At 68.6% G+C, this 48,178-nt stretch carries 53 protein-coding genes and 1 pseudogene; 15 read left to right on the top strand and 39 right to left on the bottom strand.

Annotated elements, in window-relative coordinates; all coding sequences use genetic code 11:
* The 3 genes from ACFTWF_RS41605 to ACFTWF_RS41595 all read left to right on the top strand — a co-directional run.
* On the top strand, window positions 1–1,083 hold a 1,083-nt coding region (locus ACFTWF_RS41605; protein ID WP_378466907.1), incomplete at its 5' end, for a transposase.
* On the top strand, window positions 1,080–2,072 hold the full coding sequence (locus ACFTWF_RS41600) for an ATP-binding cassette domain-containing protein (RefSeq protein ID WP_378466906.1): 993 nt from the start codon (window positions 1,080–1,082) through the stop codon (window positions 2,070–2,072). The genes ACFTWF_RS41605 and ACFTWF_RS41600, both read left to right, overlap by 4 nt.
* Entirely contained in the window at window positions 2,069–2,899 is an 831-nt protein-coding gene (locus tag ACFTWF_RS41595) for an ABC transporter permease (RefSeq protein WP_378466905.1), read from the top strand. The genes ACFTWF_RS41600 and ACFTWF_RS41595 overlap by 4 nt, the downstream gene beginning before the upstream one ends.
* A 94-nt stretch (window positions 2,900–2,993) precedes the next feature.
* Here the strand turns inward: ACFTWF_RS41595 and ACFTWF_RS41590 are convergent, their stop codons facing one another.
* Entirely contained in the window at window positions 2,994–6,245 is a 3,252-nt protein-coding gene (locus ACFTWF_RS41590; protein WP_378466904.1) for a BTAD domain-containing putative transcriptional regulator, read from the bottom strand.
* 103 nt (window positions 6,246–6,348) lie between these two features.
* Here ACFTWF_RS41590 and ACFTWF_RS41585 point away from each other — a divergent pair, with 103 nt between their 5' ends.
* Entirely contained in the window at window positions 6,349–7,218 is an 870-nt protein-coding gene (locus tag ACFTWF_RS41585) for a 1,4-dihydroxy-2-naphthoate polyprenyltransferase (protein WP_378466903.1), read from the top strand.
* Window positions 7,219–7,223: 5 nt separating this feature from the next.
* Here ACFTWF_RS41585 and ACFTWF_RS41580 read toward each other — a convergent pair whose 3' ends face one another.
* The 4 genes from ACFTWF_RS41580 to ACFTWF_RS41565 all read right to left on the bottom strand — a co-directional run bounded on the left by ACFTWF_RS41580 (window position 7,224) and on the right by ACFTWF_RS41565 (window position 9,271).
* Window positions 7,224–7,604, bottom strand: a complete 381-nt coding sequence (locus ACFTWF_RS41580) for a phage holin family protein (RefSeq protein ID WP_185725176.1) — start codon at window positions 7,602–7,604, stop codon at window positions 7,224–7,226.
* Between the two features lie 60 nt (window positions 7,605–7,664).
* Complete coding sequence (locus ACFTWF_RS41575) at window positions 7,665–8,231, bottom strand: Clp protease N-terminal domain-containing protein (protein ID WP_378466902.1); 567 nt, start codon at window positions 8,229–8,231, stop codon at window positions 7,665–7,667.
* Between the two features lie 6 nt (window positions 8,232–8,237).
* The gene (locus ACFTWF_RS41570) at window positions 8,238–8,453 is read right to left on the bottom strand and encodes a helix-turn-helix domain-containing protein (RefSeq protein WP_378466901.1); all 216 of its coding nucleotides are present in this window, start codon (window positions 8,451–8,453) and stop codon (window positions 8,238–8,240) included.
* 65 nt (window positions 8,454–8,518) lie between these two features.
* Window positions 8,519–9,271 (bottom strand): lysophospholipid acyltransferase family protein, encoded by a 753-nt coding sequence (locus ACFTWF_RS41565; protein WP_378466900.1) that lies wholly within the window; start codon window positions 9,269–9,271, stop codon window positions 8,519–8,521.
* Between the two features lie 127 nt (window positions 9,272–9,398).
* Here ACFTWF_RS41565 and ACFTWF_RS41560 point away from each other — a divergent pair, with 127 nt between their 5' ends.
* The gene (locus tag ACFTWF_RS41560; RefSeq protein ID WP_378466899.1) at window positions 9,399–9,935 is read left to right on the top strand and encodes a GNAT family N-acetyltransferase; all 537 of its coding nucleotides are present in this window, start codon (window positions 9,399–9,401) and stop codon (window positions 9,933–9,935) included.
* Here ACFTWF_RS41560 and ACFTWF_RS41555 read toward each other — a convergent pair.
* Together ACFTWF_RS41555 and ACFTWF_RS41550 are read right to left on the bottom strand one after the other, a co-directional pair.
* Window positions 9,923–11,032: a PLP-dependent cysteine synthase family protein gene (locus ACFTWF_RS41555; RefSeq protein WP_378466898.1), complete on the bottom strand. Its 1,110-nt coding sequence runs from the start codon at window positions 11,030–11,032 to the stop codon at window positions 9,923–9,925. The genes ACFTWF_RS41560 and ACFTWF_RS41555 overlap by 13 nt on opposite strands.
* Window positions 11,029–11,406 carry a DUF4229 domain-containing protein gene (locus ACFTWF_RS41550; RefSeq protein WP_378466897.1) on the bottom strand — a complete coding sequence of 126 codons (378 nt, stop codon included), beginning with the start codon at window positions 11,404–11,406 and terminating at the stop codon, window positions 11,029–11,031. The genes ACFTWF_RS41555 and ACFTWF_RS41550 overlap by 4 nt, the downstream gene beginning before the upstream one ends.
* A gap of 188 nt (window positions 11,407–11,594) precedes the next feature.
* On the opposite strand from ACFTWF_RS41550, the gene ACFTWF_RS41545 reads away from it, so the two are divergent.
* Together ACFTWF_RS41545 and ACFTWF_RS41540 are read left to right on the top strand one after the other, a co-directional pair.
* Entirely contained in the window at window positions 11,595–11,822 is a 228-nt protein-coding gene (locus tag ACFTWF_RS41545) for a BldC family transcriptional regulator (RefSeq protein ID WP_005252019.1), read from the top strand.
* A gap of 161 nt (window positions 11,823–11,983) precedes the next feature.
* Window positions 11,984–12,187 carry a hypothetical protein gene (locus ACFTWF_RS41540; RefSeq protein WP_185725183.1) on the top strand — a complete coding sequence of 68 codons (204 nt, stop codon included), beginning with the start codon at window positions 11,984–11,986 and terminating at the stop codon, window positions 12,185–12,187.
* A 49-nt stretch (window positions 12,188–12,236) separates the two neighbouring features.
* Here the strand turns inward: ACFTWF_RS41540 and ACFTWF_RS41535 are convergent, their stop codons facing one another.
* The 8 genes from ACFTWF_RS41535 to hppD all read right to left on the bottom strand — a co-directional run bounded on the left by ACFTWF_RS41535 (window position 12,237) and on the right by hppD (window position 21,026).
* Window positions 12,237–13,493: a MinD/ParA family protein gene (locus ACFTWF_RS41535; protein WP_378466896.1), complete on the bottom strand. Its 1,257-nt coding sequence runs from the start codon at window positions 13,491–13,493 to the stop codon at window positions 12,237–12,239.
* Between the two features lie 95 nt (window positions 13,494–13,588).
* Complete coding sequence (gene ccsB, locus ACFTWF_RS41530; protein ID WP_378466895.1) at window positions 13,589–14,566, bottom strand: c-type cytochrome biogenesis protein CcsB; 978 nt, start codon at window positions 14,564–14,566, stop codon at window positions 13,589–13,591.
* On the bottom strand, window positions 14,563–16,227 hold the full coding sequence (locus ACFTWF_RS41525; protein WP_378466894.1) for a cytochrome c biogenesis protein ResB: 1,665 nt from the start codon (window positions 16,225–16,227) through the stop codon (window positions 14,563–14,565). Before ACFTWF_RS41525 ends, ccsB begins: the two co-directional genes overlap by 4 nt.
* Window positions 16,224–17,054, bottom strand: coding sequence for a cytochrome c biogenesis CcdA family protein (locus ACFTWF_RS41520; protein WP_378466893.1), 831 nt, complete (start codon window positions 17,052–17,054; stop codon window positions 16,224–16,226). The genes ACFTWF_RS41525 and ACFTWF_RS41520 overlap by 4 nt, the downstream gene beginning before the upstream one ends.
* Window positions 17,051–17,650, bottom strand: coding sequence for a TlpA disulfide reductase family protein (locus tag ACFTWF_RS41515; protein WP_378466892.1), 600 nt, complete (start codon window positions 17,648–17,650; stop codon window positions 17,051–17,053). Before ACFTWF_RS41515 ends, ACFTWF_RS41520 begins: the two co-directional genes overlap by 4 nt.
* A complete protein-coding gene (locus ACFTWF_RS41510; protein WP_185725189.1) occupies window positions 17,647–18,306 on the bottom strand; it encodes a histidine phosphatase family protein in 660 nt (219 codons plus the stop codon). Before ACFTWF_RS41510 ends, ACFTWF_RS41515 begins: the two co-directional genes overlap by 4 nt.
* 79 nt (window positions 18,307–18,385) lie before the next feature.
* Entirely contained in the window at window positions 18,386–19,711 is a 1,326-nt protein-coding gene (hemL, locus tag ACFTWF_RS41505) for a glutamate-1-semialdehyde 2,1-aminomutase (RefSeq protein WP_378466891.1), read from the bottom strand.
* 106 nt (window positions 19,712–19,817) lie between these two features.
* A complete protein-coding gene (gene hppD / locus ACFTWF_RS41500) occupies window positions 19,818–21,026 on the bottom strand; it encodes a 4-hydroxyphenylpyruvate dioxygenase (RefSeq protein WP_378466890.1) in 1,209 nt (402 codons plus the stop codon).
* A 115-nt stretch (window positions 21,027–21,141) separates the two neighbouring features.
* On the opposite strand from hppD, the gene ACFTWF_RS41495 reads away from it, so the two are divergent.
* Window positions 21,142–21,657: an Lrp/AsnC family transcriptional regulator gene (locus ACFTWF_RS41495; RefSeq protein WP_378466889.1), complete on the top strand. Its 516-nt coding sequence runs from the start codon at window positions 21,142–21,144 to the stop codon at window positions 21,655–21,657.
* Here the strand turns inward: ACFTWF_RS41495 and ACFTWF_RS41490 are convergent.
* On the bottom strand, window positions 21,617–22,075 hold the full coding sequence (locus tag ACFTWF_RS41490; protein ID WP_378466888.1) for a MarR family winged helix-turn-helix transcriptional regulator: 459 nt from the start codon (window positions 22,073–22,075) through the stop codon (window positions 21,617–21,619). The two genes, ACFTWF_RS41495 and ACFTWF_RS41490, sit on opposite strands and share 41 nt — an antisense overlap.
* Window positions 22,076–22,151: 76 nt before the next feature.
* On the opposite strand from ACFTWF_RS41490, the gene ACFTWF_RS41485 reads away from it, so the two are divergent.
* The 4 genes from ACFTWF_RS41485 (at window position 22,152) to ACFTWF_RS41470 (ending at window position 26,136) form a co-directional block, all read left to right on the top strand.
* On the top strand, window positions 22,152–23,006 hold the full coding sequence (locus tag ACFTWF_RS41485) for an alpha/beta fold hydrolase (protein ID WP_378466887.1): 855 nt from the start codon (window positions 22,152–22,154) through the stop codon (window positions 23,004–23,006).
* A complete protein-coding gene (locus ACFTWF_RS41480) occupies window positions 23,003–23,506 on the top strand; it encodes a DUF427 domain-containing protein (RefSeq protein ID WP_378466886.1) in 504 nt (167 codons plus the stop codon). The genes ACFTWF_RS41485 and ACFTWF_RS41480 overlap by 4 nt, the downstream gene beginning before the upstream one ends.
* A 125-nt stretch (window positions 23,507–23,631) precedes the next feature.
* A complete protein-coding gene (locus tag ACFTWF_RS41475) occupies window positions 23,632–24,129 on the top strand; it encodes a hypothetical protein (protein WP_378466885.1) in 498 nt (165 codons plus the stop codon).
* A 60-nt stretch (window positions 24,130–24,189) separates the two neighbouring features.
* Window positions 24,190–26,136, top strand: a complete 1,947-nt coding sequence (locus ACFTWF_RS41470; RefSeq protein WP_378466884.1) for an acyl-CoA dehydrogenase — start codon at window positions 24,190–24,192, stop codon at window positions 26,134–26,136.
* Here the strand turns inward: ACFTWF_RS41470 and ACFTWF_RS41465 are convergent.
* From ACFTWF_RS41465 to ACFTWF_RS41425, 9 genes are all read right to left on the bottom strand, one after another.
* Window positions 26,068–26,409: a hypothetical protein gene (locus ACFTWF_RS41465; RefSeq protein WP_378466883.1), complete on the bottom strand. Its 342-nt coding sequence runs from the start codon at window positions 26,407–26,409 to the stop codon at window positions 26,068–26,070. The genes ACFTWF_RS41470 and ACFTWF_RS41465 overlap by 69 nt on opposite strands.
* The gene (locus ACFTWF_RS41460; RefSeq protein ID WP_378466882.1) at window positions 26,406–26,888 is read right to left on the bottom strand and encodes a hypothetical protein; all 483 of its coding nucleotides are present in this window, start codon (window positions 26,886–26,888) and stop codon (window positions 26,406–26,408) included. The genes ACFTWF_RS41465 and ACFTWF_RS41460 overlap by 4 nt, the downstream gene beginning before the upstream one ends.
* Window positions 26,889–27,144: 256 nt before the next feature.
* A complete protein-coding gene (locus ACFTWF_RS41455) occupies window positions 27,145–27,750 on the bottom strand; it encodes a hypothetical protein (protein WP_378466881.1) in 606 nt (201 codons plus the stop codon).
* Between the two features lie 28 nt (window positions 27,751–27,778).
* Entirely contained in the window at window positions 27,779–28,753 is a 975-nt protein-coding gene (gene hemB, locus ACFTWF_RS41450; protein WP_378466910.1) for a porphobilinogen synthase, read from the bottom strand.
* A 78-nt stretch (window positions 28,754–28,831) separates the two neighbouring features.
* Window positions 28,832–30,397, bottom strand: coding sequence for a uroporphyrinogen-III synthase (locus tag ACFTWF_RS41445; RefSeq protein WP_378466880.1), 1,566 nt, complete (start codon window positions 30,395–30,397; stop codon window positions 28,832–28,834).
* A 75-nt stretch (window positions 30,398–30,472) separates the two neighbouring features.
* The gene (hemC, locus tag ACFTWF_RS41440; RefSeq protein ID WP_185725200.1) at window positions 30,473–31,438 is read right to left on the bottom strand and encodes a hydroxymethylbilane synthase; all 966 of its coding nucleotides are present in this window, start codon (window positions 31,436–31,438) and stop codon (window positions 30,473–30,475) included.
* Window positions 31,435–32,871, bottom strand: coding sequence for a glutamyl-tRNA reductase (locus tag ACFTWF_RS41435; protein ID WP_378466879.1), 1,437 nt, complete (start codon window positions 32,869–32,871; stop codon window positions 31,435–31,437). Before ACFTWF_RS41435 ends, hemC begins: the two co-directional genes overlap by 4 nt.
* Complete coding sequence (locus ACFTWF_RS41430; protein ID WP_378466909.1) at window positions 32,868–33,629, bottom strand: redox-sensing transcriptional repressor Rex; 762 nt, start codon at window positions 33,627–33,629, stop codon at window positions 32,868–32,870. Before ACFTWF_RS41430 ends, ACFTWF_RS41435 begins: the two co-directional genes overlap by 4 nt.
* 233 nt (window positions 33,630–33,862) lie before the next feature.
* Window positions 33,863–34,123, bottom strand: a complete 261-nt coding sequence (locus ACFTWF_RS41425) for a glutaredoxin family protein (RefSeq protein ID WP_378466878.1) — start codon at window positions 34,121–34,123, stop codon at window positions 33,863–33,865.
* Between the two features lie 179 nt (window positions 34,124–34,302).
* Between ACFTWF_RS41425 and ACFTWF_RS41420 the strand changes: the two genes are divergently transcribed.
* Window positions 34,303–35,289, top strand: a complete 987-nt coding sequence (locus ACFTWF_RS41420) for an HAD family hydrolase (protein WP_378466877.1) — start codon at window positions 34,303–34,305, stop codon at window positions 35,287–35,289.
* A gap of 27 nt (window positions 35,290–35,316) precedes the next feature.
* On the opposite strand, the gene ACFTWF_RS41415 is transcribed toward ACFTWF_RS41420, so the two are convergent.
* The 10 genes from ACFTWF_RS41415 to ACFTWF_RS41370 all read right to left on the bottom strand — a co-directional run bounded on the left by ACFTWF_RS41415 (window position 35,317) and on the right by ACFTWF_RS41370 (window position 43,865).
* Window positions 35,317–36,336, bottom strand: coding sequence for a lysophospholipid acyltransferase family protein (locus tag ACFTWF_RS41415; protein ID WP_378466876.1), 1,020 nt, complete (start codon window positions 36,334–36,336; stop codon window positions 35,317–35,319).
* Window positions 36,333–37,376, bottom strand: coding sequence for an NAD-dependent epimerase/dehydratase family protein (locus ACFTWF_RS41410; protein ID WP_378466908.1), 1,044 nt, complete (start codon window positions 37,374–37,376; stop codon window positions 36,333–36,335). The genes ACFTWF_RS41415 and ACFTWF_RS41410 overlap by 4 nt, the downstream gene beginning before the upstream one ends.
* A gap of 198 nt (window positions 37,377–37,574) precedes the next feature.
* Window positions 37,575–37,676, bottom strand: coding sequence for a 30S ribosomal protein bS22 (locus ACFTWF_RS41405; protein WP_003402602.1), 102 nt, complete (start codon window positions 37,674–37,676; stop codon window positions 37,575–37,577).
* 220 nt (window positions 37,677–37,896) lie between these two features.
* Window positions 37,897–38,133, bottom strand: a complete 237-nt coding sequence (locus ACFTWF_RS41400; RefSeq protein WP_005258384.1) for a helix-turn-helix domain-containing protein — start codon at window positions 38,131–38,133, stop codon at window positions 37,897–37,899.
* A gap of 125 nt (window positions 38,134–38,258) precedes the next feature.
* Window positions 38,259–39,074, bottom strand: coding sequence for a pyrroline-5-carboxylate reductase (gene proC / locus ACFTWF_RS41395; RefSeq protein ID WP_378466875.1), 816 nt, complete (start codon window positions 39,072–39,074; stop codon window positions 38,259–38,261).
* A gap of 36 nt (window positions 39,075–39,110) precedes the next feature.
* Window positions 39,111–39,953 carry a thioesterase family protein gene (locus ACFTWF_RS41390; protein WP_378466874.1) on the bottom strand — a complete coding sequence of 281 codons (843 nt, stop codon included), beginning with the start codon at window positions 39,951–39,953 and terminating at the stop codon, window positions 39,111–39,113.
* Complete coding sequence (locus ACFTWF_RS41385) at window positions 39,950–40,591, bottom strand: MerR family transcriptional regulator (protein WP_378466873.1); 642 nt, start codon at window positions 40,589–40,591, stop codon at window positions 39,950–39,952. Before ACFTWF_RS41385 ends, ACFTWF_RS41390 begins: the two co-directional genes overlap by 4 nt.
* Before the next feature lie 91 nt (window positions 40,592–40,682).
* Window positions 40,683–41,624, bottom strand: coding sequence for a sugar phosphate isomerase/epimerase family protein (locus ACFTWF_RS41380; RefSeq protein WP_378466872.1), 942 nt, complete (start codon window positions 41,622–41,624; stop codon window positions 40,683–40,685).
* A 7-nt stretch (window positions 41,625–41,631) separates the two neighbouring features.
* Window positions 41,632–42,915, bottom strand: a complete 1,284-nt coding sequence (locus ACFTWF_RS41375) for a hypothetical protein (protein WP_378466871.1) — start codon at window positions 42,913–42,915, stop codon at window positions 41,632–41,634.
* On the bottom strand, window positions 42,912–43,865 hold the full coding sequence (locus ACFTWF_RS41370; RefSeq protein WP_378466870.1) for a hypothetical protein: 954 nt from the start codon (window positions 43,863–43,865) through the stop codon (window positions 42,912–42,914). Before ACFTWF_RS41370 ends, ACFTWF_RS41375 begins: the two co-directional genes overlap by 4 nt.
* Before the next feature lie 66 nt (window positions 43,866–43,931).
* Here ACFTWF_RS41370 and ACFTWF_RS41365 point away from each other — a divergent pair, with 66 nt between their 5' ends.
* Window positions 43,932–44,717, top strand: a complete 786-nt coding sequence (locus tag ACFTWF_RS41365; RefSeq protein WP_378466869.1) for a hypothetical protein — start codon at window positions 43,932–43,934, stop codon at window positions 44,715–44,717.
* Between the two features lie 69 nt (window positions 44,718–44,786).
* Window positions 44,787–45,125 carry a hypothetical protein gene (locus ACFTWF_RS41360; protein WP_378466868.1) on the top strand — a complete coding sequence of 113 codons (339 nt, stop codon included), beginning with the start codon at window positions 44,787–44,789 and terminating at the stop codon, window positions 45,123–45,125.
* Between the two features lie 86 nt (window positions 45,126–45,211).
* On the opposite strand, the gene ACFTWF_RS41355 is transcribed toward ACFTWF_RS41360, so the two are convergent.
* The 4 genes and pseudogenes from ACFTWF_RS41355 to ACFTWF_RS41340 form a co-directional block, all read right to left on the bottom strand.
* Window positions 45,212–45,901, bottom strand: a complete 690-nt coding sequence (locus ACFTWF_RS41355; protein ID WP_005251956.1) for a response regulator transcription factor — start codon at window positions 45,899–45,901, stop codon at window positions 45,212–45,214.
* Window positions 45,898–47,106, bottom strand: a complete 1,209-nt coding sequence (locus tag ACFTWF_RS41350; protein ID WP_378466867.1) for a sensor histidine kinase — start codon at window positions 47,104–47,106, stop codon at window positions 45,898–45,900. The genes ACFTWF_RS41355 and ACFTWF_RS41350 overlap by 4 nt, the downstream gene beginning before the upstream one ends.
* Window positions 47,107–47,255: 149 nt before the next feature.
* A complete protein-coding gene (locus ACFTWF_RS41345) occupies window positions 47,256–48,011 on the bottom strand; it encodes a phosphoglyceromutase (RefSeq protein WP_276140415.1) in 756 nt (251 codons plus the stop codon).
* 44 nt (window positions 48,012–48,055) lie between these two features.
* Window positions 48,056–48,178, bottom strand: a pseudogene (locus tag ACFTWF_RS41340) (4-coumarate--CoA ligase); the annotation flags it as partial.

Below are 48,178 nucleotides of genomic sequence, written 5' to 3'. Positions count from 1 at the left end.
CTGCTTGGTCTGGCCCGGTCGAGTTACTACCGGCTGGCCCACAATTACCAGCACTACCGACCGGTCGAGGAGCCGATCCCGCACATCGATCGCCGGCAACCGGCGGCGTTGTCGGCGACCGAGCGGCGGGTGATCATCGACCTGCTGCTCGCCGAGGAGAACGCGGATCGGTCTGTGGTGCAAACATATTGGCGTTCGTTTGATGCGGGCTTGGTGGCCTGCTCGGAGCGGACGTTCTACCGGGTCGCCCGGTCGCAGAATCTGACCGGGGATCGCCGGCGCACCCGCCGCGGCGGAAGCACTGCGAGACCGAAGCCGGTCGTGGCGGCCGCGCAAGCGGGTCAGTTGTGGTCTTGGGACATCACGATGCTTCAGGGGCCGCGTAAGCAGGACCGGTACTTGCTGTATCTGGCGATCGACGTCTTCTCCCGTTACCCGGTGGCGTGGCGGATCGAGTACGCCGAAACGACACAGCTGGCGGTGCTGATGTTCGCTGTCGCGTTCGAGAAGTTCGGAGCGCCGCTGGTGTTGCATGCCGATAACGGGGCATCGATGCGCTCGACCGGGCTCCTCGATGCCCTCGAGTCGGCGGGGGTGTCCGCGTCGTATTCGCGGCCGCGGGTCAGTGACGACAACCCGTTCTCCGAATCGCTGTTCAAAACACTCAAGTATGACCTGAGCTGCCCGGACCGGTTCGACAGCATCGACCATGCCCGGCAGTGGACCGAGCAGTTCCTGCACCGGTATGCCACCGAGCACCGGCACAGCGGTCTGAGTCGGCACACACCGGCGGCGGTGTTCTTCGGCACCGCCACCGAGACCCGTTTTGCACCGTCAGGACCGGCTCGACCGGATCTGGACCGAATATCCCGAACGGTTCCGTCGCCGCCCCCGAGCGCCGGAACTACCCCAATTGACAGGAATCAATATCAACCACGACCTGTCTCAGACAGGTTGACAACTTCCGCAATGTCCGCGCGTCAGGCCAATGTCTGTGAATCTGCAGGTCGAGGGGGCCGGTCAGTCGGTGCAAGAGGCGTGCAAGGGCGCTGCAAGTGGCGGACTGCATTGTCTACGGCATGAACCTCACTGCAACTCCCCCAGCGATCGAGGCCGACGGGCTCGTGAAGCTCTTCGGCCGTCAGCGTGCCGTCGACGGCGTGAGCCTGTCCGTTCCGACCGGGTCGGTGTACGGAGTGCTCGGCCCGAACGGCGCGGGCAAGACCACCACGGTGCGGATGCTGGCGACGCTGTTGCGGCCGGACGGCGGCGAGGCCCGCATCTTCGGCCACGACGTGGTGCGCGAACCGAACGCGGTGCGCTCACTGGTCGGCGTGACGGGCCAGTACGCGTCGGTCGACGAGGATTTGTCGGCGGTCGAGAATCTGGTGATCTTCGCCCGGCTGCTAGGCCTGAGCCGCGGCGATGCTCGCCGCAAGTGCACGGAACTGCTCGAGGAGTTCGACCTGACGGAGGCGGCGACGAAGCCGCTGAAGAACTTCTCCGGCGGCATGAGGCGGCGACTCGACCTGGCCGCCAGCCTCATCTCCCACCCACCGCTGTTGTTCCTCGACGAGCCCACGACGGGTCTGGACCCTCGGACGCGCGCCCAGATGTGGGACACCATTCGCCGGCTCGTCGCCGAGGGGTCGACGGTGCTGCTCACCACGCAGTACCTCGACGAGGCGGATCAGCTGGCCGATCGGATCGCCGTCATCGACCGCGGAAAGGTGATCGCGGACGGCACGGCCGACGAACTGAAGGCGTCCGTGGGCGTCTCCTCGCTGCAGTTGACCCTGGCCGATCGCGGGCAGACCGACGACGCGCGGTCGGTGATCGCCCACACCCTCGGTGTGGAGGTGGCGATAACGCCGGAGATCGGCCGCCTGACCGCGCCGATGACCGACCCGTCGCTGACCGTGGAACTGCTGATCCGGCTGCGCGACCACGGGATCGCCGTCGACGAGATCACCGTCCAGAAACCGAGTCTCGACGAGGTCTTCCTCACCATCACCGGGCACGGCGCAGAAACCGATGCCGCCGAGTCCGACACCGAACGGAGCGTCGCATGACCAGCACCCTCGAATCCCGCACTTCCGCGGGCCCGCAGCCGATTCCGGAGGCCCGCAACCGGGTCAGCCTCGAACAGTCCGTCGCCAACACGCTGACCATGGCGTACCGCGGCCTGCTCAAGATCAAGCACAACCCCGAGCAACTGTTCGACGTCGTCGTCCAGCCGATCATCTTCACGTTGATGTTCACGTACATCTTCGGTGGCGCCATCTCCGGCGACGTGGCGTCGTACCTGCCGATCATCATCCCGGGCATCCTGGTCCAGACGGTGATCACCACGTCGATCGTGACGGGGACCCAGTTGCGCGAAGACATGGACAAGGGCGTCTTCGACCGTTTCAAGTCGCTGCCGATCGCCCGCATCGCGCCACTGTCCGGCGCACTCCTCGCCGACGTCGTGCGGTACGGCATCGCCACGACCATCACGTTCACCGTCGGCATCGCGATGGGCTACCGTCCCGGCGGCGGTGTCGTGGGTGTGCTGTCGGCCGGCGCACTGGTCGTCGTCTGCGCCTTCTCGATCAGCTGGATCTTCGCGCTGATGGGCGTCCTGATGAGCAAAGCATCGTCGGTGCAAGGCATTTCGATGCTCATCCTGTTTCCGCTGACGTTCATGTCCAACGCATTCGTGCCCGCGAACACGATGCCCGGCTGGATGCAGGCGTTCGTCAACGTCAACCCCGTATCGCACGTCGTGACAGCGGTGCGTGAACTCGTCAACGACGGCCATTTCGGTGTCCACGTCGTGTGGTCGCTGCTCGGCGCCGCCGTGATCGTCTCGGTCATGGCACCGCTGACGGTCCGGACGTACATGCGCAAGGCCTGACACCCGGAGAACGACGCGAGCCGGTGGACGCGGGGTCCACCGGCTCGCTTCGCCGTTTCTCATCGGCGGCCGGGTCCCCGCTTGAATCGTCGACTCACCTGACGGTGGTGAGCATGTCGAGAATCTCCGCGCGCACCATGCGACGTGACCAGGCGCCGACTCGCGCTCGCGCCGATTCCCAGCGGTGCGCGTCGACGCGGTCGAGCGCGAAGGCCACGTGCCGGTGGTGCTGCAGCGAGGCGCTGTCCTGCCGGGCGCGGGCGGGCACGGACAGCGCCAGCAGGGCGAGTCCGCGTTCGGAATTCCCGTGCGCGATCTCGAAGCATCCGATGCCGGCCGCGACGGCGCCGGTGACCGGCAGATCCGGATACCTGCCCATGCCGAGCCGGGTCGACGCCCACCCCGCGAGCTCCGGAACGAACTCCACCATCATCTCGGACCGGCCGTGCAGTACGTGGGCGCACACCACCGAGGCCGCCAGCATGAGTCCGAACGGATCGGCGTAGGGCTCGGACACGATGCGGGGATACATCATGTCCAGCGCCTCGCGGTAGCGGGCGAGCCCGCACTCGACGTCGCCGTCCGCCAGATCGGCCTCCGCGAGACTGCTGATGGCGGCTACCCGCCATTCGTCCTGCTGGTGGTCGTCCGTGGCCGCGACCGCACCGCGATGCTCGAGCACCGTCTCGGCCAGCACCTTCCGGCCCGTCGCCACGTCACCGTCCGCGATCAGTGCCGAGGCCTGGAAACCCCACAGCTGATTCGCCTCCTCCTGCGCACCCAGCCTCCGCATCCCCTCGACCGCGACCTGATAGCGCCCCACCGCGGCCCGGTACTGCCCCGACTGGCTGTGCAGCGAACCGAGGAATTGCGCTGCCATCGCCGTGCCCCACACGTCGCCGATCGCGACGCACAGGTCGGAGACGGCCCTGGCGTCGCGCATGGCACCGCGGAAGTCGCCGAGATTCTCCCGCAGACTGGCTCGTACCGACAGCGCCGCGGCGCGGGTTTCCCGATCGTGCGAGCGCACTCCGTCGGCGACCGCCCTGGCGAGTAGCCGCCCCGCACCCAGGGACAGGATGAGCCGCACCGCGAACGCCGTGACCGACGGAAGGTCGGGACGCTCCCGGACGACGTGCCGCATTCGCGTCCGGGTGCGGGCGAGGGAACGGGTCTCACCACCGAAGACCAGGTGCATCCCCGCGAGCAGGAACGTGTACGCGACCAACTCCGAGTCGACGTCGCGCAGATCCGAATCGGCGGTCGCCGCGAGGATCCGTGGCGTCCAGTTCATCACTTCCGAGTGCGCGCCCCGGATGGACCACAGCCCGCCGAGCAGCGGGAACACGGTCGCGACCGTCTCGGCATCGTCCCGTTCTACCGCCCACCGCAGCACCGCGAGGAGGTTGTCGTGATCGGCGTCGATGTCGTCCGCGAGCGCGACCTGGTCGGCACGGCACCGCCCGAGCGCCTCCGACGCGAATCCGCGCGCCCACATTCCCTGGCGCCGGAACACTTCCGACTCCTCGGCGGCGGCGGCAAGTTGCTCCTCGCCGTATTCGCGCACCGTCTCGAGCATGTAGTAGCGCAGCGTGTCCGACGTCTCCGACACCGACAGGAGGGATTGGTTGACGAGGCCCTCGACAGCATCCACGACGTCGTCGACGCCGTCCCATTCCGCGATCGTCCGGGCCGCGTCGAGGGTGAATCCGGCCGGGAACCGGCACAGTCTGCGCAACGCGACCTGCTGCTGCTCGCCCAGGAGCTGCCAGCTCCAGTCGATGACGGCGTGCAGGGTGCGATGCCGTTCCGGCGACGTCGGGTCGTGGGACCGCAGCAGCGCGAATCGGTGCTCGAGGCGCCGGCCGATGTCCTCGACGCTCATGCTGCGCACCCGCGCGGCCGCCAGTTCGATCGCGAGGGGAAGCCCGTCGAGTGTGCGGCAGATGCCGCGGACGGTCTCCGGATCGAGACGGGCCGTGGGCCGCACCGCGCGGGCCCGGGCCGTGAAGAGTTGCACGGCGGGAGCGTCTTCGGCGTCGCTCGCCAACGGCGGCAGCGGGTACACGGCCTCGGACGCGAGCATGAGCGGCGACCGGCTGGTCGTGAGGACGGTCAACTGGTCTCCGGCCGCCACCAGGTCGGCGACGATCTCGGAGCAGGCGCCGATCACGTGCTCGCAGTTGTCGAGGATCAGGAGCATCGGTCCGGCCGACAGCGCTTCCCGGAGTCGTTCCCGCGCGGAGTGCACACGGCTCACGATGAGCCGTCCCGGTGCGAGGTCGACCTCGCTGAGACCGAGGGTGCCGCTGATCGCCGCCACGACGTCCTCGCTGCTCCGCAGCGACGCGAGTTCCACCAGCGCCACGGACGTCCCGGCGGCAGCGCGCACACCCAGCTCGTGCGCGAGACGCGTCTTTCCCGCACCGCCCGGCCCGAGAATGGTCACGACACGCGACGACGTGAGCAGTCGTTCGATCTCCGCGATGTCGGTGTCGCGTCCGAGCAGCGTGTTGGGCGCTGCGCGAAGCCCGATCGCCGTCCGGTCCGGCGCCGCGAGCCGCTGGACCGCCGACTCGGCCGGGCTGCCGCCGCGCAGGATGTCGGTATGCAGGGCGACGAGCGCCGGCGACGGGTCGGTTCCCAGCCGGTCCACCAGCCGCGCGCGGAACGTCCCGAACACGTCGAGCGCCTCGTTGTCGCGCCCGAGCCCGGCGAGCGCGCGCATGAGGTCGGCGTGCGCCCGCTCGTCCAGGGGTGCGGCGGCCACCTGGACGCGTGCCTTGGGGAGAGCGGCCGCCCAGTCTCCGGCCTCCACCAGCGCGGCGAGTTCCGCGGCCTCGAGCAGGCCCCGGATCACCGCGGCGTCGCCGGCAAGTTCCGTTGCCGCCACCCCCGTGGGAAGGTCGGCGCCCGGCTCCCCCCGCCACAGTGCGAGCGCGGCCCGGATCTCGTCCGGTCCCACACGGCGATCCTGATCCCGGCCCTGCCACCGGCGCGCCACGTCTTCCGCGCGGGTCAGATCGACGGCGTCGCGCGGAACTCTCAGCCGGTATCCGGCCGGGCCGATCTCCAGCACCCCGTCCGGCAGCGCCGCGCGTAGCCGGGAGACCTGCGTGTGCAGAGCGTTCATCGGGGACCGCGGCGGATCCTCGCCCCATACCTCGTCGATGAGGGCCTGCGCAGACCGGCTCCGGCCGGGGTCGCGAGCCAGGGCGACCAGCAGGCTGCGCGCACGGGTGCCGGGCAACGGTGCGAGCACACCCGATCGGCACGTCGAGACCTCACCCAGCAAGGCGACCTGGATCGGTGTACTTGCCGGTGCCACCCTCTCGTCGACGCTCATGTGCTGGTCCACCGCGTTCGATGGTATTGCACCGGGCGGATGCGAACTCCCCGAAGTTCGGCGTGGGTGCAGGCGCCTTCACGCTCGGTGCAAAGATCGGTGCATGGCAACGGCTGCTCAATGGATCGAAGGCGCTCGACCGCGCACCCTCCCGAATGCGATCGCCCCGGTGCTCGTGGGCACCGGCGCCGCGGCGTCGCTCGGCGGCGCGGTGTGGTGGAAGGCGCTACTGGCACTGGTGGTCTCTCTCGCGCTGATCGTGGGAGTCAATTTCGCCAACGACTACTCGGACGGAATTCGCGGGACCGACGACGAGCGGGTCGGACCGCTGCGGCTCGTCGGGTCCAAGCTCGTGAAGCCGTCGGCGGTGAAGGCCGCGGCGATCGCCTGCTTCGCCGTCGCCGCCGTGGCCGGTCTGGCGCTCGCGATCACCACCGCCTGGTGGCTGGTACTGATCGGCGCCCTGTGCATCGTAGGCGCGTGGTTCTACACGGGCGGCACGAAGCCGTACGGCTACAGCGGCTTCGGTGAGGTCGCCGTCTTCGTGTTCTTCGGTCTCGTCGCCGTGCTCGGCACCCAGTACGTGCAGGCCGAAACGGTGGACTGGGCCGGACTCGTGTCCGCGATCGCCGTGGGTTCGTTCTCGAGCGCGGTACTCGTCGCCAATAATCTGCGGGACATCCCCACCGACACCGAATCCGGCAAGCGCACGCTCGCCGTCCGGCTCGGCGACTCCCGTACCCGCATCCTGCATCTCGCCACGCTGACGGTTCCGTTCGTCGTGACTCTCGTCCTGGTGCTGCGCACACCCTGGGCGCTCGTCGGGCTGCTCGCACTGCCCCTCGCGGTCCGGGCGAACGCACCGGTCCGCTCCGGCGGCCTGGGCCTCGCACTGATTCCCGCGCTTCGGGATTCGGGGCTGGCGATGCTGATCTGGGGCGCCGCCACCGCCGTGGCCCTGGCCGCCGCCTGACCGGCTCAGTCGCCGTCGGGGACGACGATGCTGAGCAGGAAGTTGACGATCGAGATGATCAGGCCACCCCACAGGGCGGTCCAGAAACCGTCGACGGTGAGGCCGTACTCGGTCAGGGAGCTCAGCCACGCGGTGAGCATCAGCATCAGGGCGTTGATCACCAGGGTGAACAGCCCCAGCGTCAGGATCAGCAACGGCAGCGACAGCAACTTCACCAGCGGCTTGACGAAGATGTTGACGACGGTGAACACGAGCGCGATGCCGAGCAGCACCACGATGTCCCACCCGGTGCCGTTGCCCGAACTGGAGATGTCGATGCCCGACACCCAGGCTGCCGCAAGCCAGATCGCGAACGCGTTGATGACGAGGCGTACCAAGAAGGTCATGCGTGCATGCTGGCACATCGATCGGACAAACGGGAACCGGCCGATCCGGGATGCAGACGGTCAGGCGGCGCGATCGTCGAGCGCGGCGTGCACGCGGCGCCGGAGTTCGTCCACCCCGACCCGGACTTCGAGGATCTGCCTCGTCGTGCCGTCGGCCACCCGCAGCACCCCGAGGAGCACGTGCTCGGCGCCGATGTGATCGTCCTTGCGCGCCAGCGCCTCCCGCAGTGAGAGTTCGATCGCCTTCTTCGCGTCGCGGGTGAACCCGACGTGCCCCGACTTCCGGCCGAACCAGCCGCGCTTCTCGGCGGGCCCCTCGGGATCGAGCACACCCTTACCGAAGTTCTGCTCGAGGCTCCGGCGCACAGCCTCGAGGTCGATGCCGATCGATTCGAGCGCTTCCGCGTCGGCGTCATTCAGGGCGGTCCCGTGTGTCGCGACGGTTGCTCGCGAGGTCTCCTCGTCGATGCCGGCGGCGGAGAGAATGCCGTGAACCGGTTGGGTTCTCACGGACAGTAGGGCGAGGACGAGATGTTCGGGCCCGATCTGCGGTGACTTCAGTTCGCGCGCTTCCTGTTGCGCGCCGATCACCACGGCCCGTGCGTCGGTCGAGAATCGTTCGAACATGCGCCGTTACCTCCCTGTCCGGTTGTGCTTCTGATGGACGGCCTGCCTGCTGACCTCGAGGGAGTCGGCGATCGCCTGCCAGGACCAGCCCTGGGCACGGGCGTTGGCGACCTGGATGGATTCGAGCCGTTCGAGGAGACGCCGCAGCGCACGCACGGCCCGCAGACCCTCTGCGGGGTCGGGGCTGCCCGCCGCTGCGGCGAGCGTGGTTGCTTCGGTCATGCATGTCAATCTAGGTTGACACCCATGCGGGTGTCAACCTTCCTTGACAGATTCCGGGCCGGTCGTCAGTACGCCGCGACTGCCCCGTCGACGGCGATCTGCAGGTCCTTCTGCACGATGTGGGCGATGTCCATCGGTTTCGCCGGAAGGTCGAACAGCGGCTCCCCGACGAAGACGCTGGCTCCCTTCACGTTCTCGGTATCGGGCCCGGACGCGTCCGGTCCGTAACTGATGCCGATGGACAGCAGCACGGGCGACACTCCGCGATCCGCCGCACGTTTCGCGATGTGACCGATGCCGCTGTTGATGTGCTGCAGGCGGGTCGGGTCGTCCTCGTTGCACGTGCCCTCGGGAAAGATCGCCAGATTGTCGCCGCGGCACAGCCGCTCGGCGGAGATGTCCATCATGAGCCGGCCGGCGTCCGCGACCGCCCGGAGTCCGTAGTTCTTGCTGCGGAACACGGGAATGCCGCCCATCATGTCGACCTTCTTGTGCAGATCGGGGTCGACGAACAACTCGTCCTTCGCGAGCACCCGGGTGCGTCCGATCGCGCGGCGCAGCGGGGTCTTCCAGGCCGTGGCCGCGAGCGTGTACTGATCGCTGTGAGTCACGTGATTGGCGGCGACGATCAGCACCCTGCCGGACTTCACCAGACCGGCCAGCTGCGCCTTCGCGTCGTTCGAGTACACGATCCGCGGGCGGTACTTCGCATACAGCGAGGCGTACGCCAGCGTCGCGAGCACCCGATTCTGCTGGTGATCGCGGTAGTACGCGTACACCGCTTCGTAGTTCTCGAGAGTTACCTCGGGCTTGTCCATGCTCGTCCCCGATCCGTCGTCCTATCGCCAGGCTACCAACCTACGGTCGCGTAGCCTACGGAGGAGTAAGTATCGGGAAAGTGCAGGGAAACTGGGCGAAGGGCGCGATTTCGGGTACAAAAGACCTGTGATCCGCCCGGCCGTTTCCACCGACCTGCCCGTTCTGCAAGACATCGAAATCGCGGCGGGTGCGCCGTTTCGTGACATCGGAATGGACGCCGTCGCCGACGATCCCCCGTTCACCCTCGACGAGCTCACCGAGTATCTCCGATCGGACTGCGTCTGGGTCGCGGTCGGCACCGACGACGCACCGGTCGCGTACGCGCTCGCCGTCGTGATCGACGGGGGCGCGCACATCGAGCAGGTGTCGGTGCATCCCGACCACGCCCGTCAGGGCCTCGGCGCGCAACTCATCGACGAGATCGCGTCGTGGGCCGCGGTGCGCGGCCTGCCCGCCCTCACCCTCACGACGTTCGTCGACGTGCCGTGGAACGCGCCCTACTACGAGCGCCTGGGATTCCGCCCGCTGCCGGACACCGACCTCACCCCGGGACTGTCCCGCATCCGCGACGACGAGGCCCGGCACGGCCTGGCCGCGTGGCCGCGCGTCACGATGTCGCGGCCGGTCACCGCGCCGGTGGCCGCCGCGACTCAGCCGGGCTGACCCGGCCACCGTCCGGTCGCCGCGAAGCTGTCGAGCGCGGCGGCAGGGCCGGTGAGGTCGATGCCCTCGCCGGCCACCCAGTCGTCGTCGAAGTAGGTGTCGGCATACCGCTCACCGCCGTCGCAGAGGATCGTGACCACACTGCCGGACCGTCCGGCCGCGAGCATCTCCGCGACGACGGTGAACGCACCCCAGAGGTTCGTGCCCGTGGAACCACCCACCCGGCGCCCCAGTACCGCGCTGGCGTGCCGCGCCGTGGCGATGGACGCGGCGTCCGGCACCCGCATCATCCGGTCGATGACCTGCCCGACGAACGACGGCTCCACGCGCGGCCTGCCGATGCCCTCGATGCGCGAGGGCATCCCCGTCGCGTACTCGCACGAGTTGGTGTCGTAGCCGCCGAAGAACGCCGAGTTCTCGGGATCGACCACGAGCAGACGCGTCGCGTGCCTGCGGTAGCGGATGTACCGGCCCAGTGTCGCGCTGGTGCCACCGGTCCCGGCGCTCATGACGAGCCACTCCGGCACCGGGTGCTCTTCCTGCGTCATCTGCTGGTAGATCGACTCGGCGATGTTGTTGTTGCCCCGCCAGTCGGTGGCCCGCTCCGCGTGCGTGAACTGGTCCATGAAGTGACCGTTCGTCTCGGCGGCGAGGCGGCGAGCCTCGCTGTAGATCTCCGGGGGCCGGTCGATGAAGTGGCAGCGACCGCCCTGGGCCTCGATCAGGGCGATCTTCGCACCGCTCGTACTCCGCGGCATGACGGCGACGAAATCGAGGCCGAGCATCTTCGCGAAGTACGCCTCACTGACCGCCGTGGACCCCGACGACGCCTCGATGACCGTGGCCCCCTCGGTGATCCAACCGTTGCAGATCGCGTACAGGAACAGCGAGCGGGCCAGGCGGTGCTTGAGGCTGCCCGTGATGTGGGTGGACTCGTCCTTCAGATAGAGCTGCACACCCCAGTCGACAGGCAGCGGGTAGCGCAGCAGATGCGTGTCGGCGCTGCGCTGCGCGTCGGCGTCGATGAGACGGACGGCGTTGTCCACCCAGTCACGCGGCAGGCTCCGGTCGATGACGACGCAGTCGCCGACCGTCACCGGGCCGTACCCTCACCGCGAAGCCGGGCGCGCAGGTCGGCCTGATCCGCGCGACGCTGTGCGTCGAATGCGGCGATGCCCTCGTTGACCCGCCGGCGGAGTTTCGCGAACAGCAGCAGCGACAGCGGGAGCGCGATCAGGACCGCGAAGATGGCCGCGACGAGCAGCGGGACGGCGACACCGACGAGGGCGGCCACCCCGAGGATGATGGCGCCGATGAGGACCACCAGCAGCAGCCGCGCGATCGAGTAGATCGCGACGTCGCGCGCCAACTGCCCCTTGGTCACCCGCCCGTCCGACTTGGGCGGCGCGCTCGAATCGGCGGCAGCGGGGCGCTCGACCTGGTCTTCTGGCTTCTCGGATGACTCGCTCACGCTCCCAGGTTACCCATCGCCAGAGCCGCTCCTCACACGTCCGACTTATCCGATTTGTCTATTACCTCCCCTTTACCAACATTAGATCGTTCGAGTACCCGGGGTCTCGGATGTCACGATGACCGAGATCAGTCGCAAACAGCGGCCGGCTTCAGCACAGACCAGTCGAAAGCAGTGGAGGATCGTCGATGAGCGCACCCACCTACAACGGACCCGGATTCAGCGGATCCAACGAAGCCCTCATGACCCCGGGCCAGGTGGCTGCCCTGTTCCATGTCGACCCGAAGACCGTGACGCGATGGGCGCACGCGGGCCGGCTCGGATCGCTGCGCACCCCGGGCGGGCACCGGCGCTTCCGTGAGGCCGAGGTCATGCAGTTGCTCCGCTCGCTGACCACGGAGGCGGGCCGACCGTAGCTGCGGAGGCGGGCCGACCGTAGCTGCGGAGGCGGGCCGACCGTAAGGCTTAGTGCCCGATGCACCCGGACGCCCTGCGACCCGGGTAGGTGCCCTCTGCCGCCGTCGCGGCTACGCTCGAGGCATACCGGCTACCCTCGAGCGGTGTAAGGAGGTGCGCGGTGATCTATCTGTTGGCGCTCATCGGGCTGGTGACCGTGGCGGTCCTGCTGTGGAAGGCCTTCGGCCCGAATACGAATCCGGTGCTCAGCAAGCGGGTGCTGGGTCCCGACGACGATCCCGACTTTCTGTGGAAGGTGGATCGCGAGGCCCGTCGGAAGAAGTCCGACGAACCCGATACGGGTCCGGCCGACCAGGCCGGGTGACGCGACGCCGGAGGTGCCGGGCTGCCCGGCACCGTCCGGCGCCACTGCGTCAGCGACGGTCCTGTAGCGCGAAACTGGACGCCGGGAAGTCCGCGGCGACCGCGGCCGCCAATTCGAGGAGAGCGTTGCGCGTCTTCGGGCGCAGCCGCTCGAGGTCGATTTCGGCGCCCTCTTCGAGGTGCGGATCGAACGGGATCAGCCGGACCAGGCGGCACCGCTGCTCGAAGTGCTCGACGACCTTCGGCAGATCGACCTTGCCCGACCGCGGGCGCACCGCGTTGACGACGGCCACCGACCGGGCCACCAAATCGCGGTATCCGTGGGCGTCGAGCCAGTCGAGTGTGGCGGAGGCGCTGCGGGCGCCGTCGACGGAGCCCGAACTGATCACCACGAGCGCGTCGGCCTCTTCGAGGATCGTCTGCATCGCGGAGTGCATCAGTCCGGTACCGCAGTCGGTGAGGACGATGCTGTAGAACTTCTCGAGCATCGTGACGGTTCGCGCGTAGTCGTCTGCGCTGAAGGCCTCGGAGACCGCCGGGTCGCTGTCGGAGGCGAGCACTTCGAGCCGGTGCCGGCTCTGCGACGTGTAACTGCGGACGTCGCTGTACTTTTCGATGCTCTGCTCGTCGCGCAGCAGGTTGCGGACGGTGGCGGGGGTCTCGAGCGGAATCTTCTGACTCAGGGTGCCGCGGTCGGGGTTGGCGTCGACGGCGATGACGCGGTCGCCGCGCAGCGACGCGAAGGTGGACCCGAGGGTGGCGGTGGTGGTGGTCTTGCCCACTCCGCCCTTGAGACTCAGCAGGGCGATCTTGTAGCACCCCTGCAGTGGCTGGTTGACCTGCCGGGTCAGTTCGATACGACGCTGTTCCTTGGGGCTGTTGCCGACGTTGATGTAGCGGCCGGAGAGCCGGTACAGCGCCTTGCGCCATCCGGTGGTGGGGGCGGGCTTGACCTGCTTGAGGAGCAACGAGGTCGACAGGTCACGGGCCGACACCGCGTACTGCTGATCGGCATTCGAAACGGGCTGCCGGTTCGCGGTCGGTACGAACTGCTGCTGCGGCTGGGCAGGGGCGGCGGGCGCAGGGGTTTCCTGCGGCGGCGTGGGGGCCGCCGGTGCCTGGGTCTGTGGCCGCGTGGGTGCGGCGGGGGCCTGGGCAGGGGGCTGCGCGAACGGGTTGGGACCCTGCGGCTGAACGTACGGAGCCTGCCGCGCGGCGTTCCAGGCCACGGCCGATCCGGCGTCGTCCGCGGGCGGGTTCGATGCCGGCCGTACCGGCTCCCACAGGCCGGCGTTGTTTTCGGACATGGCTGAACATCCCCCTCGTGAAGTCTCCATCGCCCCCACCGGATTTCCACCGGACGGAGACGTCGCGGCGGAAGGATATCAGTCGATGGCGACCATCAGTTCAAGCCCGCGTACGAGTGCAACCCCGACACCACCATGTTGATGATGAACAGGTTGAACAGCATCGCGACGAAGCCCGCCACGTTGATCCACGCGGCCTTGGTGTCGCGCCACCCGGACGTCGCGCGGGCGTGGAGGTAGGCGGCGTAGATGACCCAGGCGATGAACGACATCGTCTCCTTGGGATCCCAGCCCCAGAAGCGGCCCCAGGCGGCCTCGGCCCAGATGGCTCCGAGGATGACACCCGCACCGAACAGCGGGAACCCGATGATCGTGGTCTTGTAGGCCAGCCGGTCCAGGGTCTGGGCGTCGGGCAGGCGCTCCGCGATCCGCCCGAAGACGCCGGTGCCCTCCTCGCCGCGGCGGTACCGCATGCGCAGCAGGAACAGCAGGCTGGCGATGCCCGACACCAGGAAGACGCCGGAGCCGACGCTCACGATGGTGACGTGGATCGGCAGCCAGTACGACCGCAGCGCGGGGACCACGGGAGCCGCGTCCGCGTACAGCACGGTGGCGGCGAGGAACATCAGGATCAGGACCGGGACGAGCAGGAACACCCACATCGCCCGGTAGGCCGGCTTCGACAGCAGTGCGAGTCCGACGACGAGCGTGGCGGCGCAGGCCATGGTCACGAACTCGTACATGTTGCCGAGCGGGAACCGTTCGGTCGCGAATCCGCGGAGCACGATCGAGGCGAAGATCAGGACCGTGCCGACGACGAGCACCGCAGCGCCCATGCCACCGAACCGCTCGGACAGCGGTTTCTTGGGCTGCTCGATCAGCCGGCCGGGAACGGTGGCGTCGGCGGCCGGGGGTGCGCCCGCGCCGGCCGCCACGAGTTCGCGGTCCTGCACGGCCTGCGCCCGCGTGGACGCGTACTGCACGATGAGCAGCACGAGCGCCAGCGCCAGCACGGTGAAGGCTGATCGGAAGGCCCAGTCGCTGTACTGCGCCAGTGTCTCGTTGGTCGTCATCGTTGGCTCTCCTGCGCGTCAGGCTTCGTGTCGTCCGTGAGCAGACGGGTGCAGAGCCGGCCGAACTCGTCGCCCCAGCCGGCCTGATCGGTCCGGGCGAGTCCACCAAGCTCTACTACAGTACGTCGTGGCCCGCCCGCCGCGGCGTCCGCGGGGTAGATGCGGGCCCAGATGCGGCGGCGCTTGACCAGGAGCGAGACGAGAAGTCCCGCCATCATCGTCAGGGCCGACACCAGCACCCACTGCTGCGCCGGGTCGTGCGACACCTGCAGATTGACGAAGTCCACGGCGCCGTCGAACCGCACCTGGGTGCCGTCGGCGAGGGTCGAGCTCTCCCCCGGTTTCAGGTTCACCCGGTCCTGCTTCACGAGCCGGCCCTGGTTGATCAGTTCCGTGTTGAGCGAGAACAGCGACTGCGGGTTGCCCGTGTCGAGGCCGGTGTCGCCCTTGTAGATGTCGATGGCGACGGCCGGGTCGTTCATCGCCGGGTAGCTCGACGCCAGCAGGCTGCCGTGGAGCAAGGCGGTGGGGGCGAACAGACCCTCGATCGCGATCTGATTCTTCCGGCGCTCGTCGGTGTCGGGGTACATGCCGCCGGGCGGGTCGAACCGCATGGCGCCGCTGCTGAGGAATGTCGTCGCGTCGTCCGGACGCCACTGCAACGTCTCGGTGCGGGTCTCGCCGTTCGGGAACGTGACGGTGAACGTCGGCGCGTACCCATGGCCCTGCAGGTAGACGCGGTCACCCTCGACGCGCAGCGGGTGGTTGACCTGCAACTGTCCGTCCCGCCACGTGTTGGTCTCGAGGTCGTCGCCTGCCTGGTAGGAGATGTTGGACGTGAACATCTCGGCCTGACCGCTGTCGAGGTAGTCGGCCGCGAAGTCCTTGACCTTCACGCACAGCGGAGTCATGCCGGTGCCGTCCTGCGTGTTGCCCGCCTTGAACGAGTCGAAGACCGCGGGCGACGTGGTGCAGAAGCCGGGACCGTCGTTCGCGACCACGATCACGTTGCCCTCGTATCCGAACAGCTTGCCCACGGCGATCGCGACGAGCAGCCCGACGAGGGACAGGTGGAAGACGAGGTTGCCGAGTTCGCGCAGATATCCCTTTTCGGCGGAGATGGTGATCTCACCGTCGTGCGCCGCACGTTCTCCGCCCTGGCGGGTCTGGATCCGCCACCCCTTCAGATGGGTACGGATGCGGGCGGCGAGTTCCTCGGGTGTCTCGTCGACCCGGTCCTCGTGGTGGTGCGGAAGTCGCGCGAGGTTCCGCGGGGCAGGCACCGGACGCGTCCGGAGGGCCTTGGCGTGGTCGACGCAGCGCGGCAGGATGCAGCCGACGAGGGAGATGAACAGCAGGACGTAGATCGCGGTGAACCAGAAGCTGCCGAACACGTCGAACAGTTCGAGCTTGTCCATCCACGGGCCGAGGGTCGGCCGGTTCGCGATGTACTCGTCGACCTTGCCCGCGTTGAGGCTCCGCTGCGGCAGCAGCGCACCGGGAATGGCCGCGAGCGCCAGCAGGAACAGCAGCACCAGCGCCGTGCGCATCGACGTGAGGCCGCGCCAGGTGTTGCGGACGAGCGCGAACGCGCGGCCCGGGAGCGATTGACGGGGTACCGGTGCGGCTTCCGGGGCCTCGGGGGTCTGGATGTCGCTCATATGGGGAGGGTCACTTCCGAGATAAAGGCGTCGCGAACCCAGCCGACGAACTGGTCCCACGCGCCGGTGACGAGGGCGATACCCACGGCCACCAGCATGATTCCGCCGAAGATTTGGATGATGCGCGCGTTGCGGCGCAACCAGCCGACACCGCGCAGCGCACGGGACGAGCCGAGCGCCAGGATCACGAACGGCAGCCCGAGGCCGAGGCAGTACGCGACGATGAGGGCCACACCGCGGGCCGCGGTGGCGCCGTCGGTGCCGGCGGCGAGGGAAATGACACCCGCCAGTGTCGGGCCGAGGCACGGGGTCCAGCCCAGCGCGAACACGGCGCCGAGCAGCGGGGCACCTGCGAGGCTGGAGATGCGGCGCGGCTCGAGACGGGTGTCGCGTTGCAGCGCTGGGATCAATCCGATGAACACCAGACCCATGGCGATGGTGACCACACCGCCGACGCGCATCAGGACGTCGCGGTTGATCGCGAGAGCCGAGATGGCACCGAACACGGACGCGGTGGCGAGCACGAACACCACGGTGAAACCGGCGACGAACAGGGCGGCCGCACCCGCGACCCGCAACCGTCCGTCCGACACGGTCTTCGTGCGGGTGGCGGCCTCCTCCGCGGTGACGGCCGGGGCATCGGCGCCGACCACACCCGCGAGGTAGGACAGGTATCCGGGAACGAGCGGCACGACGCACGGCGACGCGAACGAAACCAGACCGGCGAGGACGCACGCACCGAGCGCGAGGAGCAGCGGTCCGGATGCCGCGGTGGTCTGGAAGGCGTCGCCGACACCGCCGGCGAGAAGGGTGGTGCTGGTGTTCACGATTCCTGCGCCACCCGTTCGACCACCGGCTTCAGGTCCTCGACGAGCAGTTCCTTGAGGAATACCGCGGCCACGCGGTGTTCCCGGTCGAGCACGATCGTCGTGGGGATGACGCTCGTGGGGTAGTTCTGGCCCAGTGCGATCATCGTCCGCATCGCGGGGTCGTAGATCGACGGATACGACACCTTGTTGTCGATCACGAAGTCCTGCGCCTTGTCCTGCTGGTTGTCCCGCACATTGATCCCGAGGAACGCCACACCCTGATCCTTGGTCTCCTCGTACACCTGCTCGAGGTCGTTCGCCTCACCCCGGCACGGACCGCACCACTGCCCCCACACGTTGAGGACCACGACCTGGCCCGCGAAGTCGTCGAGCGAGGTGGTCTTGCCCTCGGTCATCAGGTCGGGTCCGGACACCGTGCCGATGGTGCCGCGGTCGGACGGCGGGTCGTAGAAGATCTCCGTCTTCCCGCCCGGCGACACGAAGTCGAACGTGCCGCCCTGAGCCACGGCGTCGTCGCCGGACGCACACGCCGACAGTGCCACCGCGGCCGTACAGATCACCGCGAGAAGCCCGGCGAAGCGCCCCCGACTCATGCCCCGGTCACCCTCGGATCCGATGCGCCCGCGGGCTCCGAGTACACGATGTCGATGAGGGTGTCGCCCTCGTAGACGAGCGACGTCAGGGACGCGAGACCGCACTGACGGTGGCGCGGGTCGTGCCACAGCCGCTCGCCCTGGAGGAAGCGGCGGAGGGTCCAGACGGGGAGCTGGTGGCTGACGACGACGGCCTCGTGGCCCACCGCCGACACGCGTGCGCTGTTGACGGCGGCCAGCATGCGGTGCGCGATCTGCAGGTACGGCTCACCCCACGACGGCGTGAACGGATCGCGCAGTTTCCACCAATGCCGGGGCCGGGACAGCGCGCCGTCGCCGACGGACACCTTGAGACCCTCGAATTCGTTGCCCGCCTCGATGAGGTTCTCGTCCGTGGCGATCTCGACGCCGTGCGCGTCGGCGATCGGGGTGGCCGTCTCCTGCGCCCGCTGCAGCGGCGACGACACCACGTGCGTGATGTCGTGCTTGGCCAGCACCGACGCCACGGCCCGCGCCTGCGCCTCACCCGTCACCGACAGCCGGAACCCGGGGAGCCTGCCGTAGAGGATTCCGCGCGGGTTGTGCACCTCGCCGTGCCGGAGCACGTGCACGATGGTGCGGGTCTGGGCGTGGTCGGGATGATCGGCTTCGGTCACGTTGCAGTTCCTCGGGTCGGGGCGGGAGGTGAGGTGGGTGTCGGCGGCGGGACTGCCGGTCACCGGAGGGGACGACACGTCAGGGCTGGACGGCCGCGGCGGCGGCCTCGGCGGCATGGGGCAGTGCGTCGGCGATGATCGAGAACGCCTTGTCGTCCATCGCGGCGGAAACGAACCACGCCTCGAACGCGCTCGGCGGCGGGTACACCCCGCGCGAGAGCAGTCCGTGGAAGAACGCGGGGAAACGCCAGGTCTGGGCGGCCTTGGCCCCGGCGTAGTCGGTCACCGGGTCTTCGGTGAAGAACACGCTGAGCATCGTCCCGGCGGTCTGCACCCGGTGCGGCACGCTCGCCGCGGTCAGTGCGTCGGACAGCAGGGTCCCGAGGGTGGCGCTGTTGCGCTCGAGGGCGTCGTACACGCCCCGGTCCGCGGCGCGGAGGCTGGCGAGCCCGGCCGCGACGGCGACGGGGTTCCCGGACAGGGTGCCCGCCTGGTAGACGGGCCCGGCCGGCGCGAGATGGGCCATGACGTCGGCGCGACCACCGAATGCGGCGGCGGGCAGCCCACCGCTCATCACCTTGCCGAACGTGTACAGGTCACCCGCGACGCCGTCGAGGCCGAACCAACCGGCGGAGCTGACCCGGAATCCGGTCATCACCTCGTCCATGATGAGCAGTGCACCGTTGTCGCGGGTCAGCGTGCGCAGGCCCTCGTTGAATCCGGGCTGCGGCGCCACCGCGCCCATGTTGCCCGCGGCGGCCTCGGTGATGACACACGCGATCTTGCCTTCGTTGGCGGCGAAGGCTGCGGCGACGGCGTCGAGATCGTTGTAGGGCACGACGATGGTGTCCTCGGCCTGCGCGCCCGTCACGCCGGGCGACGTGGGGAGGCCGAACGTGGCGAGTCCGGAACCGGCGTCGGCCAGCAGTGCGTCGACGTGTCCGTGGTAGCAGCCGGAGAATTTGAGGACCTTGGTGCGGCCGGTGAAACCGCGGGCGAGGCGGACGGCGCTCATGGTGGCTTCGGTGCCGGAGTTGACCAGGCGCACCTTCTCCACCGGCGCGACGCGGGCCACGATCTCTTCGGCCAGTTCGATCTCACCCTCGGTGGGGGCGCCGAACGACAGTCCGGTGGTGGCCGCCTTCTGCACGGCCTCGACGACGGCGGGGTGCGCGTGCCCGAGGATCATCGGTCCCCAGGAGCAGATGAGGTCGACGTAATCGTTGCCGTCGACGTCGGTGAGTGTGTAGCCGGACGCTTCCCTGATGAACCGCGGGGTGCCGCCGACCGAGCGGAACGCCCGCACCGGGGAGTTGACGCCGCCGGGAATGACCAGATCAGCCCTCTCGAAGAGCTGGGCGGAACGGGATGCGTGCACGTCGGGGTCACCGGAGGAAACAGTCACGGCCTCCAGTGTCCCAGTTCTGTCGAATTTGCCAACGACAGGGTGTAGTGGGTGGCCAGGATCACTCCGCCGAGCCCTCGAACCGGCCGTGCCGCGCCACCGGCGGTCACAGATTGCCGCGGGCCGCCTGCTCACGTTCGATGGACTCGAACAGGGCCTGGAAGTTGCCCGCCCCGAATCCGAGCGAGCCGTGCCGTTCGATCAGCTCGAAGAACACGGTCGGCCGGTCGCCCAGCGGCTTGGTGAAGACCTGCAGGAGGTAGCCGTCCTCGTCGCGGTCGACGAGGATTCCGCGCTTCTGCAGTTCCTCCACCGGCACCCGCACCGTGCCGATGCGGGCGCGCAGCTGTGGGTCCTCGTAGTACGCGTCGGGGGTGTTCAGGAATTCGACGCCCTCGGCCCGCAGCGCGTCCACCGTCGCGAGGATGTCGCCGGTCGCCAGGGCCAGATGCTGGCAGCCCGGCTCACCGTAGAACTCGAGGTATTCGTCGATTTGCGACTTCTTCTTGCCCACCGCGGGTTCGTTGAGCGGGAACTTCACCCGGTGGTTGCCGTTCGCCACGACCTTCGACATGAGCGCCGAGTACTCCGTCGCGATGTCGTCGCCGACGAATTCGGCCATGTTCGTGAAGCCCATGACCTGGTTGTAGAACCGCACCCAGTGGTCCATCCGGCCCATCTCGACGTTCCCGACCGCGTGATCGAGCGCCTGGAACAGGCGGGCCGGCCTGCCCGGTCGCCCCGCGAAGCCGCTCGCGCGGGCGACGAACCCGGGCAGATAGGGCCCGTCGTACCGGCTGCGGTCGACGATGGTGTGGCGGGTGCTGCCGTAGGTGGCGATCGCCGCCAGTCGCACGGTGCCGAACCGGTCCGTGACGTCGCGCGGCTCGTCGAGAATGGTGGCGCCGTGCGAGCGCGCGTGCGCGATGCAGCGGTCGACGTCGAGAACTTCCATGGCCAGGTCCACCACACCGTCGCCGTGGGCCCGGTGATGGTCCGCGAGCGGGCTCTTCGGATCGACGGCGCCGTGCAGGACGAACCTCGCCGACCCGGACTCGAGCACGAACGACTTGTGCGCGCGCTGACCGGTCTCCGGTCCGGCGTACGCGACGAGGGTCATGCCCCACGTGGAGACGAAGTACTGCATGCTCTGCGTCGCGTTGCCGCACACGAACACCACGGCGTCCATCCCGACCACGGGAAACGGGTCTGCGGCGTCGTCGTGTTCGACGAGCCCGACCAGCTGTCGGAGTTCGTCGGTCTCCAGGTGCGCGGCCACTTCGTGCGGCGTCAGGCGGATGTCGGCGATAGTCATATCTCACTGTGATCCAGCTCACACCACTGCGCAATGGTGCGTCTTGCCGCTGTTCAATCTGTACACAATGCTGGATCGAAAGACGGTTCGACACTACACAGTGACCAGGGACGCCATGAGTATCGATCAACTCGACGCCGCGCTGCTCGACCTCCTCCACGCCGAGCCGAAGGTCGGCGTCCTGGAGGCGTCGCGACGCCTGGGGGTGGCGCGCGGCACGGTTCAGGCGCGGCTCGACCGACTCGAACGTTCCGGTGTGATCACCAGTTCCGCCCCGACCCTCGACCCGGAGGCGCTGGGGTTCCCCGTGGTCGCGTTCGCGACCCTCGAGATCGCCCAGGGCAACGGGCACGCCGCCGTCGTCGAGCATCTGACCGCCATCCCCGAAGTGCTGGAGGCGCACACCATCACCGGAGCCGGCGACGTCCTCGTCCGCGTCGTGGCACGCACTCACGCCGATCTGCAGCGAGTGATCAACTCGATCGTCGACGGGCACAACGTCCTGCGTTCGTCGACCGTCATCGCCACGCAGACGCAGATCGCTCTGCGGCACGATCAACTCGTCCGAGCGGCGGTCCCCCCGACCTCCGTCAACGCTCCTCGGGACTCAGCTCGTCCAGCAGCGCACTGAGCAGGTAGCAGGCGTCGTCGAACCGGTCGTGGCCGACGATGCCACCCCAGTGGCGCTCGATCTCGGCGACTCGCACCGCGGCATCCTGCAGCGCCTGCCGTCCGCGCGCCGTCGGGACGACCAGCTTCGCGCGCCGGTCCCGAGCGTCCGGAACCCGTGCGACGTACCCCAGATCCTCGAGATCGTTGATCAGTTCGGACGTGGCGGACAGGCTCAATTCGGCACGGGCCGCGATCTCCGTCAACCGCCGGCCGTCCCAGCCGATGTTGCCGAAGATCTGCAGATGCGGCGGCCGGATGTCGCCGTACCCGCGCTCCGCCATGGGCTCGCTCAACTCGCGGCGGAACTCGTGCAGCAGGCGCACCAGCAACTGTCCCACCGCCGGCCGATCGGAGGGCAGACCTCTTGACCGTTCCATGACACAGGAGAATACTACGGTTACCGAAGTTTCGGTTTCCGAAGCAACACTCGACCACACGCACCTGGGGCATCCCATGGACACACAATCGATTACCCGGACCGTCCCCACGACCGTCGGGAACCTCGCCGTCCACGTCATCGGCAGCGGACCGCCGGCCCTACTCTGGCACAGCCTTTTCGTCGACTCGACGACGTGGACGCCCCTCCGCAGCCACCTGGTCGGACAGCGCCGGTTGATCTCGATCGACGGACCCGGACACGGGGCCAGCACCGCCGTGCAGCGACGGTTCACGATGGAGGAGTGCGCGGAGGCGGCCATCTCCGTCCTCGACGCGCTGGGCGTCACCGAACCCGTCGACTGGGTGGGCAACGCCTGGGGCGGGCACGTCGGACTCGTCGCGGCCGCTCACACTCCCGACCGGTGCCGCAGCACGGTCACCATCGGAACGCCGCCCCAGGCCCTCACCCGGCGGGAACGCGCCGAGATCGTTCCCATGGTGTGGGCCTACCGCATCGCCGGACCGATACCACCACTCACGACCGCCGTGATGAACGTCGTTCTCGGCAAGGAACTTGCACGAACGCACCCGCAACAGTTCCAGGCTGTAGCCCATACCTTCCGGCAGGCGCCGCGCCGTGGCATGCACGAGGCGATGCAGTCGATCATGTTGCACCGCAAGGGGCTGGAGCCACTTCTCCCCCGGATCGGAGTGCCGACTCTGATGGTCGTCCCCCGCGCAGACACGATGATTTCCCTCGACCAGGCCCGGGCCGCCGCGGCGACGATGCCGCACGCTGCGGCCACCGCGGTGGACGGCGCCGGCCACATCACACCCCTGATCTCCGACCCGGCCGGACTCGCCGACCTGATCACCGCGTTCTGGCGCGACCCTTCGGGATACCTCGCCGCGTCGGCGGACGTACGGTGACCGGCGGCCGCCCGGTGCCGGATCCTGCCGGTCCGGGGCAGGAGTCGGTGTGGGACTACCCGCGGCCGCCGGTGGTGCAACCGAGCGACGAACTGGTCGAGGTGTGGTTCGGCGGACAGCTCGTCGCACGCACACGCAGCCCGCTGCGACTGCTGGAGACGAGCCACCCGCCGACGTACTACCTGCCGCGCGCGTGCTTCGCCGAGGGGGTCTTGCGTTCGGTCGACGGGAGCACGGTGTGCGAGTGGAAGGGGCGGGCCGACTATTTCGATGTCGTGGCGAACGGACACGTCGCCGACCGTGCGGCGTGGCATTATCCGCGGCCGGTTGCCGGATACGAGTCACTCGTCGGGCACGTGGCAGTCATGCCGGGTTCGATGGACGGCTGTTTCGTCGACGGGGAGCAGGTCCGGCCCCAGACCGGGGGCTTCTACGGCGGGTGGATCACCGATCGGGTAGTCGGTCCGTTCAAGGGCGGTCCCGGCAGCCGATTCTGGTGACGGGCCGGACCCGTGACGGCGGCACGGTGCGCGGGAAGTCCGGTGGTCCGACACGGCGAACGGCGCATTGCGGAGTGCGGCACGCACCGCCGGTGTTACGGTCGGCCGGAGGAAGGTGGTCGCAGATGCGTAGAGCACGAATGCTTCTCGTCGGTATCGGCATCGCAACGGCGGCGGCCGTGACCGGCACGGGCATCGCCGCCGCAGCCCCCGCGCCCCAGCCGGGTGAGCGCGTGACGACGCTCCAGGTTCCGCCCATCGGCACGAGTCCGCTTCTGGCGGCCTACTTCACGGTCGAGGCGGTCACGGGCCGCGCTCCCGGAGTCGTTCTGCTGCGCACCGTGAGCGAGTGCTACGTCCTGAATCCGATCAGTGCGCAGACCTGCATACCCGGGCCGGGCAACAACATGCGGGCCAACGCCGTGCGGGTGAACTGGCTGAACGTGAACACCGGAGCGAGTGGCGCGGCCACGATCCCCATCGGCACCGTCGGCTCGACCGACTCGCCTCGCCCGGAGATCGATGTGGCCACCGGCGCCGGACGAATCGTCGTCAGCACGACGGCGCCGGCCGAGTACCCGCAGTCGCTGCTCCCGGGCTTCGGCACGTTCGACGTGCCCTGATCACCGGTCCCGTGCCTCGACTCACATCGCTCGCCTCACCGCGGCGGCTAGTGTCGAGTCATGGCCACCACAGCTGACCACCTGAGAAGCACACTCGACGGACGCTGGCGCGAGGTGCGCGAGCGCGTCCGGGCGGAACTGTCCGGCACCCCCGATTTCGCACCGCACTACACCCCCGACCTCGACGAGGCCCGCGCGAAGACCCTGGCGCAGTTGCGTCTGCTCGCGAGCAACGGTTACGCCGCCGACGGATTCGCGAAAGCGCACGGCGGCACCGGTGACGCCGGCGCCGCCGTCACGAGCATCGAGATGCTCGCGATGTCCGACCTGTCCCTGATGGTCAAGGCCGGGGTGCAATGGGGGCTGTTCGGCGGCGCGATCGAGAACCTCGGCACCGCGCGCCATCACGAGGCCTATGTGACGCGGCTGATCGACCTGGATCTGCTGGGCTGTTTCGCGATGACCGAGACGGGGCACGGCAGCGACGTGCAGGCGCTCGAGACGACCGCCACGTACGACGCGGATGCGGGCGAATTCGTCGTCCACTCCCCCACCCCGTCCTCACGCAAGGACTACATCGGCGGCGCGGCGCAGCACGCGACGATGGCGGCCGTGTTCGCGCAGTTGATCACGGGCGGCGAATCCCAGGGCGTGCACTGCTTCGTGGTGCCGATCCGGGACGAGGACGGCAACGACCTCCCCGGCGTCCACACGTCGGACTGCGGCTACAAGGGCGGGCTCCCCGGCGTCGACAACGGCCGAATCACGTTCGACCAGGTGCGGATTCCGCGGGAGAACCTGCTCAACAAGTACGCCGACGTGGAGCCGGACGGCACCTACACCTCACCCATCGACAACGCGAACCGCCGCTTCTTCACGATGGTGGGCACCCTCGTGCGGGGACGCGTCACCGTGGGTGGGTCCGCCGGCGCCGCCGCGCGCGTCGCCCTGTCGATCGCCACCCGGTATGCGTTGCAGCGCAGGCAGTTCAATGCACCGAAGGCCGAGGACGAGGTGTTGCTCATGGACTACCTGGTGCATCAGCGCAGGCTGTTCCCGTTGATCGCCCGGTCCTACGCCCTGCAGTTCGCCCAGAACGAGCTCGTCGCCAAGATGCACGAGATCCAGAGCAGCGACGACGCCGACGCGCAGGAGCAGCGCGAACTCGAAGGCCGCGCCGCCGGACTCAAGGTCGCGAACACCTGGCACGCCACTCGCGCGATCCAGGAGGCCCGCGAGGCGTGCGGCGGCGCCGGGTACATGGCGGAGAACCGTCTCACCGCGCTGAAGGCGGACACCGACGTGTTCACCACGTTCGAGGGCGACAACCACGTCCTGACCCAGCTCGTCGCCAAGGAACTGCTCACGTCCTACGCGGACGAGGTGCGCGGCATGAGCCCCGTCGAGTGGATGCGCTTCGCCGCCACCACGGTGTCCGACGTCGTGAAGAAGCGCACCGCCGCACAGCAGATCATCCAGACGATCCTCGATACCCGGCAGGACAACGAGGAAGACGGGAGCCTCTTCAACCGCGGCACACAGCTCGCCATGTTCGAGGACCGCGAGCAGTACCTGCTCTCGACCGCGGCCCGCCGGCTCCAGGGTGCGCAGAAGCGTGAGGAGAACCCGTTCGACGCCTTCAACTTCGTGCAGGACCACGTGCTGCACGCCGCGCAGGCTCACATCGACCGGATCGTGCTCGAGGCGTTCGTCGCCGGTATCGACGAATGCGAGGACGACGAGGCCCGCGACCTGCTCGGCGACGTCTGCGACCTCTACGCGCTGAGCGTCATCGACGAGGACAAGGCGTGGTTCATGGAACACCGGCAGCTGTCGGTGGAGCGCTCGAAGGCGGTGCAGCGGGGCATCAACGAACGATGCCGGTCGCTGCGGCCACATGCGGAGACACTGATCGCGGGCCTCGGGGTGCCCGAGGCGCTACTCGGTTCCGCGATGCTCGACGGTCCCGGGACCGACACCGTCCGCAAGACCCAGATCTTCCGGTGACTCGTCCGGTGCGGGCTCGGCGGGTTCGCCCGCCGGGCCGGCCCGGAACCGGCGCACCGAATCGATCACCAGCAGTCCTGCGACCGTGACGAGTCCGGCGGCGACGGCGATCCACGATCCTGAATACGCGGTTCCCTCGAACGAGGGCGCGCCCGGAGCCACGGGCCCGAACTCCGACGTGACCTGCGCGTGGTTCCAGCACCACACGGCGAGAACGACGCCCACCACGGCGCCGATCCACTCGGCAGCCGCCACCACGGCGCGGCGGTTCATTCCGCCGACCCGCCCGCCGACTTGGCGAGCAGGCTTTCGAGCTGCGCGCGGAGTCCGTCGTCATCTTTCGCCCAGGCCTGCACCAGGGCGCCGCCTCGCAGTCGGAGCCCGATTCCGGTGCGTCGCCGGGGAACCGCGGACAGCTCGCCCAGACTCCGGGCCGTCTCCCACGGCTGCTGCTCGTACGCCTCGGGGTCGGCGGGGGGCATGATCTTCGAGATCTCGGTGATCGGCAGGTCTTCGGTGCCCTGCCGCAGCGACGACGACGTGAGTTCGACGCTGGCGTGCCTCCGGGCCGCGATCACTTGCACATAGACGAACCCGCTGAGCAGCACCGCGAACAGCGACAGCGCGAACCAGTGCACCACCGGGCCGGTCAGCAGTTCGATGATCAGGGCGATCAGGCAGAGCACCGGGCCGAACGCCACCATCCGCCAGCGGGCGCCGGGTTCGCTGAACAACACTGCCGGTTCGGTCACCCGCTCATCCTGCGACATCGTGCCCCGGGAGGAAAACGTAGGGCTCGTCAGGAGAGGACACCAGGGATGACGACGAGCAACAGAGTCAGCAGAACGAAAGCCACGATGATGGCGAACATCAGTGCTTCTTTGCGAGACCCGTGTGCTCGATCGTCAGCGCGCATGGAGATTAAGCCCTTCGGTCGATATGAAGTCTGTCGTCTACCCTGGTGACGCACTTCACGGTACATCTTTATGCGTCACGAGCAAATCGAAGCTACTCCGCGGACGGCGGCAGCCTCAAAAAGTAACTGTTCGAGTCCTTGCGGTGCATCAGTACGACGGCACCGACGGCCACCACGGCCTGAAGGATCTGCACCCCGCCGAGCGCGAGTGCGGTGCCGCTGCCGTCGGATCCGATGCCGAAGAGCACCGGAACCGTCCACACCACCATCATCACGCAGGCGATGGTGAGCAGCATTCTGGCCCAGTTCCTGCCCTTGCGCATGAAGTGCACGAACAGCACGAAGAGCCCGGTGAGGATCAGGATCAGCACGACCGTGAACCCGATGCCCACGTAGAACAGCGACTCCACGCTGTCGCGGCTCATGTCGACCTCACCCGACGTGACACTGGGATTGTTCATCAGCTCGTCGACGAACGTCGACTTCTCCCCCACCACCAGTACTATCGCGGCCAACGCCTGGATCAGACCGAGTCCGGCCACGGCCCACAGCAACTGGGCTGCGGTGCCCACGTCGACCGGAGCCGGACGCTCGGGCTTCGGCTGTGGCACCGGCGGGGGGTACGGGAAATTCTGCGGCGCCGGGCCCTGCTGCTGCGGGGCCTGGTGCGGCGGTGTCGGCGGCCACTGCTGGGTCATGGCACCACCGTATCCGCCGTCGCCGCGATCACAACCAGCCCGCCGCTTCGGTGGCCCAGTAGGTCAGGACGACGTCCGCACCGGCGCGGCGGATACTCGTGAGCGATTCGAGGACGGCGGCGTCGCGGTCGATCCAGCCGTTCTGCGCGGCGGCCGTGATCATCGAGTACTCCCCCGAGATCTGATACGCCGCAACGGGGACCGGCGAGCGGTCCGCCGTCTCCCGCAGGATGTCGAGGTACGACATCGCCGGCTTCACCATCACCATGTCGGCGCCCTCGTCGAGATCGAGGTCCACCTCACGCAACGATTCCCGGCGGTTCGCCGAATCCTGTTGGTACGTACGGCGATCACCCTGCAACGACGAACCGACCGCTTCACGGAACGGCCCGTAGAACGCCGACGCGTACTTCGCCGAATAGGCGAGCTGACCGACGTCGGTGTGGCCCGCCTCGTCCAGGGCCTTCCGGATGGCGGCGACCTGGCCGTCCATCATTCCGCTCGGACCGAGCAGATGGGCGCCGGCCTCGGCCTGCGCGACCGCCATGTCGACGTACCGCTGCAGCGTGAGGTCGTTGTCCACCGCGCCCTCGGCGTCGAGCACACCGCAGTGACCGTGATCGGTGAACTCGTCCAGGCAGGTGTCCGCCATGATGACCGTTGCATCACCGACTTCGTCTGCGAGCCAGCGCAATCCACGGTTGAGGATGCCGTCCGGGTCGGATGCGCCCGAGCCCTCGGCGTCCTTGTCGTCGGGACGCGGCACCCCGAAGAGCATGAGCCCGCCGAGCCCCGCCTCCGCCGCCTCCGTCGCAGCCCGCCGCAACGAGTCGGGCGTGTGCTGGAAGACACCGGGCATCGACGAGATCTCACGAGGCTCGTCGATACCGTCCGCGACGAACATCGGCAGCACGAGATGCCGTGGCTCGAGCGAAGTCTCGGCCACGAGCCGGCGCAGGGCCGGAGTGCGGCGGAGCCGGCGCGGTCGGTGGGTCGGGAACAAGGACATGCCCTCCTTCGTCGGGCCCGTGCGCCTTTTTGGTCGTGGGAGCAACCAGAAAGGCGCACAGGCGCGTAGCGCCTATCGCCGAGCGCGGGACTTCTTGCGCGGCGGGGGCAGTGCACCCTCCGCGCGCAGGCGGGCGGCGTGCTCGGCGAGAGCCTCCACCAGCGGGCCGACCTGAGCGGTCTCCGGCTGCACGTCGACGCGGAGGCCGAACTCGATGGCCGTCTCCGCCGTCTTCGGACCGATGCAGGCGACGAGGGTGCGCGCGTGCGGCTTGCCGGCGATGCCGACGAGGTTGCGGACCGTCGAGGACGAGGTGAAGCAGACGGCGTCGAACCCACCGGTCTTGATCATCTCGCGGGTCTCGGCCGGCGGCGGCGCAGCCCGGACGGTGCGGTACGCGGTGACGTCGTCGATCTCCCAGCCACGTTCGCGCAGGCCCTCGGCCAGCGTCTCGGTGGCGATGTCGGCGCGCGGCAGCAGGACCCGGTTGACCGGGTCGAACACGTCGTCGTACGGAGCGAATTCGGCCAGCAGGCCTTCGCTCGACTGCTCACCGGACGGCACGAGTTCGGGGTTGATGCCGAACGAGCGCACCTTGGCCGCGGTGGCCTCACCGATGCAGGCGATCTTGACGCCGGAGAACGCGCGGGCGTCCAGCCCGAACTCCTCGAACTTCTCCCACACGGCGCGCACCGCGTTGGTGGAGGTGAACACCACCCACTGGTAGCGGCCGTCGACGAGGCCCTTCACGGACCGTTCCATCTGTGCCGGGCTGCGGGGCGGCTCGACGGCGATCGTCGGCACCTCGATCGGGATGGCGCCGTGCGTGACGAGGCGGTCGCTCATTTCGCCTGCCTGATCCTTGGTGCGGGGCACCAGGACCTTCCAGCCGTACAGCGCGCGCGACTCCCACCAGGACATCTTGTTGCGCTGGGCGACGACCTTGCCGACCGTCACGACCAGCGAACCGACCAGTTCGGACCCGGCCTCGTTCAGCGTCGCGAGGGTGGCCTCGACGGTGCGCTGCTGGCGGGTGGTGCCGCGGACGGTGATGGCGGCCGGGGTCTGCGGGGCCAGGCCGTGCTCGACGAGCGCGCTCGCCGTCTCGGCGAGGTGACCCGACGTGGCGTGCAGGACCAGCGGTCCGGGCGCGGCGGCCAGTGCGGCCCAGTCGACCTCACCGCGGACGTCGGCCTCGGTGTGCCCCGACCCCAGCGCCATTCCGGCGTAGGACGGGACGGCGGACGAGGACGGCAGTCCGGGCAGGACCTCGAACTGCACCTGGGTGCGGGCGACGGCGGTGACCTCGGCGATCACGGAGTCGGTGGTCAGCGGGTCGCCGGACACCAGGCGCACGACGTCGTGGCCGTTCCGCGCCTCGTGGACGAGGGTCTTCGCGACCTCCGCCGGCTCACCCAGTGCGGGACGGACCTCGGCGAGGGGTTCACCGGTCTCGGCGTCGACGCCCAGGTCGGTGCCCACCAGAGCGGTAACGCCCTTGTCGACGTCGGGGTCGGTGAAGGCGAGGGTCGCTGCGGCAAGGACGTCCCGTGCGTGCACGGTGAGCAGTGCCGGATCGCCCGGTCCGGATCCCACGAACAGGATTCGTCCGGGGGTGTTCTTACGGACTCGGCTCATCGGTAATTCTCCAGTGCGATCATGTGTCGAGATGGGTACGGGAAGCGGATCGGCCGATCAGTCGGCCTTCGCACATCAAACATCGGCATCACCGGCCTCGGTGACATTCATCAGCTCCCGCGCACCGAGCTCGAGAAGCTCCCGCGCGACGGAGCGGCCGAGTTCTTCGGCGTTCTCCGGGGAGCCCACGGCCCCCGTGCGTATGACGTCGGAACCGTCGATGGCCGCGGCGCAGCCTCGGACGGACAGTTCGTCGAAGATGCGGCCGTCGTCGTCGAGCGATTCGACGACCTCGGCGATGGCGCCGACGGGCGCGGTGCAACCGGCCTCGAGCTCGGCGAGCAGCGCGCGTTCCGCGGTGACGGCGGCGCGGCTGTTCGCGTCGTCGAGCTCGGACAGGATCGCGACGAGCGCGGTGTTCGCCGACAGGCATTCGACGGCGAGCGCGCCCTGCGCGGGTGCGGGCAGCATCTGGACCGGTTCGATCGACTCGGTGATCAGGTCCAGTCGGCCGATCCGGGCCAGCCCGGCCCGCGCGAGGATGACGGCGTCGAGTTCGCCGGACTCGACCTTGCCGAGCCGGCGCTGCAGATTGCCGCGCAGCGGCTGGATGTCGAGGCCGAGGCCCAGCGCCCGGAGCTGCGACGTGCGTCGCGGTGCGGACGTTCCGACCTTCGAACCGGCGGGCAGCTCACCGAGCACCAGTCCGTCGCGGGCGACGAGCGCGTCACGCGGGTCCTCCCGGGGCGGGATGGCGGCGATGGTGAACCGCTCGTCGCGGGCGGTCGGCAGGTCCTTGTAGGAGTGGACGGCCACGTCGACGCGTCCGTCGGCGAGCGCTTCGCGCAGTTCGGCGGTGAAGACCCCGACCCCGATCTTCTCCACCGATTCCATGGACTGGTCGCCCTTGGTCTTGATGATGACGAGTTCGGCGTCGTGCCCGGCCGAGATCAGTGCATCGCGCACCGTGCCGGCCTGGGTGGTCGCGAGCTCACTCCCCCGGGTTCCGATCCGCAGAGTACGGGTGCCTACGGCGCTCATGCCTGCGATTCCTTCCCGTGGTTGTCGTCGGTGACGAAGCGGCGCAGGCGCGGGTCCTGGCCGGCGATGAAGCCGTCGGTGATGTCGATGGCACCGAGGTCGGTGGTTCCGAGGTCCATGGGCTTCGCGACGGCCTCGACGGATCCGGGGCTCAGTTCGAACAGTTCGCGCAGGGCAGCGGCGTAGGAGTCGCCGCCGGGCGCGGACGCGAGCTGTTTCACCCGGACGGTGGGCGCGTGGAGGAGTTTGTCGACCACCCGCCGGACGGTGCGGGCCACCTCGTCGCGCTCGGGATCGTCGAGTCCCGGCAGGCGCGAATCGAGTCGCATCAGTTCCGCTTCGACCACGTCGGCGGCGCGCTGGCGCAGTGCCGTGACCGTCGGCGTGACCTCGGCCAGCCGCTGTCCTGCCAGGTAGTTGGCGAGTTCGGCGGCGACGATGGTCCGGGCGGCGTCGGCGTCGGATGCGGCCGCGCCGGCGGCGGGATCGCGCTGCAGCGACTCCATGTCGAGGACGGTGACCCCGGGCAGACCCGACACGGCGGGCTCCACGTCGCGGGGCAGTCCGAGGTCGCAGATGACGAGCGGTCGTTCGGGGTCGCGGCCGGGCTGTGCCAGCGCGCGGTGGGTGTCCGCGAGCGTGACGACGGCGCCGACCGCGCCGGTACAGGTCACGAGGACGTCCGCCTGCCCCATCGCCGTGGTCAGTTCGCTCAGCTCGAGGGCCTCCGACGCGACGCCGTTGGACCGGGCCGTGTCGGCGAGGTGCTCCGCACGCTCCTTGGTGCGGTTCACGACGATGATGCGGCCGATCCCGGCCCGGGTGAGGTGTGCGACCGACAGCCCGCCCATGGATCCGGCGCCGACCACGACGGCGGTGCGTCCGGCGAGTCCGCCCGTCCCGACGATTTCGGCGGCCCGGTCGAGGGCCACGGACACGACGGAGGCGCCCGCGGAGTCGATGCCCGTCTCCGAGTGCACCCGCTTACCGACGCGCAGCGCCTGCTGCGCGAGTTCGTGCAGGGTGCGGCCCGCCGCCTGCTGAGCGTCGGACGACGCATACGCGCTTCGGATCTGGCCCAGGATCTGCTGCTCGCCGATCACCATCGAGTCGAGACCGCTGGCCACGGCGAACAGGTGCTCGGCGGCGGCTTCGCTGTACCGCACGTACGCGTGCCGGTGCAGGTCCGTGAGATCGAGTCCGGAGTGGTCGGCGAGCAGTTCGCCGACCTCGGTTAGCGCACCGTGGAACGCATCGACGACGGCGTAGATCTCCACCCGGTTGCAGGTGGAGACGATCATCGCCTCCGAGATGTGCGACGACGCCAGAAGCTTGTCCGTCAGCTTCGGGCGATCGGTGTCGGTGACAGCCACCCGCTCGAGAACCGGCACCGGGGCCGTCCTGTGCGAGACCCCGACAAGCAGAACACTCACGGCGCGATCACTGATCCGTTTCTTGGTGCGGTGGACGGGACAGCAGCATGTCCGATGCGCACGCGGGGAGCGGTGGGTACCGATTCCGTGTTGCGTGCGCTGTTGAACGAGAGAACCTGCATTTCGACGGCGAGGTCGACGCGGCGCATCTCGACGTGATCAGGGACGTCGAGTGAGGTCGGTGAGAAGCTGAGGATGCAGCGCAGTCCGGCGCGGACCAGTCGGTCCGCCACCTCCTGTGCCGCCTCGTCCGGCGTCGAGATGACACCGATGGTGGCTTCGAGTTCGGCGCAGGCCCGCTCGAGTTCGTCGACGTGCCGCACGGTGAGGTCGCCCACCGGCGCACCGACCCGGGCCGGGTCGCTGTCGAACAGTCCGACCATGGAGAACCCGCGGCGGCCGAAGCCGCCGTAGCCGGCGAGGGCCTGGCCGAGGTTCCCGACGCCGACGAGCACGACCTTGTGTCCACGATCCAGGCCGAGCGCGCGCTCGATACGGGCTCGGAGTCGCGTCACGTCGTACCCGACGCCGCGCACGCCGTTGGGCCCGAGGAAGGAAAGGTCCTTGCGGAGCTTCGCGGAGCCGACACCGGAGGCGGCGGCGAGTTCCTCGCTGGAGACGATGATCGTGCCGCGTTCCGACAGCACTCCGAGGACCCGCAGGTAGGTCGCGAGGCGGGTCACCGTAGCCTGGGGGATGTCCCGCGATTCGGGGAGCGGCGACGCACCGGCGACCGAGGGGGCCGGGGAACCGACCACAGACCGCCCGACCGCGCCCGTGACGCCAGGGGCCACAGACCCATGCGTCTGGTGCGTTTCGGTCACGGCTTGGCTCCTCGTCCGACCGGCATTTCGATGCCGTTCTTCACGATGCTCCGGGGAATTGTTCACACCACGGTAACTGCTTGTGAACCCATGCACAAAGTCGCTGCGACCGCGCGACATGCGGTCCTACCTGCACGGCATCGGAAGATCACCCTTTTAGGGTTCCCTTACTTGCGTAAATCGGAACGAAGGCGCTCTTCGTCGACCTCCCAGTAACTGTGCTCACGTCCGTCGAGCATCACCACCGGCAATCGGTCACCGAATTCGGCCCTCAGTTCGGGGTCCGTGGCCGCCGCCTCGTCGACGTCTATGCACGTCAGTTCCAGCCCGAACTCCTCGCACAGAACCAGCAGCCGCTCGCGGGCCGGCGCGCACGCACCGCACCCCGCCCGCGTGAGGAGCGTCACCTCGTGTCCGTTCGTGCACATGCCTCGTCACTTCCTTTCACCGTCTCCGGTGGAGTCACTGTGCCGTTTCCGGGTGCGGTGACGCCAATCGCCTCGGAGATGAACGTCACACAGTTCCCTCCGGGCGGCCATCCACCCGCCCCGTCCCGGACTCGGGGGATAGGCTGCTCCCAGAGGCTTCTGCGAAACGGGAGGTGCGAGTGCCTGCGCGATCACTACCGAACGGCTCGGGTTTCGGTTCAGGTCTGGCGGGGATAATCCTCCCGGGCCGACGCCAGTTCAGGAATCCGCTGGGACCCAGCGAGGCCGAGGTACGTGCCAATGTCGCGGGCGAGGCGAGCGCCGACGCGGCCCTCGCACTCCACGTCGCAGCCGGCGAGGACATCGCGGTCGAGGAACACGACATTCCCCTCGACCTGACGGCCGCCGCGTTCTTCGACGTCGACAACACGATGGTCCAGGGCGCGTCGATCATCCACTTCGCACGCGGCCTCGCCGCCCGCAAGTATCTGAAGACGTCCGACCTCGTCGATTTCGCCTGGAAGCAGATCAAGTTCCGCGTCACCGGCAAGGAGAGCAGCGACGACGTCGCGTCCGGCCGGGAGAAGGCCCTCTCGTTCGTCGCCGGACGGTCCACGGCCGAGCTCGCCCGGCTCGGTGAGGAGATCTACGACGAGGTCATCGCCGACAAGATCTGGCCCGGCACCCGCGCCCTCGCGCAGATGCACCTCGACGCCGGCCAGCAGGTGTGGCTCGTCACCGCCACCCCGGTCGAACTCGCCCAGGTCATCGCGAAACGCCTCGGCCTCACCGGCGCTCTCGGCACGGTCGCCGAGAGCGAGGACGGACAGTTCACCGGACGACTGGTCGGCGACATCCTGCACGGCCTCGGCAAGGCCCACGCCGTACGCGCCCTGGCCGTACGCGAGGGTCTCAACCTCAAACGCTGCACGGCGTACTCCGACAGCCACAACGACGTGCCCATGCTGTCACTGGTCGGCACCGCGGTCGCGATCAATCCCGACACGGATCTTCGCGAGCTCGCGAAGAACCGGGGCTGGGAGATCCGCGACTTCCGGACCGGACGCAAGGCCGCCAAGATCGGTGTCCCCACGGCGCTGCTCCTCGGCGCCGCGGGCGGTGCACTGGCCGCGATCGTCGCCCGCCGCCGCGAACAGGCGGCCTGAGGGCGGCGGTTCGGCCCGGAGCAGAGTTCAGCCGAGGAACACGTTCCGGCGTTTGGCGAGGAGCCGGTACAGCGTCTGCTGGATGGTCTCCCGAACGTGGTCGGTGACCTCGAACAGCTCCATCGGGTCGTCGGCCGCCGAGGCGTCGTACGTGTCGGTGACGATCGGCTTGCCGAACTCGATGTACCACTTCGACGGCAGCGGCACGAGGCCGAGCGGCCCGAAGTGCGGGAAGAGCGGGGTCACCGGGAAGTACGGCATCCCCAGCAGCCGGGCGAGCGTCCCCAGTTCGCCGATCTTCGGGTAGATCTCCTCGGATCCGACGATCGAGCACGGAATGATGGGCGCACCGGTGCGCATGGCGGCGGAGACGAACCCGCCACGGCCGAAGCGCTGCAGCTTGTAGCGTTCGCTGAACGGTTTGCCGATGCCCTTGAAGCCCTCGGGGAACACGGCCGCCACCTCGCCGTCCTGCAGCAGGCGGACGGCGTCCGGATGGCACGCGAGGGTGTGCCCGGCCTTGCGGGCGACACCGCCCACCAGCGGCATCTCGAACGCCAGGTCGGCGGCCAGCATCCGCAACGGCCGGTGCGCCGGATGGTGATCGTGGACGGCGACGGACGTCATCAGACCGTCGATGGGGAGGACACCGGCGTGGTTGGCGACCACCAGAGCCCCACCGGTGGTCGGGATGTTCTCGAGACCGCTGACCTCGACGCGGAACCACTTGTCGAACAGCGGCCGCAGGATCGGGAGCCACACGTTCTCGGCGAAGTGCGGGTCGTAGCCGAAGTCGTCGACGTGATAGTCGCCCGACAGCCGACGGCGCACGAATTCGGCGGTGTTGACGATCTGCTCGGCCAGGGCGTGCCGGACGGCGTCGACGGCCGAAGATTCGGTGACGGGCTCGGGTGGGGTGATCACGGCAGGTGGCGGCATCGCGGACGGATGTCGGCTCTCGCTCTGCTCACGTCTCGAACGTCCGATAGCGGCCCCGCGCGCGGCAATCGCACCGTGCAGCGGAATGACCTTCGCCACTTCGTTCACCTCTCCCCTTTCGCCGTGCCGGTAAGAGCGAGTAGTGCGTTTTCTGCTGCGTCGACCCATTCGTTCTTGATGATCGCCTTGACGCCGGCCGCGCGCGCGAAGTCGTCGAGCGCCTGCATCGAGGTCCACCGTGGCTCGAAGGATAGTTCGGTTCGCATGCGAGTGGTGTCGAGTCCGCAACCGAAATGGAAGTACTCGAGTTGTTCGGTGGTGTACGACCGCATCACCGGCCCCATCAGTGCGCGCCCGAGATTGCGGAACAGCCCGAACGGCATCGGGACCTCGATCCGCCCGGCACGCCGGATGGCCTGCGACATCATCACCACGCCGTCGCCCGCGACGTTGAACGTGCCCGCCGGACCCGACACCGTCGCCCGCTCCAGTGCGGCGAGAGCGTCCTCCTCGTGGAGCACCTGCAGGCGCGCGTCGCGTCCGAGAATCGTCGGCACCACGGGTGAGGTGAGGTACTGCGCGACCGTCGCGTTGAGGCGCGGCCCGACCAGCGGCGCGAGGCGGACGATCGACACACCGATGTCGGGACGCCGACGCCCCATTCCCCGGAGGTAGCCCTCGATCTCGATGCAGTCCCGCGCGTAGGCGCCCGCGGGACGCCGCCGGGCGCTCATCTCCTCGGTGAACTTCGCCGGATCCTTGGCGCTGCAGCCGTAGACCACGGAGGCCGACCGCAGCACGACCTTCCGTACGGTCGGCGCCTTCTGGCAGACGGCGAACAACTGCATCGCACCGATGACGTTCATGTCCTTCATCGCCGCGCGGCTACCCGACTTCGGCGGGCGCGCCAGCGTGGACGCGTGTACGACGGTGTCGACTTCGGCGTTGCGGATCACCTTGCCGATGAGGGGGTTCCGGATGTCGGCGCGCACGAACTCGGCGCGGCCCATGCGGCGCAACATGTCCTTGCTCGGCGACACCGCGTCGACCGCGATGACCCGCTCGATCGCCGGATTCTGAGCGAGCCGGGTGACCAGATATCCACCCAGGAATCTGCTTGCCCCAGTGACCAGCACGACGCGCGGCACCGCCGTTCGCGTAGTACTGTCTTCGTCACTCACAACCACAAGAACCCCCGATCACGTAGCGAGTGACGTCAACGATACGTGCAGGAGGGGGATGGCGCTTCGCGCAACGACAATTGGTCACGCGCCGAATCGGCGGGACCGGAGGTGGAAACGACGAATGCCCGCCACCTCAGGTGACGGGCATCCAGACGCGACTCTTTACTTACCGAGTTTCCTGCGCTGCACTCGGGTGCGGCGAAGCAGCTTGCGGTGCTTCTTCTTCGACATGCGCTTGCGTCGCTTCTTGATCACTGAACCCATAGCGGGTGTCCCTCACGTTCTTCTCTAGCGTTCCTGCGCACGCCGGTCACGTACGCCTGCGCCACTCTGGCGCCTGGGCCTCGTTTTAACTAGCTCAGCGCCTTACGACACCAGCTGGCTGGTACGACAGTCGCTAATCGTACCGGTGCGGGTCCGCCCGGGAGAAACCGAGGTCGCACCGCTCCCGGTGCAACCACCGAACCCTCTTCGTGCCGATCGGTCAACCGGCGTCGAAGTACGAGGTCTCGAGGTAGTCGTGCACTGCTTTCGCATGCACTCTGAACGAACGGCCCACCCGGACGGCGGGCAGTTCGCCGCTGTGCACCAACCGATACACAGTCATCTTGGACACTCTCATCAGCGTCGCTACCTCGGCGACGGTGAGAAATTGCGTTCCGGCCAGTGCCGGTTGTCCGTCCGGGGCCGAGCCCTTGGACGGCTTTTTTGCAGACGTCATCAACCACTTACCTCCGGCACGTCTCGCGCCGCCGGCTTCCCCTCCGGCGGAACAGACACGCACGTGCTACTTCGAGCTTAGCGGGACGGATGGGGTTACTGCGACGGGTGTGGGCAATCGAATATTCATTCGGTCGTCGTGCCGAGTTCGGCGGATCGAATTTTCGCCGCTTCCAGCGCATCGAAAAAGGCTGTTCGGAGTCCGTTTCCCTCCAGCTGCCGGATCGCCGCCGCGGTGGTTCCGCCGGGCGAGGTCACCGCGGCACGAAGTTCGGTGGCGCTCTCCCCTGACCGATCGAGCATCGCCGCGGAGCCGACCATGGTCTGGACGACCAGTTCGGATGCGGTAGCCCGGGTCAGCCCGAGCCCCACACCGGCGTCGATCATGGCCTCGGCGACCAGGAAGAAGTAGGCCGGACCGGAGCCGGAGACGGCGGTGACGGCGTCGATCTGCGCCTCGGGGACCACCACGACCTTGCCGACCGACGACAGGACGCCGCGCACCAGGTCGAGGTGCTCCTTCTTCACGTGCCTGCCGGGAGCGAGCACGCTGACGCCCTCACCGACCAGCATGGGCGTGTTGGGCATGACCCGGACCACCGGGAACCCGGCAGGCAGTCGCGTCTCGTAGAAGGCGGTCGGAATACCCGCGGCGAGCGACACGAGCAGCTGTTCCCGCTCGCCGTCGAGGTCCACCTTGGACACCTCGGTGAGGGCTGCCTCCACGTCACCCGGCTTGACGGCGATCACGATGACGTCGGCGCCTTCGGCGGCATCCGCGGGGGTGGTGACCCGCACCGAATACGCCGCGGCGAGCTCGTCGGCGCGCACCGGGTGCTGCTCGGCCACCACGAGATCCTTGACCGCGTGGCCCGCCTGCATCAGCCCCGAGATGAGTGCCTCGCCGATCTTGCCGCCACCGATTACCGCAATTCTCGTCATGGCGAACAGCCTGCCACGACGCGCTGCAGCGGCTTCCTAGCGGGGGATCATCGCCAGCTGCCTGCTCTGCACGACGATCGCCCCCGTCGAGTCGAGGACGGTGTGGTCCTCCTCGAACCACGCGCCGCCGAGCACCGTGCTGCTGGCCATCACCCGCAGCCAGCCCGGCGCCGGCTGCCTGCGCAGGTAGGTGGTCAGCTGGACCGTCGGCGCCCAGCCGAACATGCCCCGGTTCATCGTCACGGGCGCGCTGATGTCACCGGTCATGATCGCGAACAGGGCCGCCGTGTCGGGGTCGTTCTCGTCGCCTTCACGCGGCCGCACCCACATGCGCACCTCGGGTTCACCCTGACTGCCGGTGAGGAAGTGCGCCGACGTCCCGTCCACCCGCATGTCGCAGCCCTGCGCCACGTGGACGATCTGCCCCATCGGGTGGTCGGCGGTGAGGACGATGGCGTCGGCGGGCGGTTCGACCGGCAGCCGCGTCAGCGCGTGGTCTCCGCTGTACTGCGGCTCCCCCACGTCGGGGACGCCGAGCGTCACCGACGCGTGGACCGCCACCCGGTCGCCCTGCCGGAGCTCCACGTCGACGAACGACACCTGCTTGCCCTGCTTGCGCAGCGTCGTCGACAGCGTCACCGCGCCGGGGTCGGGAGCGGACAGGTAGTTGGCACCGACCGCCAGCGGCTGCACCCGCGACAGTTCTGCGTCGCCGGTCTCGCCGAGAAGTCGTGCGCGGGCCGCGGCCGCACAGAGCGACATCATCGAACCGCCGTGCACCTTCGGACCGATCGTCCAGATCGGGTCGATCGACGCCTCGTAGGCCCCGTCGCCGACAGCGTTGAGGACGTTGAGGTCGTGGAACGGGGTTGAGCTCACTGCTGATCCTGTTCTTCGGAGTTCCGGAGACGCTTCTGCGCGACGTCCTGATGTGCGAGCCGGCGCATCGCGGCGATCACCGGCTCATAGATGGCGGTGCCGAGCACCGCGTAGCGGATGGCGTCCTCGGCCGAGTCGGTGGGCATCAGTCCGATGTCGATCTCGGCGATCCCCCGCACGTGTCGCCCGTAGGCCTCGAGCCGTTCGTCCGTCATCGGGATCCCGGCTTCCTCGAGTCCCTCGAGTGCCCGTTCGAGCTGACCGACCGCGACGTAACACGGGTCGTACACCTGTCCTAGCCGCTCGAGGGCGGCCCGGGCCCGGGGAAACTCGTCGACGTCACCGTCGCCGGCAGCCCCGTCGAGGTACGGCGGCAGTTGTGCGATGGCCTGACCGAGCACCTCGAACAGCGAGCCGTCGGGGTGGTCGACGAGCCTGAGGATCTCGCGGATGCGCGGAATGGGAAGTCCGGCGCCGGCCAGCGCCTTGACGAGTCCCAGGCGCTGGATGTGCTCCTCGCCGTACCGGGCCTGCGTGGCGCTCGTCGCCTCGCCGGGCATGAGCAGCCCCTCGCGCAGGTAGTACTTCACCGTCGCGAGTGGAACACCGGTCCGGGCGACCAGCTCGGAAACGCGCACTGCCACTCCTTCGGCATCTCGACCACATATTGGATATCCATACTATCCAATATGGACACGAGTTTACCGCAGGATGAACACCACAGAGATTTCAGGCGCCGTCGTGATCGCCGCCGGAGTGGCCGCGCGGTGACCCGGACGCGGCCCGGCCCGGTTCGAGGTGCTCCCGGGCGAACGCCAGCGCCTGCCCGAGCATCGACGACCGTTCCCGCTGCGTCCGAGCGTTCTGAGTGTTGATCTCGATCACCGCCTGACCGTCGAAGCCGGTGTCGACGAGATGACGGCACAACTGCGCACACGGCTGGGCACCGTGCCCGGGAATGAGGTGTTCGTCCATCGACGCACCGCGGCCGTCGGCGAGATGGAGGTGCGCGAGACCCTCACCCATCCGCTCCGCCAGCTTCATCGCGTCCATCCCGGCCGTGGCCGTGTGCGACAGGTCGAGGGTGTAGTGGGCGTGCCCCGAATCGGTGGGGTCGTAGGACGGGCTGAACGCCGACAGCGCCGCCCCGGGTCCACCTCGCCGGCGGAGCCTCTCGGCCGACCGCTCCTTACTCCCGAAGAAACCGTCGGCCCGCATCGGGAACATGTTTTCCACCGCGACGATGACGTCGCTGCGACGTTCCAGGTCTGCCACCTGATCGGCGAACCCCTCGGCGTACCGACGCTGCCAGCGGAACGGCGGATGCACCACGACGCTCGTCGCGCCGAGCGACTCGGCGGTGCGGACGGAACGCTCCAGCTTCGCGACCGGGTCGGCGCCCCACACACGCTGCGAGATGAGCAGGCAGGGCGCATGGATCGCCTGCACCGGGATCGCATACTTGCGTACCAGCGCAGCGACGGCCCCGATGTCCTGGCTGACCGATTCGGCCCACACCATCAGTTCGACGCCGTCGTACCCCAGATCGGCCGCGTACCGGAAGGCCGCCTCGGTGTTCTCCGGGTACACCGAGGCCGTCGACAGGCCCACGAGCACTTTCCGCCCGCGCGGTGCCCGTCGCAGCTGCTCGTACCCACCGTCCCCGACCATGAGCAACTCAGCCCGACGCGAGCATGAAGGCGAGTGGCCCCAGAGTGACGATCATCCCGACCACGACGGCGATCACGAAACTGGTGATGTCGTCGGTGCGGCGCAGGATGCGGACCATCGCAACCAGGCCCACGATGACGAGCAGCGCCAGGATCAGCGCCACCCACGGAAAGACGTCCCACAGCTTCTCGAAGCCCTTGAAGAGCAGGGCCCCGGCGATCACGGCGACAACACCCTGACCGATGAGGACGGCCCACTCGCGCGTCGAGTTCTCGGCGCCCTCGCCCTTGCCGGCCTTCTCCGCTTTCGCGGCCTCCGCCTTCTCGGCCTTCGCCTCCTTGCGGGAGCGGCGAGGGCTCTCGGGCGTATCGGTCTCGGGTGCCCCGGTCTCCGCCTTGTCGGGGGTGGCCTCGAGGAGGTCCGTCTCCTCGGCTGCGTTCGCCGCATCCTTGTCCCGGGACTGACGCATCAGGTCGCCCGCCAGCGTCGACCCGGACAGCAGCGCCGGCTCCGGCTCGACCTTGGCGGGACCGTCGGGCTTCGGCGCCGTCGCGACCTTCGTGGCGCCGTTCGCCGGGGCGGCGGTGCCCGGCTTCGCGGTCGCTCCGGGCATCGGTGGTGTCGCGGGCTTCGCCTGCGCTGCGGGCTTCGCCGGGACCGCGGGCTTTGTCGGGGTCGCCGGCTTCGTCGGGGCTGGAGGCTTCGTCGGCGCTGCCGACTTCACCGGCTCGGCCGGCGCCGGACTGTCTGTCTTCGGTGCCGGCTTCACGCGGGGAGCGGCGACGGTCGGTGCCGGCTCCGGCTTCTTCACGACCGGGGTCGCCGCGGTGGCCACAGGCGTGGACGGGGCGGCCTCGGGTGTCGGGGGTTGCGGCCGGGCGGCCCGGCTGACCCAGGTTCCCTGGTGATCGCGCGACGTCCCGCCCGACACCACTCCGCGGCCACGGCCGGCGGGGCGACTGGCGATGGGCTCGTCGTCGTCCTCGTCGTCGTCCTCGTCGACCGGCGCCGTGAAGGCCGCGGTGCGTTCGTCGGCGCGGGCCGGTCGCGCGGCCGGAGCCGGCTTCTGCGCCGGTTCCGGGGCGGCAGGAGGAGCAGGCTCCGGTTCCGCCTCGGGCTCGAGCGCCCGCGACTCGGAGGAGTCGCGGACCACCGGAATCTCACCGGTCAGCTCGGCAACGGAGATACCGCCCTTGACACCACGACGACGTCGCCCGCCCCGGGACTCCACCTGCTGTCCGTTGCGTTTGAGCAGCTCCGATACAGAGATCTGCTGACTGTCCTCGGTCATCGAGCACCCACCATCAATTCACCGCCCATTTCCGTGTCGAGCTTGCGGAGGATCAGACCCTCGCGCAGCGCCCAGGGGCAGATTTCCAGTTCCTCTACACCCAGTGCTCTCATGCTGGCCTCCGCAACGAGTGCTCCGGCGACGATCTGCTGCGACCGGTCGGAGCTCACCCCCTCCAATTCTGCACGGTCCGAGGCCGTCATCCGCGAAATGAAAGCTATGAGTTGCCTGAGACCGCTGGCGGTGAGGGTGCGCTTGACCCGCGGGCCTGCGCCGGAGGGTGCCGCGCCGGTCAGCCGGGCCAGCGAGCGGAACGTCTTGGACGTGCCGACGGCCCGATCCCACTGCCCCGCGGCGCGCAGCTCCTTGGACGGGACCGTCAGTTCCGCGTCCAGCCAGTCCCGCAGCACCGACACCCGGCGCTTCCCCGGCGGGTCGGCCTCGAGCCAGTCCCGGGTGAGGCGGCCCGCGCCGAGTTGCAGCGACAGCGCGACGTCCGGGTCCTCGTCGCCGCCCGTCGTCAACTCGAGCGATCCGCCGCCGATGTCGAGGTTGAGGATGCGGCCTGCGCTCCACCCGAACCAGCGGCGCACGGCGAGGAACGTCAGCCGGGCCTCGTCGACACCGGACAGCACCTCGAGCGTCACCCCGGTCTCGGTGTGCACGCGCGTGAGCACGTCGTCGGAGTTGTTGGCGTCGCGCACGGCGGACGTGGCGAAGGCCATGAGTTCCCCGCACCCCGAGGTCCTCGCGATGCTGGCGAAGTCTGCCACCGTCGTGACCAGGCGATCTGCACCCTGGGAGGTGATGTCACCCCGGTCGTCGGTGTTCTCCGCCAACCGCAGAGTCGACTTCGTCGAACTCATGGGTGTGGGGTGGCCGCCCCTGTGGGCGTCCACTACGAGCAGATGGACGGTATTGCTTCCGACGTCGAGTACCCCTAGTCGCACATTGACACGGTACTGGGTCTACCGTCGGGCTTTGTGACAGCACGTAAAGCAGGGCGTTCACACAAGATGAAGCCCAGCCCTGAAGTACCCCTCGACTTCGCTCGTGAATGGGTCGAGTTTCCCGACCCCGACAACGCCGAACACATCATCGCCGCGGACATGACGTGGCTGCTCTCCCACTGGACCTGCGTGTTCGGCACCCCCGCCTGCCAGGGCATCATCGCCGACCGCCCGGACGACGGCTGCTGCTCCCACGGCGCCTTCCTCTCCGACGAGGAGGATCTGGAGAAGCTGAACGCGTCAGTGAAGATGCTCACACCCGAGGACTGGCAGTTCATGGACAAGGGCCTCGGCAAGAAGGGGTACATCGAGGAGGACGACCTCGAGGACGAACCTGCGCTGCGCACCCGCCGCTATCAGGGAGCCTGCATCTTCCTGAATCGTCCCGGTTTCGAGGGCGGTGTCGGGTGCGCGCTGCACTCGATGGCCCTCAAGCGCGGAATCGAGCCCCTCGAGGTCAAGCCCGACGTGTGCTGGCAGCTCCCGATCCGCCGCACCCAGGAATGGGTGGAACGGCCGGACGGCGAGCAGATCCTCAAGACCACCATCAGCGAGTACGACCGGCGGGGCTGGGGCGAGGGCGGCGCCGACCTGGACTGGTACTGCTCCGGCTCCCCCGACGCCCACGTGGGCGCCAAGGCCGTCTGGCAGTCGTATGCGCCGGAACTGACCGAGCTGCTCGGCAAGGCCGCGTACGCGGAGCTGGCGAAGCTGTGCAAGCGCCGGGCGGGGCTCGGATTGATCGCCGTTCACCCGGCCACCGTGGCCGCGCAGGAGCAGGCTGCCCGGTAACGCATCAGACCCACCGGTCGATTTCCCATGCACGGCCCGCTTCCGGGCACAGCCATGATGGGAGAGATCATGTTCGCTCGAATTCTGACCGGTGCCCTGCTGACCGCCGCCGCAACGACCCTTGCCCTGGCGCCGACGGCGTCCGCCGATCCCACCCCGGATTGGAACACCTTCTACGACAAGACGGCCAACTTCGTCGCACCCTTCGATCCGGGCGCCTTCGGCGACAAGGCGGACCGGGCGCTCGTGCTGAGCCCGTACGGGACCGGCCGGGTCATCGAATGCAAGGGCGACGGACACTACGTCGCGGTCTACTGCAGGCAGTTCGACGACCAGGGTCGCGAGCACGCCATCACGCAGGTCATCTCGGCACCGTTCCGCGGTGTCTACGTGTACAACCCGTTCTGACAAACGCCCACGAATTCGTCAGCCGCGCAGGAAATTTCCTGCGCGGCTGACGAATTCGTCTGCAACCGTGGCGGATCCGCGCCGCCTCAGGCCTCCAGCTTGTAACCCAGGCCGCGGACGGTGACGAGGTGTTCGGGCTTGGCCGGGTCGGTCTCGATCTTCGACCGCAGTCGCTTGACGTGGACGTCGAGCGTCTTGGTGTCGCCCACGTAGTCCGCACCCCACACCCGGTCGATCAACTGCCCACGGGTGAGCACCCGGCCCGAGTTCCGCAGCAGGTACTCGAGGAGGTCGAACTCCTTGAGCGGCAGCGTGACCGCCTCTCCGTTGACCTGGACCACGTGCCGCTCGACGTCCATCCGGACGGGTCCGGCTTCGAGGACGGCCGAATCCTGCGCGACGTCGAGTTCGCTGTCGACACCGCGGCGCAGGACCGCGCGGATGCGCGCGATGAGTTCCCGCGCCGAGTACGGCTTGGTCACGTAGTCGTCGGCGCCGAGCTCGAGGCCCACCACCTTGTCGATCTCGCTGTCCCGCGCCGTCACCATGATGACGGGGACCCCGGACCGGCTGCGGAGTTGCTTGCAGACGTCGGTTCCGCTCATGCCGGGCAGCATGAGGTCGAGGAGGACGATGTCGGCACCGGCCCGGTCGAACTCGGCGAGCGCGGACGGTCCGTCGCCGACGATCGTCGTCTCGAACCCTTCCTTGCGAAGCAGGAATGCCAATGGGTCGGCCAGAGATTCCTCGTCTTCCACGATCAGCACACTTGTCATCGCTTGGCCTCCATACCGGTTTCTCTCTTCCCGACGTGTCCGCCGTTGGCGTCCGCGCCGTTCGTGTCCACTGTCTCGATGTGTGCAGGTATCTGCAGGGTAAAGGTCGAACCCGTTCCGGGCTTGCTCCACAGGTCGATGGATCCGTTGTGGTTGGCGGCCACGTGTTTGACGATCGCGAGGCCGAGGCCCGTCCCGCCGGTCGCCCGCGCCCGCGCCTTGTCGACGCGGAAGAATCGTTCGAACACCCGCTCCTGGTCGGCCTTGGCGATGCCTTCGCCGCGGTCGGTCACCGAAATCGCCACGTTGTCGCCGCGGATCGACCGGCTCACCGAGACCGGGGTTCCCTTCGGCGAATAGGCGATGGCGTTCTGCACCAGGTTGGAGAGCGCGGTGACGAGGAGGGCGCGGTCGCCCAGCACCTCGTAGCCGCTGTTGTGGTCGGTGGTGACGGCGATGCCGGCGGCTTCCGCGGAAATCTTGCAGCGCTGCAGGGCCTCGTCCACCACCTCGTCGACCGAGACGGCCCCGAGGTCGGGCAGTTTCTCGGCGCCCTGCAACCGCGACAGTGCGATCAGTTCGGTCACCATCTTGCCGAGCCGGACGGATTCACTGAGTACGCGTTCACCGAAGTGCCGCACCGACTCGGGGTCGTCCGCCGATTCGAGGAGCGCCTCCGCCAGCAGGCCCATCGCGCCGACCGGTGTCTTGAGTTCGTGGCTGACGTTGGCGACGAAGTCGCGGCGGGTCGCCTCCATGCGCACCTGCTCGGAGTCGTCGTCGGCGAACAGGACCACGAAGTTGTGGTCTTCCTTGCTGAGCAGCCGGGCGGTGCCGCGCACCGCGATCCGGTCGCGTCCCCGTTGCGGGTTCTTCGTGCTGAGGTCGACCTCGACCGGCTCACCGGTTTCGAGGACGCGGAGCGCCGCGACCCAGGCGCGGTCGTCGACGAGCCGGTTTCGGACCAGACCCAGTTCCTCCGCACGGGGATTGAACAGGACGACGTCGTGGAACTGGTCGACGACGGCGATGCCGCTCTCCGACGCCAGCACGATCAGGTCGAGCACCTGCGACATCGTCAGTCCGGAAGTCTCTTCCATCCGCTGCGCCTGCCGGGTGGACAGCATCGGGATCAGGACGCCACCGACGAGGTAACCGACGAAACCGCCCACGATGGCAAGCAAGACGGCTTGAACAACACTCACGCCTGAATCGTACGTTCGCACGGCGGCCCGGTTACGCAGGGTCCAGGCATTTCCGCGCACGTCACACTCGGGAACCGGACTCTTCGTGCGCAGTTAACCTGCCGTTGGCCGGACGTCCCGCGAACGGGACATCCGGCCGACCGCACGGGTTACTTCCCGCCCTGGTTGGCGACCGCGGCGGCGCCCGCGGCGGCCGCCTCGGGGTCGAGGTACGTGCCACCGGGGTTGAGCGGCTTCAGGTTCTCGTCCAGGTCGTATCGCAGCGGGATGCCCGTCGGGATGTTCAGTCCGGCGATGTCCTCGTCGGAGATTCCGTCGAGGTGCTTGACCAGGGCGCGCAGCGAGTTGCCGTGCGCGGTGATCAGAACGGTCTTGCCGGCCTTCAGGTCGGCGGAGATGGTGTCTTCCCAGTACGGGATCAGACGGACGACGACGTCCTTCAGGCACTCCGTGAGCGGGACCTCGTCGAGGTTCGCGTAGCGCGGATCGGTGTCCTGGCTGTACTCGCTGCCCGGCTCGATCGTCGGCGGCGGGGTGTCGTAGCTGCGGCGCCACAGCATGAACTGCTCGTCGCCGTACTTGTCCTTGACCTGCGCCTTGTTGCGTCCCTGCAGGGCGCCGTAGTGGCGCTCGTTGAGCCGCCAGTCGCGGATGACGGGAATCCAGTGCCGATCAGCCGTGTCGAGCGCGATGTTGGCGGTGCTGATGGCGCGGCGCAGCAGCGACGTGTACAGCACGTCGGGGAGCAGGTTGTGCTCGAGCAGCAGTTCGCCGGCGCGCTTGCCCTCGGCGATGCCCTTATCGGTCAGGTGGACGTCCACCCAGCCGGTGAACAAGTTGAGCGCATTCCATTCACTCTCGCCGTGGCGGAGCAGCACAAGGGTTCCGGTACTCATGCCGTTCATCCTGGCATGCCTCCCGGAACCCTCGCGCCGTGAACCCCCTGCCGTCAGCTCCGGCCGGCTTCGCTCGCCCGCAGATCCTTGCGGAGGATCTTGCCCGCGGCGGACTTCGGGACGAGGTCGATGAACTCGACCTTGCGGACCTTCTTGTGCGGGGAGACCCGCTCGGC

The organism is Rhodococcus sp. NPDC056960 (genome assembly GCF_042674125.1).
In the GTDB taxonomy this organism is placed as follows: domain Bacteria; phylum Actinomycetota; class Actinomycetes; order Mycobacteriales; family Mycobacteriaceae; genus Rhodococcus_F.
Note: the sequence above shows the minus strand (reverse complement) of the source record. Positions and strands in the feature narration are given on the sequence as shown.

Excerpts from the sequence above, each read along its gene's own strand:
- ACFTWF_RS41600 (WP_378466906.1), top strand. The coding sequence starts at position 1,080 with ATGAACCTCACTGCAACTCCCCCAGCGATCGAGGCCGACGGGCTCGTG.
- ACFTWF_RS41595 (WP_378466905.1), top strand. The coding sequence starts at position 2,069 with ATGACCAGCACCCTCGAATCCCGCACTTCCGCGGGCCCGCAGCCGATT.
- ACFTWF_RS41590 (WP_378466904.1), bottom strand. The coding sequence starts at position 6,245 with ATGAGCGTCGACGAGAGGGTGGCACCGGCAAGTACACCGATCCAGGTC.
- ACFTWF_RS41585 (WP_378466903.1), top strand. The coding sequence starts at position 6,349 with ATGGCAACGGCTGCTCAATGGATCGAAGGCGCTCGACCGCGCACCCTC.
- ACFTWF_RS41580 (WP_185725176.1), bottom strand. The coding sequence starts at position 7,604 with ATGACCTTCTTGGTACGCCTCGTCATCAACGCGTTCGCGATCTGGCTT.
- ACFTWF_RS41575 (WP_378466902.1), bottom strand. The coding sequence starts at position 8,231 with ATGTTCGAACGATTCTCGACCGACGCACGGGCCGTGGTGATCGGCGCG.
- ACFTWF_RS41570 (WP_378466901.1), bottom strand. The coding sequence starts at position 8,453 with ATGACCGAAGCAACCACGCTCGCCGCAGCGGCGGGCAGCCCCGACCCC.
- ACFTWF_RS41565 (WP_378466900.1), bottom strand. The coding sequence starts at position 9,271 with ATGGACAAGCCCGAGGTAACTCTCGAGAACTACGAAGCGGTGTACGCG.
- ACFTWF_RS41545 (WP_005252019.1), top strand. The coding sequence starts at position 11,595 with ATGAGCGCACCCACCTACAACGGACCCGGATTCAGCGGATCCAACGAA.
- ACFTWF_RS41535 (WP_378466896.1), bottom strand. The coding sequence starts at position 13,493 with ATGTCCGAAAACAACGCCGGCCTGTGGGAGCCGGTACGGCCGGCATCG.
- ccsB (WP_378466895.1), bottom strand. The coding sequence starts at position 14,566 with ATGACGACCAACGAGACACTGGCGCAGTACAGCGACTGGGCCTTCCGA.
- ACFTWF_RS41525 (WP_378466894.1), bottom strand. The coding sequence starts at position 16,227 with ATGAGCGACATCCAGACCCCCGAGGCCCCGGAAGCCGCACCGGTACCC.
- ACFTWF_RS41515 (WP_378466892.1), bottom strand. The coding sequence starts at position 17,650 with ATGAGTCGGGGGCGCTTCGCCGGGCTTCTCGCGGTGATCTGTACGGCC.
- hppD (WP_378466890.1), bottom strand. The coding sequence starts at position 21,026 with ATGACTATCGCCGACATCCGCCTGACGCCGCACGAAGTGGCCGCGCAC.
- ACFTWF_RS41495 (WP_378466889.1), top strand. The coding sequence starts at position 21,142 with ATGAGTATCGATCAACTCGACGCCGCGCTGCTCGACCTCCTCCACGCC.
- ACFTWF_RS41490 (WP_378466888.1), bottom strand. The coding sequence starts at position 22,075 with ATGGAACGGTCAAGAGGTCTGCCCTCCGATCGGCCGGCGGTGGGACAG.
- ACFTWF_RS41485 (WP_378466887.1), top strand. The coding sequence starts at position 22,152 with ATGGACACACAATCGATTACCCGGACCGTCCCCACGACCGTCGGGAAC.
- ACFTWF_RS41475 (WP_378466885.1), top strand. The coding sequence starts at position 23,632 with ATGCGTAGAGCACGAATGCTTCTCGTCGGTATCGGCATCGCAACGGCG.
- ACFTWF_RS41470 (WP_378466884.1), top strand. The coding sequence starts at position 24,190 with ATGGCCACCACAGCTGACCACCTGAGAAGCACACTCGACGGACGCTGG.
- ACFTWF_RS41465 (WP_378466883.1), bottom strand. The coding sequence starts at position 26,409 with ATGAACCGCCGCGCCGTGGTGGCGGCTGCCGAGTGGATCGGCGCCGTG.
- ACFTWF_RS41455 (WP_378466881.1), bottom strand. The coding sequence starts at position 27,750 with ATGACCCAGCAGTGGCCGCCGACACCGCCGCACCAGGCCCCGCAGCAG.
- ACFTWF_RS41445 (WP_378466880.1), bottom strand. The coding sequence starts at position 30,397 with ATGAGCCGAGTCCGTAAGAACACCCCCGGACGAATCCTGTTCGTGGGA.
- hemC (WP_185725200.1), bottom strand. The coding sequence starts at position 31,438 with ATGAGCGCCGTAGGCACCCGTACTCTGCGGATCGGAACCCGGGGGAGT.
- ACFTWF_RS41425 (WP_378466878.1), bottom strand. The coding sequence starts at position 34,123 with ATGTGCACGAACGGACACGAGGTGACGCTCCTCACGCGGGCGGGGTGC.
- ACFTWF_RS41405 (WP_003402602.1), bottom strand. The coding sequence starts at position 37,676 with ATGGGTTCAGTGATCAAGAAGCGACGCAAGCGCATGTCGAAGAAGAAG.
- ACFTWF_RS41400 (WP_005258384.1), bottom strand. The coding sequence starts at position 38,133 with ATGACGTCTGCAAAAAAGCCGTCCAAGGGCTCGGCCCCGGACGGACAA.
- proC (WP_378466875.1), bottom strand. The coding sequence starts at position 39,074 with ATGACGAGAATTGCGGTAATCGGTGGCGGCAAGATCGGCGAGGCACTC.
- ACFTWF_RS41380 (WP_378466872.1), bottom strand. The coding sequence starts at position 41,624 with ATGGTCGGGGACGGTGGGTACGAGCAGCTGCGACGGGCACCGCGCGGG.
- ACFTWF_RS41375 (WP_378466871.1), bottom strand. The coding sequence starts at position 42,915 with ATGACCGAGGACAGTCAGCAGATCTCTGTATCGGAGCTGCTCAAACGC.
- ACFTWF_RS41365 (WP_378466869.1), top strand. The coding sequence starts at position 43,932 with ATGAAGCCCAGCCCTGAAGTACCCCTCGACTTCGCTCGTGAATGGGTC.
- ACFTWF_RS41360 (WP_378466868.1), top strand. The coding sequence starts at position 44,787 with ATGTTCGCTCGAATTCTGACCGGTGCCCTGCTGACCGCCGCCGCAACG.
- ACFTWF_RS41355 (WP_005251956.1), bottom strand. The coding sequence starts at position 45,901 with ATGACAAGTGTGCTGATCGTGGAAGACGAGGAATCTCTGGCCGACCCA.
- ACFTWF_RS41345 (WP_276140415.1), bottom strand. The coding sequence starts at position 48,011 with ATGAACGGCATGAGTACCGGAACCCTTGTGCTGCTCCGCCACGGCGAG.